This is a genomic window from Arthrobacter sp. B1805 (assembly GCF_002929745.1).
Taxonomy (GTDB): domain Bacteria; phylum Actinomycetota; class Actinomycetes; order Actinomycetales; family Micrococcaceae; genus Arthrobacter_D.
Genome location: NZ_PJIQ01000005.1, coordinates 57,375 through 113,188 on the forward strand (window position 1 = coordinate 57,375; position 55,814 = coordinate 113,188).

The following is a 55,814-nucleotide window of genomic DNA, read 5'->3' on the forward strand; positions in this document are numbered from 1 at the left end:
GGCCTGGAGGAAGGCCGAGGCGATCCGCGGACCGCCTTCGACCAGAAGGTGGCGCACTCCCCTGCCGTAGAGCTCGCCGAGGACCCCCTGCACGTCCCGGGTCGGCAGGTGGAGGAACCCCTCGCCCCTGATCGCGGCGCCCTCGGGCACGGGTGTCCGGCCCATGACGACCCGCAGGCCTGCTCGACCGGCACCCGCGGGGGCATCCCGGTTGATGCCCCGGGCAGTGAGGCGCGGATCGTCGGCGAGGACCGTCCCGGTGCCGACCAGGACGGCGTCGGCCAGGGCCCTGATCCTATGGCCGTCCGCGCGGGCCTCGGCACCGGTGATCCACTGGCTCGAGCCGTCGGCCGCCGCCACGCGCCCATCCAGCGACTGGGCGGACTTCAGGGTGACGAAGGGTCGCTGCGCGATGAGTGCGGCGCTCCAGCGCTCATTGAGCTGATACGACAGGGCTGCCTCGACCCCCCCGACGCACTGGATGCCCGCTTCCCCCAGCCGCCGCGCTCCCCCGGCGGCTGCACCATTGATGTCGGCGGCCGCGTAGACGACCCTCGCCACTCCGGCGTCGATCAGGGCTTCACTGCACGGTCCGGTCCTGCCGGTGTGGTTGCACGGCTCGAGCGTCACCACCATGGTCGCGCCCCGTGGATCGTTGCCACGGGAGCGCGTGTCCGCGAGTGCTGCCGGTTCGGCGTGCATGGTTCCGGCACCACGGTGGTACCCCTCGCCGAGGATGGCACCGTCGGCAGAGAGGACGACGGCGCCGACGAGGGGATTGGCACCCCGCACACCGCGACCGGCGAGATCCAGTGCGCGCAGCATCGCGGTCGCCTCCGCTCCGCTGATGGAGGGCGTCGGCGTACTCATCGGAGGGTCGGATCCGGCAGGAGGGTCTCGATACTGGGCTTGGCGGTGTGCTGGGCGCGGGCCCACACGAAGAACCCGACCAGGGTGAAGGCTCCGTAGAACACGTACATGAAGGCACTGGCGTAGTAGCCGGCACTGAAGAGCAGGGGCACCCCGACGATGTCGACGGCGACCCACACGAGCCAGAACTCGACCCAGCCCTTGGCCATGCCGTAGGTCGCCAGCAGGGATCCCACGAAGGTCCATGCATCGGCCCAGACGGGCTCGTAGGAGCCGAGAATGCGGAAGAGGGGCGTGAGCGCGAAGGTGCCGACGATCATGAAGGCGACCATGCCGAGGCGGGCCTTGCTTCCGGCCCATTGCGGCGTCACCGCCTGCCCGCCGCGGTGCCGGCTGGCCTGCCACTGCCGCCACCCGTAGATCGAGACGGCGATGAACATGACCTGGCGTCCGGCCTGCCCGAGCAGGTTCGCGGCACTCTCCGCGCCGAAGACGGATCCGAGGAAGACCGTCAGGAGCAGGAGGTTGCCTGCGATTCCTACGGGCCAGGCCCAGACCCGTCGACGCATCCCGCCGAGGGCGCTGAGGAGGCCGAAGACATTGCCCACCACTTCGCGGAGCAGGAGGGAGCCACTACCTACGGGAATGCGGGCCTCGAACAGCCACTGCAGAAAATCCATGCCGATCCTTCGCCGATACGACGGCTCCGGGCAATGGCAGCAGGAAGGACGGAGCTGTCACGGGCGTACCGTGACAGGTAACGCGACCCGTCAGGCGGGCAGCGCCTATGTCCTGCTGTTCGTGCTTCTCCCATCCAGACTTTAACTGTCGGTCCCGGAATTCCACCGGCTCAACCGTTCGCGTCCCGCGGTTGCGGGGCGTTGAACGGGTCGCGGACTATCACCGCCGGTTCGGACTTACACCGACCCCGGAGCACGTACTGCCCCGATTATTTCACAGCGAGCCCGTGCACCGGGCCGGACCGTCACAATTCGTCCGACAGCGATCATCCGACGACGACGCCCGGGGCCTGACACGCCGTCGACCGGCGGCGCGTGCAAGAGCGCGTCGGGAACAGACAGGACAGGGCACCCCGCGCGGGGTGCCCTGTGCTGTCTGTTCTTCGCGTCCTTCTGTCCTCGCGGTCGGTGGACGCCGATCGCCCGTCGGCCCGCCTGTCAGGTCCGTCCGGCCGTCAGGCCTCGGTCTTCGGCTTGGCGTCGACGCCGGCTTCCTTGCGCTGCTGTGCGGTGATCGGCGCGGGCGCTGCGGTCAGGGGGTCGTACCCGCCGCCCGACTTGGGGAAGGCGATGACGTCGCGGATCGAGTCGGTGCCGGCGAGGAGGGACACCACGCGGTCCCAACCGAGAGCGATTCCGCCGTGCGGAGGCGCACCGTACTTGAAGCCCTCGAGCAGGAATCCGAACTTCTCCTGCGCCTCCTCGGGTCCGAGGCCCATGACGGCGAACACTCGCTCCTGCACGTCCCGGCGATGGATACGGATCGAACCGCCACCGAGTTCATTGCCGTTGCAGACGATGTCGTAGGCGAAGGCAAGGGCGTTCTCGGGGTCCGTGTCGAACGTGTCGAGGAACTCGGGCTTCGGCGACGTGAAGGCATGGTGGACGGCAGTCCAGGCACCACCGCCGACGGCGACATCGCCCGCTGCTACTGCAGCGGAGGCCGGCTCGAACATGGGCGCGTCCACCACCCACACGAAAGCCCAGTCGCCTTCCTTGATCAGTCCCGTCCGGCGCCCGATCTCGACACGAGCGGCGCCGAGGATGGCCCTCGACGACGCCTTGTCGCCGGCAGCGAAAAAGATGCAGTCGCCGGGGTTGGCGCCGGTGGCAGCTGCGATGCCCTCACGCTCGGCGTCCGTGAGGTTCTTCGCAACGGGTCCGCGGAGGCTGCCGTCGTCGTCGATCAGGACGTACGCGAGGCCCTTGGCGCCGCGCTGCTTGGCCCACTCCTGCCAGGCGTCGAGCTGGCGGCGGGGCTGCGAGGCGCCTCCGGGCATGACGACCGCGCCGACGTACGGCGCCTTGAAGACGCCGAACTCGGTGTCCTTGAAGAACTCGGTCAGCTCGGTCAGCTCGAGGCCGAACCGGAGGTCGGGCTTGTCGGAGCCGTATCTGGCCATCGCATCGGCGTAGGTCATGCGGCGGATGGGCAGTGGGATCTCGACGTCGATGAGCTTCCAGAGTGCGGAGACGAGCTGCTCACCGAGGGCGATGATGTCGTCCTCCTCCACGAAGCTCGCCTCGATGTCCAGCTGGGTGAACTCCGGCTGGCGGTCGGCGCGGAAGTCCTCGTCGCGGTAGCAGCGGGCGAGCTGGTAGTACTTCTCGAACCCGCCGACCTGGAGGAGCTGCTTGAACAGCTGCGGAGACTGCGGCAGGGCGTACCAGGAGCCCGGAGCGAGCCGCGCGGGCACCAGGAAGTCCCGCGCACCCTCGGGTGTGGAGCGGGTCAGCGTGGGAGTCTCGATCTCCACGAAACCGTCCCTGTGCAGCAGCTCGCGCGCCACGCGGCTCGCCTCGGACCGCAGGCGCAGGTTGGCCTGGGGGCCCGGCCGGCGCAGGTCGAGGTAGCGGTGCCGCAGGCGCGCTTCCTCGCCCACCTCGACATGCTCGTCGATCTGGAACGGCAGCGGGTCGGAGGTGTTGAGGATGGTCACGGTATCCGCGATCACCTCGATCGCCCCCGTCGGCAGCGCCGGGTTCTCGTTGCCCTCGGGGCGCTGCTGGACCGACCCGACGATCTGCAGGACGTACTCGTTGCGCAGGCTGGAGAAGACATCCTCCTCGCGCACCACGACCTGGGCGACGCCGGACGCGTCCCTGAGGTCGAGGAACGCCACTCCGCCGTGGTCGCGGCGGCGGGCTACCCACCCCGCCAGGGTGACCGTTTGTCCTACGTGCTCGGGCCGAAGGGAGCCGAGTTCATGCGTGCGGAGCACAGCATTCCTTCCCACAGATGTGTCAGATGAGTCGCAGGCGAGCTGCACCTGCCTAGAGTAACTTCAAGCGCGACCAACATTACCGGTCCGCGTCCTACCGACCGGCCGGACTGGCCGGACGGTAGGACCGAGCGCCGGCTCCCGGCTTTTCACTCACGAGGAGGCACATGCAGCAGCAACCGGGCCTACGCCGCGCGATGGGTGGCTTCGACGCCACGACCGTCGGGGTGGGGGCGATGATTGGGGCCGGAGCCTTCGTGGTCTTCGCGCCGGCAGCTGCCGCTGCCGGGCCGTTGCTGCCGCTGGCCGTCGTGATCGCGGGTTTCGTCGCCTACTGCAACGCCTCGGCGACGGCGTCCCTCGCCGTCCGCTACCCGTCGAGCGGCGGAACCTACCTGTACGGACGCGAGCAGCTGGGTCACTGGACGGGTTTCGTCGCAGGCTGGGGATTCGTCACCGGCAAGCTCGCCTCGTGCGCAGCCATGGCCCTCACGTTCGGGCTCTACGCCGCCCCCGGCGCGGAGAAGCCCGCCGCGGTGGCCGCCGTCGTCGCGCTCACGACGGTCAATCTGCTCGGAGTCACCCGGACCGCCCTCGCCACGCGAGCCATCGTCTCACTCGTCATACCCGTCCTCGCCTTCGTGATCGTCGTCGGCTTCTCCACCCCACCGGCACGGGAGTCCCTCGCGGGCGGGGTGCCAGGACCGGGCGGCGTCCTGCAGGCGTCGGCGCTGCTGTTCTTCGCCTTCGCCGGGTACGCCAGGATCGCCACGATGGGCGAGGAGGTCCGCGAGCCGCTCAGGAACATCCCTGCGGCGATCTTCGGCGCCCTCGGTTTCACGGCGCTGCTGTACCTGCTCCTGGCGCTCTCGCTCCTGCACGCTCTCGGGGTTGAAGCGCTGGCCGATGCGACCGCACCCCTTCGGGACGTCATGGACGCAGCCGTCCCGGGAGAAGGATCGACCGGTCGGGGCGGGGCCGTCGTCACCCTTGCCGCCGCGCTGGCCAGTCTCGGTGCATTGCTCGCGCTCATCGCCGGCGTCGGCCGAACCACCCTCGCGATGGCTCGCGGCCGGGACCTTCCGCACGTGTTCGCAAGGGTATCCGCCCGGTTCGGCGTACCGTGGGCCGCCGATACCGCTGCAGCCGTCGTGGTGATCGTCCTCCTGCTGGCCACCGACGTACTCACCGTCGTCGGGTTCTCCAGCTTCGGAGTGCTGCTGTACTACGCGATCGCGAACGTCTCGGCATTCACGCTCGCTGAGCGGCAGTGGTACTCGCCACGCTGGCTCAACGTGGTCGGCGCGGCCTGCTGCCTGGTCCTCGCCTTCACGCTACCCCCGGTATCGGTGCTGACGATGCTGGCGGTGCTCGCGATGGGCGTCGCCGCGCGGGCCCTCGTCCTGGCCCAGCGACGCAGACGAGCCTGACCCTGCGGCGCGTGTAAGCGGGGGGTGCGTCTGGCCCTTGAGACGGCGGCCGCACCGTCCGACGTCGGAGAGGAGGGCCGCCGTGCCGCGTCAGGACTTCGCGACGACCGGTCGCAGGTCTCCGGCAGGAGGCGCCCAGGACGCGGGGTCCGCCGCGACCTGGTCCCCGGAGCGGATGTCCTTGACCTCGTGCGCGCCCTCCGTCGAGGTGAACCAGACGAACGGTATGCCGCGGCGATCGGCGAACTTGATCTGCTTGCCGAACTTCTCCGCACTCGCGGCGACCTCGGCGGAGATCCCGCGGCTCCGGAGCGCCGATGCGACATCCTGTGCCTGCGACCACGAGTCGTCGTCGGCCAGCGTCACGAGGACAGCGGTGGGCACGGCTCGGGACACCGTCGCGAAGCCCTGGCTGAGGATGCGGGAGACGATACGCGTGACGCCGATGGACAGCCCGACGCCGGGGAACGTTCGGTTGCCCTTCCGCGCCAGGGCGTCGTATCGACCACCCGAGCAGATGGATCCGAGTCCCTCGTGTCCATTGAGGACGGTCTCGTAGACCGTGCCCGTGTAGTAGTCGAGGCCCCGCGCGATGCTGAGGTCGGCCACGACGCGCCCCGGTGCCCGACGCGAGGCCTCCCCGACCACCTGCCGCAGTTCCTCGAGGCCCTCCTCGAGGAGGTCGTCGGTGACCCCGAGGGCCCTGACGCGCTCGACGAACGATGTGTCGGACGTACGGATGCCTGCCAGCTCCAGGGCGAGACGGATCTGATCGTCGTCCGCGCCGACCTCGTCCTGCAGGAGTCCACCGACCTTCTCCGCCCCGATCTTCTCGAGCTTGTCGATGCTCCTCAGTACGGCCGCGGTGTCCGCGAGGCCGATGGCGCGGTAGAACCCCTCCGCGAGCTTGCGGTTGTTGACGCGCAGCGTGAATTCCGGGATCGGGAGGGCTCCGAGGGCCTCGACCACGGCGAGGGCGAGTTCGACGTCGTACCGGAACGGCAGGACGCCGTCGCCCACCACGTCGATGTCCGCCTGGGTGAACTCGCGGGCCCTGCCTTCCTGCGGACGCTCACCCCGCCAGCACTTCTGGATCTGGAACCTCCGGAAAGGGAAAGCCAGATGTCCCGCGTTCTCGACCACGTACCGCGCGAAGGGCACCGTCAGGTCGTAGTGGAGCGCGAGCCCGCTCTCGGACGCGGACGCCTCATCGGCCTGCAGGCGGGAGACGGCGTACACCTCCTTGTCGATCTCGCCCTTGCGCAGGAGATGATCGACCGTCTCGACGGCACGCGTCTCGATGCTCGAGAACCCGTGCAGCTCGAACGTCCGCTGCAGCACCTCCAGGACGTGGAGCTCGATCAGGCGCTCCTCCGGAAGCCATTCGGGAAAGCCGGACAGTGATGCCTTGCGGGCCATGGGTAGGTCTCCTCCTGCGCGGGGGTTGCCGGTCGCGCCACCCCCGGCTCGGGGCAGACGGACCGGTTCTGCGGCCTCAATCCTAGGGGCCGGGGCACGCCCACGGGAAAAGGCCACCACCGGCCACCCCTGGCCGTCGACGCGAACGCGGCCCTGCCTGGCGTGGGGACGATCACGGCCCAATGGGTAAAGTAGCCTCGGGGAAGGTTTCATCGCTCCGGCGCTCGGGTCGGTTGCTGCATCAGTAGCCGCGCGGCTCTGCCGCGGGAGTCCCGTCCTACCGGACCGATAGACTCCTAGACCCTGCATGAAATGGCCCCGGCGTTGCTCACGGCCATACGACGAGCGAAAGACTTCTAGCGGTGACAGACAGTCAGCAATCCGACGAAACGACCATCGGGCATGACGCACGCGATGCTGCGGCAGGCGATGGCACCTCCTCCCCGACCGCGACAGCCGTGACCGATGGTTCCGGTGGTGCCGCAACCGGACCGAACGAGGCTTCCCCGGGCGACTCCGCGGACAAGGCTCCCGCGAGCGACTCCGTGAACGAGAACCCGCCGACCCGCTCCGTGGACGAGGCCCCCGCGAGCGACTCCGTGAAGGAGGTCGTGCAGGGCGCTGCAGAGGAAGCAGACGCAACGGCGGCAGTTGCCGACGGCACTCCGGAAGCGGAAGCAGCGGCTCCTGTCGAGGTGCCCGGCCCGGCCCACGCAGCGCCGGACTCACCCTCTTCCGAGGAACATCCGGCAGAGCCGGCCGAAGCCCTGGCACCGGAAGCCCCCGAGGTGGCCGAGCCTTCCGTGCCGCTGGCGGCCGAGGCTGCTCCGTTGAACGCGCCGTCGCCCCGCACCGCTGCCCCCCGCCCGCCGTTGCCTACAGCCATGGCGCCCCGCTCGCAGAAGAAGGCCTCGCAGCCGGTCGCAGCACCGCCCGCGCACAGTACGTCGCTCGAGGAAGCCGGCAGGTTCGCGCGTGTCGAGGAGGACGGCCACGTCTTTCTGCTCGTCGAGGGCGCCGAGCACCCCGTGGGCCAATACCCCGACGCCACGCGCGAGGAGGCCCTGGCATACTTCGTCCGCAAGTACGACGACATCGTGAGCCAGGTTGCACTGCTCGAACAGCGTGTGCAGGCGAAAGCCCCGTCGTCGGACATGGCCAAGACTGCCAAGCACCTGCGTGCGCAGGTCGGCGAACGCAAGATGGTGGGCGACGTCCTCGCCCTCGAGGCACGGATCGACGCCCTCCTCGAAGCCGTGGGCGGCCTGGAGAAGGCGGAACGTGCGGTTCAGGACGAGCTCAAGGCGAAGGAGCTAGCTGCCCGGGAAGCCATCGTGGCTGAAGCGGAGGAGCTTGCGGGACGGGACCCCTCCACCGTCCAGTGGAAGGCCAGCAGCACGCGCATGAACGAACTGTTCGAGCTGTGGAAGGCTGCCCAGAAGAACGGGCCCAGGCTCGGCCGGGGCACCGAGGATGCGCTTTGGAAGCGTTTCCGCTCGGCCCGCACGGTGTTCGACCGCCACCGCCGCGCCTACTTCTCACAACTGGACAGCGACAACGCCGAGGCCAAGCAGGCCAAGGAAGCGCTCATCCAGCGGGCCGAGCAGCTTGCCGGCTCCACTGATTGGGCCCAGACAGCCGCGGAGTACCGGCAGTTGATGGACGAGTGGAAGGCGTCCAAGCGCGCCAGCCGCAAGGATGACGACGCCCTCTGGGCGCGCTTCCGTGCGGCACAGGATCGCTTCTTCGAGGCTCGCAAGGCAGCGAACGAGGCCGTCGACGAAGAGTACGCGGGGAACCTGGTGGTCAAGGAGGCACTGCTCAAGGAAGCCAAGCAGATCCTGCCCATCAAGGACCTCGCCGCTGCCAAGAAGGCGTTGCAGTCCATTCGTGACCGCTGGGACGAAGCGGGCAAGGTGCCGCGCTCGGAGATGGGGCGTATCGACGCCGGTCTGCGCCAGGTCGAGGACGCGATCAAGGCCGCGGACGATGAACACTGGACGAAGACGAATCCCGAGACGAAGGCGCGCACCAACAGCGCCCTGAGTCAGCTTGAAGCGACGATCGCCCAGCTGAAGGACGACCTCGCCGACGCCGAACGCGCGGGGAACGCGAGCAAGATCGCCTCCGCGAGGGAAGCGCTGGCAGCCCGCCAGCAGTGGCTCGAGATGCTGCAGAAGTCGGCACAGGACTTCTCCTAGCATCAGTCCCTGCCCGAAAGCCCTCCGGCCCCGTTGTCCACAACAGGGCCGGAGGGCTTTCGTGTCGGTTCACGAGGGGTGATGCTGGACCAATGCCTCCCCTGGACAGCGCCCATGCGGCAGCACCCCCCGAACGGGTCCTGGGGCCCGGCGCCCATGCGGCAGCACCCCCCGAACGGGTCCTGGGGCCCGGCGCCCCGCCGGTCACCTCCACCGGAGGGGCGCTGCTCCACGCCGGTGACACCTTCACCTCCGCCGAGCTGCAGTCCATGCGGCTCGACGGACTCGTTCGCCTCGTGATCGGGAACTCCTACCTCCGCAGCGACTTCAGGGAGGACGCCGCAACGAGGTCGCAGGCCGCCGCGCGTAGCGTCCCGCAATCCGTCCGCCCGCGCGTCGCCCTGGGGCGTTCCTGCGCCGCCTGGATCTACGGCTGCGCACCGCCGCCGTCACTCATCAGCCTGGTGACGGATCATCGGCGGCGGACCACCGCCCTCCCGCCGTTCACACCCGCAGTCATGCACCAGGTGGCACTCGGCCCGTTCGACGTCAACCTCGTGGGAGGAGTTTCCGTGACGACTCCGCTCCGAACGGCGCTCGACATAGCCGTGCACGGTGAGGACCGCGACGCAGTATCCATCCTGCAGGCCATCGGTGCGGCACGTGAGCTCGCCTGCCCGCTGCGCCTGGTGGAGGCGGCACTCGTGACCGCTCCACGCGTTCCGGGCAAGACACGCGCACTCACGCGGTTGCGCGCCGCCCGAGGGCTTCCCGGTGGCGCGTGATATTCGGCGCGCTCAGGAGCGGCGCTGCGACCCGGTGGTCCGATACACGTCGAAGACACCGTCAATACGCCGTACCGCGCTCAGGATGTGGTTGAGGTACTTCGGATCACCCATCTCGAACGCGAAGCGCGACATGGCTACCCGATCGGAGGACGTGTTGACGTTCGCAGCGAGGATGTTCACATGGTTCTCGGCGAGCACGCTCGTGACGTCCGAGAGCAGGCTCTTCCGGTCCAGGGCCTCGACCTGGATCTCCACGAGGAAGACGCTCGACTGCGTAGGCGCCCACTCCACGGGCACGATTCGGTCCGGCTGGTCACGCAGTTCCTGCACGTTGCGGCAGTCGTTCCGGTGGACCGACACGCCCGATCCCCGCGTGACGAACCCGATGATCGGGTCGGGTGGGACGGGCGTGCAGCAACGGGCGAGCTTGACCCATACGTCACCGACGCCGCGGACCGTGACGCCGGAGTCGGAGAACTTGGGACGGCGAGGCTGCGTGGCGACCGCCGTCTCCGCGATGTTCTCCTCGGCTCCCTCGTGACCACCCATCAGGGCAACGAGGTGCTCGATGACGTTCTGCGCGGAGGTGTGCCCGTCCCCGACTGCCGCGTACAGGGCGGAGATGTCCTGATGACGGAGTTCCTCGGCCACCGTCATCAGCGCGCTGTGCGTCATCATGCGCTGCAGTGGCAGGTTCTGCTTGCGCATGGCTCGCGTCAGCAGCTCCTTGCCCTTGTCGATCGCCTCTTCGCGACGCTCCTTGGTGAACCACTGCCGGATCTTGTTCCGAGCCCGAGGGCTCTTGACGAAGCCCTGCCAGTCCTGGCTCGGCCCGGCTCCTTCGGCCTTCGAGGTGAAGATCTCCACCCAGTCACCGTGGTTGAGTTCGCTGTTCAGGGGCACGAGCTTTCCGTTGACCCTCGCGCCGATGGTCCTGTGACCGACCTCGGTGTGGACCGCATAGGCGAAATCGACCGGCGTCGATCCGGCCGGCAGCGCCATCACCTCACCCTTGGGCGTGAAGACGAAGACCTCACGCGCATTGATCTCGAACCGCAGGGAATCGAGGAACTCATCCGGATCGGACGTCTCCTGCTGCCAGTCCACGAGGCTGCGCAGCCAGCCCATGTCGCCGTTGTCGGACGCCTCGAGCTGCCGGCCCCCGCTCTTGTACTTCCAGTGGGCGGCAACGCCGTACTCAGCGCGGCGGTGCATGTCGTGCGTCCGGATCTGGATCTCGACGGGCTTGCCGCCGGGGCCGATCACCGTGGTGTGCAGCGACTGGTACATATTGAACTTCGGCATTGCGATGTAGTCCTTGAACCGCCCGGGCAGGGGATTCCATCGCGAATGCAGCGAGCCGAGGGTCGCGTAGCAATCGCGGACGCTGTCGACCAGCACGCGCACGCCCATCAGGTCATGGATGTCGTCGAAGTCCTTACCCCGCACGATCATCTTCTGGTAGATGGAGTAGTAGTGCTTGGGCCTGCCCGTGATCGTCGCCTTGATCTTCACGGCACGCAGGTCTTCCTCGATCTGGTTCCGGACGAGGCTGAGGTGCTTCTCCCGCTCGGGCGTCCTGTCCCCCACCATCCGCACGATCTCCTCGTACACCTTGGGATGCAGTGCGGCGAAGGACAGGTCCTCGAGCTCCCACTTGATGGTGTTCATGCCCAGCCGGTGCGCGAGGGGTGCGAAGATCTCGAGAGTCTCGCGGGCCTTCTTCGCCGACGAGGCGGGCGAGACGAAGCGCCAGGTCCGTGCGTTGTGCAGGCGGTCCGCCAGCTTGATGACCAGCACCCGGATGTCCTTCGCCATCGCCACGACCATCTTGCGGACGGTCTCGGCCTGGGCAGCATCTCCGAAGGAGACCTTGTCGAGCTTCGTGACGCCGTCCACGAGCATCGCGACCTCGGGCCCGAAGTCACGCCGGAGCTCGTCGAGCGTGTAGGACGTGTCCTCCACCGTGTCGTGCAGCAGGGCGGCCGCGAGGGTGGTGCCGGTCATACCCAGCTCCGCGAGGATCGTGGCGACGGCCACGGGGTGCGTGATGTACGGGTCCCCGCTCTTGCGGGTCTGGCCTTCGTGACTCCGTTCCGCCACGAGGTAGGCACGCTGGATGAGGTCGAGGTCTTCCTTCGGGTTGTTCGCCCGAACGGTGCGGAGCAGTGGCTCGAGAACCGGGGAGTAGCCCGAGGAGCCTCGACCGGTCAGCCGGGCGATGCGTGCGCGGGTGCGCCCCCGCCGACCCGGCGCAGCCTGATCGGCGCTCGTGGCGGACGGCGCTGAGCCGGGCGAAGCCGGTTGGACCAGTCCGCGGGCAGGGCCAGGGCGCAGGGAATCGGTGGCAATCGGGCCGGGCACGCCTGGCACCTCGCCCTGTCCGCCTCCGGGCCGTACTGCGGGGTTCACCGCTTCAGCCATTCACAGTCCCTCAATCTCGATCTCGGACCCGAAAGGATTCAAGATGCCACAGGTAACGCGACAACTCCAAGTCTAGCTGGGCTTTTAACTGCTTCAGCCGCAGGATGCCCGGTCCGGGTCCCTGCGGCTGAAGCGTATGCTGCGCGGCGGCGCCGCTCGGTCAGGCGTGTCGTCAGGCAGATGCGGCTTCTAGCGTGCGCCTCTCCCGGACCTTCTTCTCCTGTTTCCGCAGCTCCCGTTCGTTCAGCCGAAGCGCTGCGTAGAGCGGCGCCGCGATGAAGATGGTGCCCAGCGTTCCGAGGATGATGCCGATGAACAGGGCCAACGAGAGGTCCTGCAGCGTGCCGGCTCCCAGCAGGAAAGCGCCGATGAACAGGATGGAGGCAACCGGCAGGATAGCGACGACCGAGGTGTTGATCGACCGGACGAGTGTCTGGTTCACGGCGAGGTTGACCTGCTCGGCGAACGTGCGCTTGGTCGAGATCGCGACGTCGGCGGTGTTCTCCCGGATCTTGTCGAACACCACGACCGTGTCGTACAACGCGTAACTGAGGATCGTCAGGAATCCGATGATCGCCGACGGCGTGACCTCGAAGTCGCTGAGCGAGTACAGGCCCGCGGTGACGACCATGACCACCACGAGCGCGACCATCGCGGCAAGCGCCATCTTCCACGTCCGGAAGTAGATTGCCATCAGGATGGCTGCCAGCAGGACGAAGACGCCGAATCCGATCAGGGCCTGGCGGCTGACGTCCTCGCCCCATGTCGGGCCGACGAAGCTAGAGGTCACCTGGTCCGCCTCCACACCGTAGCCGCTGACGAGGTTGTCACGGACGCTCAGGGTCTGATCGTCGGACAGTCGTTCTGTCTGGATACGCATGGTGTCGGGAGCGATATTCGTGACGCGAGGAACCGCGTCGGACACGACATCGGTCACGGCGGCCTCACCGACGGCGACGTCTGTGTTCTCGGTCGCGGAGACCGTGAACTCGGAGCCTCCCCGGAAGTCGATGCCCAGGTTGAAGCCCCCCTTGACCACCGGGATGATGATCGAGATCAGCACTGCGAGCCCTGCGATGAGGAACCAGAGGTTCCGCTTCGCGACGAAGGGGTAGGAGCGCTTCCCCGAATACAGCTCGTTGCCGAACGTGGCAAAGCTTGTGCGGCTCATTCGTTGTTCTCTTTCTGGGAAGAACCGGTGCGCGCGGCGACGGAGGAGCCGGTTCGCCCGGCGGCGGTCGAACCGGTGCGGGCGGCGACAGCCTCCTGCTGCTCTGCGCGTCGGCGCTCAGCGATGGTCATACGGCGGTCGGCCTCGGCCGCGGCGCCCTTGTTCTTGGTGCGGGTGACGACGATGGGCTCCTCGCCGGGCTCGCGCAGGCGGCCTGCGCCGCGGTACAGCGGGATACCGCCGAGGCGGCTCGGGTCCAGTCCCGACCATGGGTGGCCCTCACCGAAGAACCTGGTCTTCGCCAGCAGCCGGAGGACCGGGTGCGTGAACAGGAAGACGACGACGAGGTCGGCGATGGCCGTCAGGCCGAGCGTGAACGCGAAGCCCCGGACGTTCCCGACGGCGACGAAGTAGAGCACCAGCGCGGCGAGCAGGTTCACGGCCTTCGAAGCGAGGACGGTGCGCTTGGCGCGACGCCAGCCGTGCTCGACAGCTGAGATCAGCCCGCGGCCATCGCGCAGCTCGTCACGGATACGCTCGAAGTAGACGATGAACGAGTCGGCCGTCTGACCGATGGCCACGATGAGGCCGGCGACACCCGCGAGGGAAAGCCGGTAGTTCTCCGTCCAGCCGAGGATGCAGATCGCGAGGTAGGTGAGGATTCCGGCCACCACGAGCGAGGCGATGGTTACCAGACCCAGCAGTCGGTACTGGAACATCGAGTACACCGCTACGAGCACCAGGCCGATGAGCCCGGCGATCAGGCCGAGCCGGAGCTGGTCGGCACCGAGTGTTGCCGAGATCTGCTGCTCGCTCTGGATCTCGAAACTGATCGGCAGGGCTCCGTACTTGAGCTGCTCCGACAGGGCGGCCGCGGATTCCTCCGTGAAATTGCCACTGATCTGCGGGTTGCCGTCCGCGATGACCGCATTGGTGGTGGGGGCGGAGACTATCCGGCCGTCGAGCACGATCGCGAACTGATTGCGTGGATCGCCCTGGCCGATCGCGTAGAGGCGCTCGGTGACCTCGCGGAAGGTCCGGGTGCCCTCGTCGTTGAAGTCGATGTTCACGGCCCAGGTGTTGAGCGCCTGGCCCTGCGCGCTGCGCTGCAGGCCGTAGCTGGCCGTGGAGATGTCGGTGCCGGGAACTTCGACGGGCCCGAGGATGTACTTGCCCTGCGTGTCGGGTTCGCAGGCGACCATCGGCTGGTCGGCGGGAGCCGGCTCCTCCGCTGGTTCCAGGGCAGCGGGATCGAGGCAGTCGAGTGCCTCGAATTCCTTGTAGAGCTCAGGGGTGATCCAGTTGGGGTCACTCGCGTTCTGCGGCTCCGCGGCGGGCTTGGGAAGCTGGTCGTCCGGGGTCGGGGTCTCCGCCGCAGGCGCCTGCCCTGGTCCACCGGCGAGCACCGGGCGGAACTCCATCTGCGCCGACGCCTGGATCAGGTCCCGGGTCTCCGGGTCGGGCGTGCCGGGGAGGGAGACGATGACGTTCTGACCGGACTGCGTGTTGATCTCCGCTTCGGCCACACCGGAGCCGTCGACGCGCTGGCGAATGATCTCCACTGCCTGGTCGAGCTGCTCCGGTGTGATCTCGCTGCCGCCCTGGACCCGAGGTGCCAGGATCATCTGGGTTCCACCCTCGAGGTCGAGGGCCAGGCGGGGGCTCCAACTTGCCGTGCTCCAGTAGGATCCTGCCCCCAGCAGGATCGCGAGCAGTGCTGTCAATGCGCCCAGCCAGACTAGTGTCCGCTTGGCCGCCGTCCCGGGACCGGTACGAGGCATGGTGAGGTTTCCTTATTCAATGGCGCGTCGAGTACGCCGGTTGGTCCTGACAGGCTCCCGCTGAGTACCGGAGCCCGGGGAGTGCTAGTTGTCTGGGTTTGCTCTGGGGTCGCGTGGTCCTCGCGCCTCGCGATTCTCGCCTGCGATCCGCTCACGGTCGAGCCGCTCGAGCGTCTCCTCCGGCGTCTCGACGCTCGACGAACCGCCCGTGGTTCCGGCAGGGGTTCCGGCAGCGGAGGAATCAGCGACCGTACGGTCGGCGTCGAGCGACGAAGCGTCGTCGGGGACGGTGGTGGCCCCGATGGCGTCGTCGTCGACGTGGTCATCGGCAACGGCGGATTCCTGCTGCACCACCTTGGACAGTGCCTGTGTATGCACCGTCGCGTGCGTACCGGGCGAGAGCTCGAGGACGGCCTTGTTGTTCTCCTGATCGATGGAGACGATCGTGCCGAAGAGTCCGAACTGCGTCATGACCTCCGTGCCGGGCTCCATCTGCGTGCGCATCTCCTTCACCTGCTGCTGCGCTTTCCGCTGCCTGCGGAACATGGTGAAGATCAGGAAGGCCAGCGCCAGCGGCAGCAGGAGGGAGAAGATGTCGAATGACTGTCCATCTCCGGAGGCGGTCTGGGCGACTACATGTGCAAGCACTAGAAAAATCCGTTCCTGGGACTGGGTGTGGGCGGCAGGACTGTGCCCCGGCACACATCGTGAGACACCAGTCTAAAGGGGAATCCTGAGCGCTCCTGCGTCAGGAGTCCGGCTGCGCCCAACTGTCAAGGCTTGTTTCCGTTCCCAACAGGTCTTCCGGCGCGACCGAGAACAGGTCCTCCGGCATGGCGGCAGCGACGTTCGGAGGCATTACGAGTCCGAGGTGCTTCCACGCGGCTGCTGTCGCGATCCTGCCGCGCGGCGTGCGTCCGAGCATTCCTTCGCGGACGAGGTAGGGCTCAGCGACCGTCTCGACCGTCTCCGGTTCCTCGCCGACGGCGATCGCGAGCGTCGACAGGCCCACCGGTCCCCCGTTGAACTTGGTGATCAGCGCGGTGAGGACGGAACGGTCCAGACGGTCCAGGCCGCGAGCATCCACCTCGTACATGTCGAGCGCGGCACTCGCCGCTCGCGCGTCGATGAGGTCCATGCCGTGCACCAGGGCCCAGTCCCTGACGCGCCGCAGCAGCCGGTTGGCGATTCGCGGCGTACCTCGTGATCGGCCGGCGATCTCGGCGAAGGCGGCCGAGTTGACCTTCATGTCCATCAGCATCGCGGAACGTCGGAGCACCAGCTCGAGCTCCTCCGTGGAGTAGAACTCGAGGTGGCCCGTGAAGCCGAAGCGGTCCCGGAGCGGCCCCGGCAGGAGCCCCGCGCGGGTCGTCGCGCCGACAAGGGTGAAGGGCGGCAACTCCAGCGGGATCGCCGTGGCGCCGGGACCCTTGCCGACGATGATGTCGACGCGGAAGTCCTCCATCGCCATGTACAGCATCTCCTCCGCGGGCCGTGACATGCGGTGGATCTCGTCGAGGAAGAGCACCTCTCCCTCGGTCAGGGAGGAGAGGATCGCCGCGAGGTCCCCGGCGTGCTGGATCGCAGGGCCCGACGAGATGCGGAGGGGCGCATTCATCTCCGCGGCGATGATCATCGCGAGCGTCGTCTTCCCGAGACCTGGCGGGCCGGACAGGAGGACGTGGTCCGCGCTGCGTCCGCGCAGACGCGAGGCCTCCAGTACCAGCGACAGTTGCCGGCGTACCCGCTTCTGGCCGACGAAGTCGTCGAGGTTCTTGGGCCGCAGGGCCGCCTCGACGGCCCGGTCCTCCGGATCCGCAGCCGCGGCCACGAGCGGTGCGTCTTCGGGGTGCTGGTCGGTCATCGGATCGCCTGCGGGCGGACGGAACTCCGCGCGCCGTCCTGGCCGAGCCGTCGGAGCGTCAGTTTCAGGATCTGTCCGACGTCGCCGGTGGCGGCGACCTCCGGAGCATCAGCCACGGCTGCGTCGATCGCTGCCCCGGCGTCCTTCTCGGACCAGCCGAGGCCCATCATCGCGGTGAGGACCTGGCCCTGCCACGTCTGCTTTTCCGCCCCGGGCTTGGATTCGAGGGGCACCAGCTTCCCTGCCAGCTCGAGCACGATGCGACGGGCACCCTTCGGCCCGATCCCGGGCACCTTGCTGAACGCCTTGTCGTCACCGGACGACGCCGCGATACGGATGGCGTCGGGTGCGTGGACGGCGAGGACGGCGAGGGCCAGGCGTGGCCCGACGCCGCTCACGGCCAGGAGCGTCTCGAACACCTCCCGCTGTTCCGCGTCCTCGAAGCCGAAGAGCGTCATCGAGTCCTCGCGGACGATCATCGCCGTGGCGACCGACGCCTGCTCACCGACCCGCAGGCCCGCGAGGGTCTGCGGTGTCGCCTGCACCTGCATGCCGAAGCCGTTGACGTCGATGACGGCGGAATGCAGGCCCACGTGGGTCACTGTTCCGCGCAGGGAACTGATCATGATGTGCTCCAAGCGCTTGCTGGTCGGGATAGCCGGACTGCTGCCGGCGTCGAACACATGTTCTATTGCCCAACGGTACCGGCGGGAGGTTGTTCGATCGAGCCGCCACACCGGAAGGGGGCTGTCGCGACGAGCGGACGCACCGCGGAACGCGAGCCCCCATTCCGCGCGGCGAGCCGGCGCAGGCGGTGTCGCTGCGAGAAGCAGGCCGGCGCTAGCGCCGTCGTGCGCGAGCTTCGGCTTCCGTCCAGACACGCTGCGCCGACGTGACCGTTCCACCGGATACCGCGGAGGCGGCGGCGCCCTGCAGTCCCACTCCCCTGCGCCAGGCGTGCGTGATGGCCAGCGCCAGCGCATCGGCGGCATCGGCGGGCCTGGGCGCCGTGTCGAGGCGGAGGATCTTCGTCACCATCTTGGTGACCGCGGCCTTGTCCGCTTGGCCGTTGCCCGTCACCGCTGCCTTCACCTCTGTCGGGGTATGCAGTGCCACCGGGATCCCCCGCCGTGCGGCGGAGACGATCACGACCCCGGACGCCTGCGCCGTGCCCATGACGGTGCTGACATTGAGCTGGCTGAACACGCGCTCGACGGCGAGCACCTGCGGTTTGTGCAGGTCCAGCCAGGTGTCGACCGCTTCCGAGATGACCAGGAGCCGCTCGTCGAGGCTCCTGCCGGCCTCTGTCCCGACCACGCCGACCGCGACGAGCGTCGAGCGGCGGTTCGGCTCGATATCGACGACGGCGAGGCCGCAGCGCGTGAGGCCCGGGTCCACGCCCATCACGCGATAGGTCACGGGGTCACTCGGGCCCACCGGGCCGCAGGCGTGTCGAGGGAAGCGATGTCAGTCGTCGTTCTCTAGCTCGGCCAGGATCTCGTCCGAGAGGTTCGCGTTCGAGTAGACGTTCTGCACGTCGTCGAGCTCCTCGAGGGCGTCCACGAGCTTCAGGAACTTGCGCCCGCCGTCGGCGTCGAGGTCCACCTGCAGGGACGGCACGAACTCGACCTCGTCGGTGTCGTACTCGATGCCGCTTTCGTCGAGCGCTTCGACCACTGCGCGCAGGTCCTGGGGCTCGGAGATGATCTCGAAGGTCTCGGCCGACTCCTTCACCTCGTCGGCACCGGCGTCCAGCACGGACATGAGCAGCTCGTCCTCGGTGAGCCCGTTCTTCGGCAGGGTGACGACACCCTTCCGGGCGAACAGGTATGCGACGGAACCGGGGTCGGCGATGGTGCCGCCGTTGCGGCTGATCGCCAGACGCACCTCGGAGGCGGCGCGGTTCTTGTTGTCCGTGAGGCACTCGATCAGGAGGGCCGAGCCCTGCGGCCCTCGCGCCTCGTACATGATCGTCTGGTAGTCCACGGCCTCGCCGAGCAGACCGGCTCCGCGCTTCACCGCGCGGTTGATGTTGTCGATGGGGACGGAGGTCTTCTTCGCCTTCGAGACGGCGAGCTCGAGACCCGGGTTACCGGCGACGTCGGGGCCACCGGCGCGCGCCGCGACCTCGATGTTCTTGATCAGTTTGGCGAAGGACTTGGCCCGCTTCGCATCGATCGCGGCCTTCTTGTGCTTGGTTGTTGCCCACTTAGAGTGCCCCGACATGCCTACGCTTCTCCTCTGATCATCCGAATAAACAGTTCGTGGACCCGCCGCTCACCCGTCACCTCCGGGTGGAAACTCGTGGCCAGCAGGTTCCCTGAACGCACTGCGACAATTCTAGCGACCGGCTCCAAGTCGGTGCCCCCGCCATCCGAAGGCCCGGCCAGCGGCGCTTCCGCGGCGGGCACCTGGGCCAGCACCTCGACGTCCTCCCCGACCTTCTCGACCCAGGGAGCGCGGATGAAGACGGCCCGCACGGGGTCCTCTGCTGCAGCGCTCCCGGTGGTGGCGAGGCCCGCGAAATCGAGGTCCGTCTCGAAGGACTCGCGCTGCCGCCCGAAGGCATTCCGACGCACCACCATGTCGAGGCCGCCGAAGGTCTGCTGCGGATGACCGAGCCGGTCGGTCGACGGATCGGCGATGACGTCGGACAGCATGATCATTCCCGCGCACGAGCCGTAGACGGGCAGGCCGCCCGCGATCAGCTCGCGCAGCGGCTCCACCAGCCCGAACGTCCGCGTGAGTTTGTCGATCGTCGTCGATTCGCCTCCCGGGATTATCAGGCCGTCGATGTCCGCGAGCTCCGCTGCGCGGCGAACAGGCACGGCACGAGCCCCGAGGGACACGATGGTTGCGATGTGCTCTCGCACGTCGCCCTGCACGGCAAGGACACCGACGACGACGTCCCGGGCGGGGTGCACCGTCGCCGGACGGTTTGGGTCGCCGATGGGTGATTCGGCAGCAGGAGAGGCAGCAGAAGGGGCAGGGAGGGCGGCGTCAGTCGAGTCGGCGCGCAGGGGCGGCGGTGCCGAGGACGGGGAGGTCATCCCCCGATTCTAGTGGTTTCGCCCCCGGTGCCCGGCGCCCGACGGCGGGCGTGAGCGGCGCCCCCCGGCCGCGTCCCGGGAAGGACGGTGAGCCTGCGATAATTTGTAGGCATGAATCCCCTACCAGTCCTCGTGGGCAAGGCTGTGCGCGTCGCCTCCCGCCTGCGCGGCGGCGGCTCCGCCTTCCCTGGCCTCGTCGTCGAGCGCCTCGATCCCCGCTTCATGGGCCGCGCCCTCTCCACCGTTCCCCACGGCGTGGTCGTCGTCAGTGGGACCAACGGGAAGACGACCACGACCAAGATGGTGGTGGAACTGCTCGAGGGCCAGGGCCTGACCGTCTTCACGAACCGCACGGGCAGCAATTTCACGCGCGGCGTCGCTGCTGCGCTGCTGGGTGAGGTCGACTGGCGCGGGCGGCTGAAGGCCGACGTCGCCGTCCTCGAACTGGACGAGGCCCACGCCGTGCACTTCGTGAAGCTCGTGCCGCCGCGGTACTCCCTGCTCCTGAACGTGCTGCGCGACCAGCTGGACCGCTTCGGTGAGATCGATGCGACGACGCGCCTGCTGGAGCGCATCGCTTTGGCGACGACCGGCACTGTCGTCCTCAATCGCGAGGACCCACGCGTCGCAGGCCTGGCGTCGTCGATCACGACGGCCGAGGTCGCCTACTTCGGTCTCGACGCCTCTCTCCGCAGCACCTTCCCCAATGACGACGAGCTGCGGGGCGAAGCGGGAACTGCTCCGGCCTCCGCGCTTCCGGCCGACGTCGTGCTCCGGTCCGTTGACGGGAACTCGGCGGAATTCGAGGTGGACGGCACCACGACACGCACCGACCTGCGCCTGCGGGGGGTCTACAACATCTTCAACGCCGCGGCCGCCCTCGCGGCCGCGCGGGCCGTCCTGGGTCGATCGGCTGATACCTCGAGGCTCTTCGCGTCCCTGGCTGCCGTGGAGCCCGCCTTCGGTCGGGGCGAGAGCCTCGTCGTCGACGGCCAGGCCCTCGAACTCGTGCTCGTGAAGAATCCCAGCGGGTTCAGGCTGGGCCTGAAGTCCTTCGACCCCGCCGGATGCGCCACCATGATCGCGATCAATGACAACTATGCCGACGGTCGTGACATGTCCTGGCTCTGGGATGTCGACTTCGACTCGCTGGGCCTCGGCGGCGTCGACGTGGTCAGCGGGGTCCGTGCATACGACATGGCTCTGAGGCTGAAGTACGACGACGTCCGCGTGGGTGCCGTCGAGCCCGACATCGTGGACGCCCTCAAGCAGTTCATCCGAGGCTCGGAAGGACGTCCGAAGCGGATCTTCTGCACCTACACGGCCATGCTTGCGGTTCGCCGCGAGCTCTCGAAGATCACGAAAGTCGAGGTGGTGTCCTGATGAGCGACGCCCCGTCCGCCAGCGCGCTGACCGAAGCCCCCGCTGATCCCGCCAAGGGATCGCTGCGCATCCTGCAGCTGTACCCCCGCGAGATGAACATCTACGGCGATTACGGCAACGTGCTCGTGCTCAAGCAGCGCCTCGCCTGGCGCGGCTACGGTGCGGAGATCCTCGAGCACAATGCCGGCGATCCCTTTCCCGACGACGTCGACCTCGTCATCGGCGGTGGTGGCCAGGACAGCGGACAGATCGTCATCCAGGACGACCTGCAGGCCATCGCTCCCACGCTGCGCAGGCTCGCCGAGGACGGCACGCCGATGCTCCTCATCTGCGGCCTGTACCAGCTCTTCGGCAACGTCTTCCGCACGCATGACGGCACGGAGATCCCCGGCATCGGCGTGCTGGACCTCGAGACGCGAGGCGGTGCAGAGAGGCTGATCGGCAACGTCGTCGCCACCAGCGAGGAGTTCGGCGAGATCCACGGCTACGAGAACCACAGCGGCCAGACCTATCTGGGCGACGGGCTGAAGCCCCTGGCAACCGTGATCAAGGGTGCGGGCAACAACGCCGAGGAGAAGCATGAGGGCGCTCGCTACAAGAACATCGTGGCCAGCTATCTTCACGGGTCCCTGCTCCCGAAGAATCCCGCGATCGCCGATTTCCTGCTACGGACCGCGGCAGAGCGCAAGTTCGGGGAGTTCCAGGACGACGGCGTGGACGACACGCTGGCCGAACTCGCCCGGCAGCACGCCGGGGCGAGGCCACGCTGAACCCGGTACGGTCCGCGAGCGCGCCCTGTAGAACATATCCGTAGAGCCGTTCGCACCGGCTGGGGTGACATGACGGAACCCCGACAGGGAGAACATCCCTTGTCGAGTCCGTGAAAGAGGGGTACACCCTGTAGCGGGCGTACCCCTCTTCCTGTTCCTGCTGAACTATCGGCAGTCGCTCACGACGGAGCGGCTCAGGCGGACTCTTCGCCCTTGTCGTCGACTTCCTCGACCCACGACGGCGGTTCGTCGAGGCCCTGCTCCTCGTCCTTCTCGGCATCCTCCGGCGTCTGCTGCACGATGCCCTGCGCGTGGTGGGTCGGTGCGTAGATCGCGTACAGGCGCAATGGTTCGTCGCCGGTGTTCTCGACGTCGTGCCACGTGCCGGCGGGCACCTGGATGCTCCAGCCATCCTCGACGTCCTGCTCGAACGAGAGATCATCCTTCGAGGGCCCCATCTTCGCGCGGCCCTTCCCTGCATCGACGCGCAGGAACTGGTCGGTGCCGTGGTGCACCTCGAGGCCGATCGCACCACCGGGTTCGATCGACATGAGCGTCACCTGCAGGTGCTTGCCCGTCCAGGCGACGCGGCGGTAGTTGTCGTTCTCGGTCGTCGCGCTCTCGATATCGAACGCGTTGGGGTTGGGTCCGTTGTCAGTGATGTCCATGACCGCATTCTGTCCCATCTCCTCGGGGTGCATCCACTTGCTTCTGCTCACAGGCCTCACCACAAGCCGTATTTCGACGCCGAAGCGACTCGCCATGCAGCCCTGGAACGGGAAGTGCGTGATCTCGTGCAGCCGCACAGCAGAAAGCCCTCGGGCAGCAAAAAAAGGTACCGACACCACGAACAGCACCGCCGCGCAGTGCCCCTTACCCGTGTCCCAGCTCCGTCCCCCTCGAGGAGTACTCGTGAATCAGCACCACGGCGGATGTGCTGGCACGGCGAGCTACGTAGGGTCGATGCATGAAGGCCGCCATCACTCCCCCTGCCCTGCCTGACCTCGTCTCCGGACTCGGAATAGCGCTCTGGTACGCCCTGCCCGACTACACGAGGGACCGAAAAATTCGAGCGGGCGTGAAGGCCGGCATCATCGCCTCCAGCGCCCTGTACGGGATCCACGTCCTGAAGAGCCGGGATGCATCCGGGACCAGCGGCTGCACACCGGTCGAGGAACTGCAGCCGAAGGCGGTCGGGCCGGATGCAGTCGGGGTGGATGCAGCCGGGCAGACCCGCTCACGCACCGGACTCCCACGCCATCCTGTCGTTCTCGCCCTCGCGGCCGTCGCGCTCCTCGGGTCGACCGCCGTCGGGACGATCGGCATGGAGCGGGTCGTTTATCGCTACGGAGAGAAGCTTGCGGGCAGAGGTGTGCGCCTTGCGCACACCCGCATCGGCGTCGTGCTCGCCGTGCTGAGCACCGTGACTACCGTGGCGGGCTACTGGGCTCGCGACCGGAATCGGCAGGGTAGGTCGCCTGCAGGCTCCACCTCCGTGGACTGACGAGCGCGGTCGTATGATCGTGGTGCTGCATGAAGGCATGACAACGTGCAAAAGTTGGTTCCCATGAGCAACCCTTTCCTCGAGCCCAGTGGCCTCGACTATCAACTGCCGCCCTTCGGAGCCATCCGCGACGAGCACTACCTGCCTGCCTTCAATGCCGGATTCGCTGAACACCTCACCGAGATCCACTGCATCACGGATTCCGCCGAGGCGCCCAGCTTCGAGAACACGCTGATCGCGCTCGAGCGGGCCGGGAGAACGCTCGACCGCGTCTCCCGCGTCTTCTTCAGCAATTCGGTCAGCCACGCGACCGAGGCGATCCAGGCGCTCGAACAGCAGATCGCTCCGCGCCTCGCCGAGCACGAGGACAACATCAAGCTCAACCGGGCACTCTTCGAGCGCCTCCGGCAGGTACCGCTCGACGGCCTGGACGACGAGTCCGCCCGCCTCGTCGAGGAGTACATCCGCAGCTTCATCCGTGCCGGGGCGGAGCTGGATGACGCCGCACAGTCCACGCTCCGGGAGCTCAATTCGAAGCTGTCGGCGCTCAGCACGGAGTTCTCGCAGAAACTCCTGAAGGACACCAATGCGTCCGCGCTCCTGGTCGACTCCGCCGAGGAACTGGACGGGCTCTCCGCCGACGCGATCTCCGCGGCTGCCTCGGCAGCCGGCGACGCCGGCCACGAGGGCAGATACCTCCTGACGCTCATCCTCCCGACCGCGCAGCCGGCCCTGGAGCTGCTCACGAACAGGGACGTGCGGCGACGGCTCCACGAGGCGTCGGTCAATCGTGGCGCGCGCGGCAACGACGCCGACACCCTCGCCCTCGCGACCGAGATGGCCACTGTGCGTGCCGACCGAGCAGCGCTCCTCGGTTTCAGTACGCACGCTGCCGCAGCCACCGACAACCAGACGGCGCCGTCGCTTGAGGCGATCCTGGACCGGATGCGGGAGCTCGCCGCCCCGGCGGTGCGCAATGCCCGTGCGGAAGCAGCCGAACTCGAGGCCGAGGCCGGACACCCCATCGAGCCGTGGGACTGGGCCTACTATGCGGCGAAGGTGAGGAAGGCCCGGTTCGACGTCGACCTGGACGCCCTGCGCCCCTACTTCGAGCTCGAGCGGGTTCTGCAGGACGGAGTGTTCTACGCCGCGCACCGTCTCTACGGGTTGACCTTCACCGAACGCCCGGACCTTGTGGGGTACCACCCCGATGTCCGGGTGTGGGAGGTCTTCAACGAGGACGGTTCGGGCCTGGGCCTGTTCCTCGGCGACTACTACACCCGCGACACGAAGAGCGGCGGAGCGTGGATGAACTCGTTCGTGGACCAGTCCCGACTCGAGGGGACGCGCGCCGTGGTCATCAACAACCTGAACATCTCCAGGCCAGGGGCGGGTGAGCCCACGCTGCTCTCGTACGATCAGGTGGTGACCGCCTTCCACGAATTCGGCCACGCGCTCCACGGTCTGTTCTCGGACGTCACCTACCCGCTGTTCGCCGGCACCGCCGTGCCGCGCGACTTCGTCGAGTACCCCTCGCAGGTCAACGAGATGTGGATCCTCTGGCCCGAGATCGTCGCGAACTACGCGCGCCACCACGAGACCGGTGAGCCGCTCCCGCAGGACGTGATCGACCGCATCCATGCTGCCGGTGCCTGGGGAGAGGGATTCGAGACGACGGCCTACCTCGGCGCCGCCCTGCTGGACCTCGCCTGGCACTCCGTCCCCGCCGGCACGGTCATCGAGGATCCGCTCGCATTCGAGGCCTCTGCGCTCGCCGATGCGAGGGTCGACTTCGCGCCGGTGCCGCCGCGGTACCGCACGTCCTACTTCAAGCACATCTTTGCCGGCGGTTATGCGGCGTCGTACTACGCCTACATCTGGAGCGAGATGCTCGACGCCGACACCGTCGAGTGGTTCAAGTCCTCGGGCGGCCTGACGCGCGGCAACGGGGACCACTTCCGGCGGGAACTGCTGTCGCGAGGGAACAGCATCGACCCGCTGGAGGCCTTCCGCCGGTTCCGCGGGCGGGACGCCGACCTGCATCCCCTGCTGGTTCGTCGCGGGCTCGCGTGAGGTCCATGCGGGACGGCACACCACCGTGGTGACGATCGCGCAGTGCCAGCGGCTGGCAACTGCGTGGAGTACGGCGCTGGCGGCCGCTACGGGTGGAAAGACGTTCTCGACGCACGGCACCACCTGGGTATGGCTGCCCGCCAGACGGGAACTGGCAATGATGTTTCCCGAGCAGGTCAGCGCATATGCCGTCCGACCCGCGCTCGCCGAAGGTGTGCGGCTGGGGGCCGCCTCGGTACGGATCTGGCTCAACGGGGCCGTGGACCCGGCGGAGCTCGGTCCCCTCGGGTTCGATCAGAGCTGGCAACCATGGTGGATGGCAGCGCCGGTGTCCGCCGTCGTCGCGTCCGCGGACGACGGCGCCGTCCTCACGACCGACGTGCCCGACTACTCGGGGCCGCTCGAACAGGAACTGCGCGTCGTACGGTCGCAGCCACAGCAGGCATGGCATGCCGTCACGAGGGACGCGACGGGCCACAACGTCTCGGGCGCCGCCTACTCGTTCCACCCGTCCGGCTCGGGCGACCTACACCGGCTCGGCGGCATCCACCACCTCGAAGTCCTGCCCGGGTACCGGAGGCGCGGACTGGCGACGGCGCTGCTGAGCGCGACGGCCCGAGCGGCGGGCGAAGCTGGAGCGGTCGATCTCACGCTCAATGCCACGCCGCAGGGGTACGAGTTCTTCTCCCGGCGGGGCTTCACGCTGCTCGGACGCGGCAGGACCTATGTCCTGACGCTGTAGGGGCTGTGACTCCATGCACCGCACGTTCTCCCGCCAGGAGCCGCATGACCAGGGCGAAAAGGAAGGACCGCAGCCCCACGGCTGCGGTCCTCCCTGTGACGCTGTGCGGACTGTTACCAGCCGCGCTCCGCAAGGCGGTGCGGCTGCGGAATCTCGTCCACGTTGATGCCGACCATCGCTTCGCCGAGGCCGCGCGAGACCTTGGCGATCATGTCGGGGTCGTCGTGGAACGTCGTCGCTTGCACGATGGCGTTTGCCCTTTCGGCGGGGTTGCCGGACTTGAAGATGCCGGAGCCGACGAACACGCCGTCAGCACCGAGCTGCATCATCATCGCGGCATCCGCCGGAGTAGCGATACCGCCGGCAGTGAAGAGGACGACGGGCAGACGACCGGCCGACGCCACCTCCTTCACGAGCTCGTACGGGGCCTGCAGTTCCTTCGCGGCGACATACAGCTCGTCCTCCGCCATCGACGACAGGCGGTTGATCTCGGAGCGGATCTTCCGCATGTGCATCGTCGCGTTGGAGACGTCACCGGTGCCTGCCTCGCCCTTCGAGCGGATCATCGCCGCGCCCTCGTTGATGCGGCGGAGCGCCTCACCGAGGTTGGTGGCGCCACAGACGAAGGGAACGGTGAACTTCCACTTGTCGATGTGGTTGGTGAAGTCGGCCGGGGTGAGGACCTCGGACTCGTCGATGTAGTCGACGCCGAGGGACTGCAGTACCTGCGCCTCGACGAAGTGACCGATGCGGGCCTTGGCCATGACGGGGATGGAGACAGCCTCGATGATGCTGTCGATCATGTCAGGATCGCTCATGCGGGAGACGCCGCCCTGGGCACGGATGTCCGCGGGAACCCGTTCGAGCGCCATGACGGCTACCGCGCCGGCATCCTCGGCGATGCGGGCCTGCTCGGCCGTGACGACATCCATGATGACGCCGCCCTTGAGCATTTCGGCCATCCCGCGCTTGACCCGGTTGCCGCCGGTCCGTGCTGTGGTTGCCGAATTCTCTTCAACGGTGGACACAACTTGCCCCTAAAGGTAGATAAAAGCTGACCCTCCATGATACGACGCCGCGCAGCACGCACCCGGTCGTCTCCGCCGCATCGTCACCGGCCGTAATGCGGCCGTTTGCAAGGCCGGGTCCAAATGATCGGTCCGGCACCGTTCTCCTCGTCGTCGACGTTCTCCTCGGACGGCGACGAGTGACGCGACAGGCGAGGTGAGGAGTTCTCCGAGCTTGGCGACGGTCCCGCGTCCCGAACCTGTACTCGGGGAGGAGGCAGATCCTGTTCCTGGGCCCGGGGCGCAAGCTCCGCTTCTCGACTGGACTTATGGGTGTCGGCGACCTTCGGCGACGGGGTAAGGACAAGGGAGAAGAACGATGGCCGGAATGACGCGCCCGATGCGACGATGCACTGCCGCAGCAGTTGCAGGGCTGGTACTTGTTTCAACAGCAGGCTGCGGGCTTCAGCGGCACCAGCGGCCCTGAAACGACAGCGACATCGAAGGTTGACGGGGAGCGGCTGCAAACAAGCCTCGACGGGCTTGTGCAGGCTGGTTTTCCTGCCGCGCTGGGCACGCTCACGGAGGCTGACGGAGACCGAGTGAGCTTGGCCTCCGGTCTCGGCAACCGTGAAGAACGCCGACCAGCAGCACCCGACGGACAGGTGCGCATCGCCAGCAACACGAAGATGTTCACGGCGACGGTCGTGATGCAACTTGTCGATGAGGGCGACGTCGCCCTCGACGAGCCGATCGAGGCGTACCTACCGGGCCTGGTGGAAGGGGACGGGATCGACGGCAGTAGGATCTCCGTCCGGCAGCTTCTGCAGCACACGAGCGGACTGCCCGAGTACGTCGCTGGTCTGCTCGAGCATGAGGACGGCCTGGAGCAGCGCCGAATTGCGCGTAGCTGTCGAGAACGGGTCCGGTACCACGGCGCCCCTGGCGGTGCCGCCGAGCGGTTACGGCCTGGCGGGCCTTCGCGAGCGACTCACGCTGGTCGGCGGAACGCTTGATGCCGGCCCGACCCGCACGGGATGGCGCACAACTCTGACGCTGCCCACTACCACCGCGGCTTCCTCAGCATCCGCAGACAAGGACGAGCACCCGTGACAACCGTACTCATCGTCGACGACCAGCCCATCGTGCGGGCTGGACTCACTGTGGTCCTCGACGCGGAACCGGATCTGTCCGTCATCGGGCAGGCAACGGACGGACAGGAGGCGGTGCACTTGGCGTCCTCGCTCCGCCCGGACGTCGTGTGCATGGACGTGCGGATGCCCGGCATGGACGGAATCACCGCGACCCGGCAGATCGTCGCCGAGCACGGAAGTGCTGTGCGCGTACTCATCCTCACGACGTTCGACATCGACGAGGACATTTTCGCGGCTCTCGAAGCCGGTGCCGCTGGTTTCATGTTGAAAGGCGCTCAAGAGACAGCCATCGCAGCTGCCATTCATTCGGTCGCTGCCGGCGGCGGAACCTTGGATCAACGGATAACCCAGAAAGTGCTCGCAGAATTCGGCCGCCGTCGCGCCTCCCCAGTACCGACACCAGCTGCCCTCGAGCTGCTCACGCTCCGCGAACTCGACGTGCTCGACCTCATCACCCGCGGGGTTTCCAACGCCGAGATCGCCCGCAGCCTCTTTATCGAAGTGACAACGGTGAAGTACCACGTGCAGAGCATCTTCTCGAAAACGGGTAGTCGGGACCGGCTCCACGCCGCACTGTGGGGATTCCGCCACCACATCGGCAGGGTTCCGGAGTGAGGCAACGAGCCTCCACCATGGCGGCGCGTTGTTACCATTCCTGGACCTCCCTAGGATGGTTGTTGTGGCAGACGTGACGATCCGCAGGACGACGGAGGACGACTGGCGCCACATCCGTGAGCTGCGGCTCGAGATGCTCGAGGACACTCCCCACGCATTCCTGGAGACCCTGGCCACCGCCCTCAAGCACGGCGAGGAGGAGTGGCGCAGGCGGGGGCGCCGGGGACAGTCCGCAACGGGCACCTCCGTTGCCGCCATCGACGGGACGGGACGCTGGGTCGGCACGATGGGTGGGCTGCTGAAGACCGGAACCGACCTCCCCACGTTGTATGGCGTGTACGTGAGCCCATCCCATCGCGGCCGCGAGGCGGGCGTGACCGACGCGCTACTCGACGAGGTCGAGGCGTGGGCGGCGATGCACGCACCGGCCCTGCGCCTGACCGTTCATGAGGACAACCGGCGGGCACAGGAGTACTACTCCCGCCGCGGTTACCGGTTCACCGGACGGACCGAGCCGTACGTGCTCGACCCGGACCAGAGGGAGCTGGAGATGACGCGGATCCTGGCTGCGGGGCCTGGCGACGAGCCGACGACCGGCACCCTCTGAGCCGGATCAATCCCGGCTGCAGCAGGAACAGTCCGTTGCTCCGACGAGGCCGAGCGCCGGAACGCCTTCCGGGCGGGCAGATGCCCCATCCCGGTACGGCGCATCGCCGTCGACGGTCGTTCCGGGGGCTGGAGCACAGCACGCGTTCCCCCTCCACGCGTAGAGGCCCTCCTTGACCGCGACCGCCGCGATGACCAGGGCGGCCACCGGGTCGGCCCAGGACCATCCCAGCGTGCTGTTAAGCACCAGCCCCGCGAGCAGCACGCCCGAGAGGTAGGTGCACAACAACGTCTGCCGTGAATCCGCAACGGCTGAACGTGAACCGAGCTGTCGGCCTGTCCTTCGCTGTGCGGCGGACAGGAGCGGCATGACCGCGAGACTCACGGCCGCGAGGACGATCCCGACCGTCGAGTGCTGGGGTTCGACGGCGCCGCCGAGCGTTCGGACGGCATCGACGGTGACGAAGGCAGCTAGTCCGAAGAACGAGACCGCGATGACCCGGAGCGCAGTCGATTCACGGTCCTCCGGATGCCGCCCGGCGAACTGCCAGGCGACGGCGGTGGCAGAGAGCACTTCCACGATGGAGTCGAGGCCGAACCCGATCAGGGCGCTCGATGACGCGATGGTCCCTGCGCTCAGAGCGACGACGGCCTCGACGACGTTGTAGCCGATGGTGAGGGCGACGAGCAACCGGATCCGTCGGCTGAGGAGCAACCGGCGGCCAGGGTCAGGTGAAGCGGGCAACGTTCCGTCGAGGCTTGCGGGCTGAGTCACCCCTCAATAGTACAGCGTTGCCTGTACCCTCCAGGGTCGAGGGGTATGCGTCGCGGCGTTCGAGCTCGTCCTGCACCAGCTCGAACGCCGGATCCTGCCGGAGGCCCCGCCGCGTCGGGTGGGCGCAGGACGGCGCTGGACCGAACGGGACTCCTGCAGTGCGCTGCAGTCGGAGGAGGTCCAGCTCGGAGACGATATGCAGGTCGGCTGGCGAGAGGCCTGTCGGGTGCGTCATGGCGTGTCCTGTTCGTCGTTTCCCTGTCGTGCTTCCTTCGTTAGACGGAGCGATGCGCCCTGATTCATCGCTCCAGCGGGAGACGGTGCGATCGAGGCGAGACGCTTCGGAGAAGGGGGGCAGGAGCGACGCGGCTAGGACGCCGGGTTGGCCTCGAGTGCCTGCTTACGCACGATGCTCACGCGCTGGTACACCGTGACGAGACTGGCTGCGGCGAGGATCACGAGAACCGCGAACAGGAAAGCCTGGGGTAATCCGAGCCCGGTCAGCCCCGTCACGACCAGCACCGAGACCAGCCGCTCTGCCCGCTCGGCGAGCCCGACGTTCGCCGTGAAGCCCAGCGATTCGGCCTTGGCCCGCGCGTAGGAGACCAGCATTCCGAGCACGAGGCAGGCCAGGGCGGCGACGGCGATGGCCGGACTGCCCCCTCCCGTGAAGAACCACACGGCGACGCCTGCGAAGAGGGCACCATCAGCTATGCGGTCGAGCGTCGAGTCGAGGAAGCTCCCCCAGAGCCCGCCGTCACCCTTGATGCGCGCCATGATCCCGTCGACGACGTCGGAGAACACGAAGAGCGTGATGAAGACTGTCCCCCAGAAGAGCTCGCCCAGCGGATAGAAGACGAGCGCTCCACCGGCGACGCCGACGGTACCTGCGATCGTCACCGCGTCGGGCGTCACACCGCACCGGAGAAGCAGGCGGGCCAGCGGCGTGAAGAGCCTGGTGAAGAAGCCTCGGGCGTACTTGTTCAGCATCAGGGCGCCCTTCCCGCCGGGTCGCCATCTACCGGCCAGGCATCCGCCACCTGCTGGCGGACCTCGCCGAGGGTCTGCGTGATCGCCTTGGTGTGCGCGATGATCGGCAGGAAGTTCCCGTCGCCGCCCCAGCGTGGCACGACGTGCTGGTGGAGGTGCGCTGCGATACCAGCTCCCCCGGTGACGCCCTGGTTCATCCCTAGGTTGAATCCGGAGGGGTTGGAGACCCTGCGGAGCACCCGCATCGCGGTCTGGGTGAGCTGAGCGATCTCCGCTGTCTCCGCGGCGTCGATGTCGGTGTAGTCGGGCACATGGCGGTAGGGGCACACCAGAAGGTGCCCGGCGTTGTAGGGGAAGAGATTGAGCAGGACGAAGGCGTGGGTTCCCCGGTGGACGATCAGCGATTCCTCGTCACTGAGGTGCGGCGCGCGACAGAACGGACACGTCTCCTCCGAGGTGACCTTGTCCTGGCCGCCCTTGATGTAGGCGAGACGGTGCGGAGTCCACAGACGCTGGAAAGCATCCGGCACGCCCGCGAGTTCGAAACCGTCGGTCACCGCGGCGTCACCGGGGTAGGGCCCGGCCGACCGCTCGTCTGCCGGATCCCGCGAACTGTCCGCCTCCCCCATCAGACCGTGGCTTCCCTGCTCCGTACCGCCTCCACGATCCGGCGGACGGCTTCGTCGACGGGCACCTGATTGTCCTGGCTGCCGTCGCGGAACCTGAAGGAGACCGCATTCGCCTCCTGGTCCTCGCCGCCGGCAATCAGGACGAACGGCACCTTCTCCTTGCTCGCCGTCCTGATCTTCTTCGGGAAGCGGTCGGACCCGGCGTCGACCTGGGCGCGGATCCCTTCCGCCTTGAGCTTGTCGACGACGTCGAACAGGTAGTCGTTGAATGCCTCCGCGACGGGGATCGCGAGCACCTGCACGGGTGCCAGCCATGCGGGGAACGCACCGGCGTAGTGCTCGGTGAGGACGCCCATGAACCGTTCGATCGAGCCGAAGAGCGCGCGGTGGATCATGACCGGGCGCTGCCGCGTGCCGTCGGCGGCCTGGTACTCGAGTTCGAACCGGTCCGGCAGGTTGAAATCGAGCTGGATCGTCGACATCTGCCAGGTGCGGCCGATGGCGTCGCGCGCCTGGACGGAGATCTTCGGTCCGTAGAACGCCGCTCCCCCGGGATCCGGTACGAGTTCGAGTCCTGAGGCCTCGGCGACCTCGGCGAGCGTCCGCGTCGCTTCCTCCCAGATCTCGTCCGACCCGACCGACTTCTCCGGGTTGCGCGTCGACAGCTCCAGGTAGAAGTCCTCGAGGCCATAGTCCTTGAGGAGGCCGAGGACGAAGTTCAGCGTCTCCGTGAGCTCGTCCTTCATCTGCTCGCGCGTGCAGTAGATGTGCGCGTCGTCCTGGGTCATGCCGCGCACGCGCGTCAACCCGTGGATCACGCCCGACTTCTCGTACCGGTACACCGAACCGAATTCGAACAGGCGCAGCGGCAGCTCGCGGTAGGAACGCCCGCGCGACCTGAAGATGAGGTTGTGCATGGGGCAGTTCATGGGCTTGAGGTAGTAGTCCTGCCCGGGCTTGCGCACCGTGCCGTCCTCGTTGAGTTCCTCATCCACGTGCATGGCGGGGAACATGCCGTCGCGGTACCAGTCGAGGTGGCCGGACACCTCGTACAGGTGGCCCTTGGTGATGTGCGGCGTGTAGACGAATTCGTAGCCGGCGTCGGTGTGGCGCTGGCGGGAGTAGTCCTCCATGGCCTTGCGGATGATGCCGCCCTTGGGATGGAAGACCGGCAGTCCCGAGCCGAGTTCGTCCGGGAAGGAGAAGAGGTCCAGTTCGGTGCCGAGGCGCCGGTGATCACGCCGCTCAGCTTCCGCGAGGCGCTCCTGGTAGGCCTTCAGGGCGTCCTTCGTCGGCCACGCCGTCCCGTAGATGCGCTGCAGCTGCTTGTTCTTCTCGCTGCCCCGCCAGTAAGCGGCCGCCGAACGCGTCAGGGCGTAGGCGTTGGAGATGAGCTTCGTGTTGGGCAGGTGGGGGCCCCTGCACAGGTCCTTCCACACCACGTCCCCGGACTTCCGGTCCACGTTGTCGTAGATCGTCAGCTCACCGGCGCCGACCTCGACCGATGCTCCGTCCTCATCGGTGGCGCCACCCTTGAGGCCGATCAGCTCGAGCTTGTACGGCTCTTCCTTCATCGCCTCGCGCGCCTCGTCCTCGGAGACGACGCGTCGGACGAAACGCTGGTTGGCGTTCACGATCTTCAGCATCATCTTCTCGAGCTGCTTCAACTCGTCCGGCGTGAAGGGTTCCTCGACGTCGAAGTCGAAGTAGAAGCCGTCGGTGATGTACGGGCCGATGCCCAGCTTGGCGTTCGGGCGCAACTGCTGCACGGCCTGCGCCATGACGTGCGCCGCGGAGTGGCGCAGGACCTCGAGCCCTGCGGGGTCCTCGAGCGTCACTCCCTCGACCGATGCGCCGTCCGGCACCTCCTGGTCGAGGTCCTTGAGCTCGCCGTCCACGCGCATGACGACGACGTCGCGACGATCGCTGAAGAGTTCCGTCCCGGTGGTGCCCGTCGTCGCCTGCTTCTCTCCGCCGTCGACGATGAGGTTCATGGGCTGGGGCGCTGGCACGGGTGGTCTCCTTGGTGCTGGGAAGAATTGTCGCCCGAGGCGGGCGTGGCGGGACCCGGTGAGGGCTGGAACCGCCCTGCTGATCGTATCCGGTGGGCCGAGGGCCGACCAACAAGCTCGCCGGTGGCGACGTCTCCGCACGGCGCTCGCGGCGTGTGAGCGTGTGGGGCGTCACGGAATGAGCCGGCGCGGGCTTGCGTTGAGGAGTGTACGGGCGGAGACGCCGCCCTCCATCGACTGATGCGCGCGTCACCACCCGCGCGTGGATATGAGGAGCACGTGGAGTACACACCAGAAGCCGGATCCATCACCATGTTCTCGACCTCATGGTGCGGGTACTGCCGGCGCCTGAAGTCCCAGCTGGATGCCCAGGGCATCGGCTACAACGAGATCAACATCGAAGAGGTCGAGGGAACCGCAGAGCTCGTCGCCTCCCTCAACGGCGGCAACCAGACGGTGCCCACCGTGATCTTCCCTGACGGAACGTCGGCAACGAACCCGTCCCTGGCCGACGTCAGGACCCGGCTCGCCGTCTAGCCGCACAGCCCTCCGCGCACCAGGGCGGTCCCGCCATATGCTGGAAGCGGTGAACCCGTTGACGGGACACCGCTCCCAGCGGAAGGACAGCAAGAACATGGTGCACAGAGTTCAGGGCGTCGTGGTGCGGGCCAAGGATGCCCCCGCGACGATCGAGACGATCCTGGTCCCCGAACCGGGACCCGGCGAGGCGCTGGTCGACATCCTGACCTGCGGGGTGTGCCACACGGACCTGCACTACAAGCAGGGCGGCATCAACGACGAGTTCCCGTTCCTCCTCGGCCACGAGGCCACCGGCGTCGTCAGCGCCGTGGGGGACGACGTGACGACTGTCGCACCGGGCGACCGCGTGATCCTCAACTGGCGCGCGGTCTGCGGAGAGTGCCGGGCATGCCGACGGGGCGAGCCGCAGTACTGCTTCAACACGCACAACGCCACGCAGAAGATGACGCTCGAGGACGGCACCGTCCTCTCCCCGGCGCTCGGTATCGGCGCCTTCGCCGAGAAGACCCTCGTGGCCGCGGGTCAGTGCACGAAGGTCGATCCCGCAGCGGATGCGGCCGCAGTCGGCCTGCTGGGCTGCGGTGTCATGGCGGGCATCGGTGCGGCGATCAATACCGGCAACGTCTCGCGCGGTGACTCCGTCGCGGTCATCGGCTGCGGCGGCGTCGGAATCGCCGCTATCGCCGGCTCGAAGCTCGCCGGGTCCACGACGATCATTGCCGTCGACATCGACGACCGGAAGCTCGAGCTCGCCCGCGGACTCGGTGCGACGCACGTCCTCAACTCCAAGGAAGAGGACCCCGTGGAGGCGATTCGGGCACTCACCGGAGGTAACGGCGCAGACATCGTGATCGACGCCGTCGGGCGCCCCGAGACCTACAGGCAGGCGTTCTACGCTCGCGACCTCGCCGGCACCGTGGTGCTGGTCGGCGTCCCCACTCCCGACATGACGATAGAACTCCCGCTGCTCGACGTCTTCGGTCGCGGTGGCTCCCTGAAGTCCTCCTGGTACGGCGACTGCCTGCCGAGCCGCGACTTCCCGATGCTCGTGAGCCACTACCTCCAGGGCAACCTCGACCTCGACGCCTTCGTGACCGAACGCATCCGCCTCGACCAGGTGGAGGAAGCCTTCGAGAAGATGCACGGCGGCGCGGTCCTGCGATCGGTGGTGGAGCTCTGATGGCGGCGCGCATCGAGCACCTCGTCACGTCCGGGACGTTCTCGCTCGACGGCGGCACCTGGGACGTGGACAACAACGTGTGGATCGTGGGGGACGACGAAGAATGCGTCATCATCGATGCCCCGCACGACGCCGCGGCGATCGTCGACCAGGTCAACGGGCGGCTCGTACGGGCGATCCTGCTGACCCACGCGCACGACGACCACATCCGCGCCGTCGGCGACCTCTTCGACGCCGTCCGCGCACCGATCTACCTGCACGAGGGCGACCGGGAATTGTGGGACATGGTGTTCCCCGAGCTGAGCCCCGACCAGTCCATCGGCGACGGCGACACCATCGAGGTTGCCGGCGTGTCCCTGACGGCGCTGCACACGCCGGGCCACTCTCCCGGCTCCGTCAGCTATCTGCTCGAGGAGGCGGGCACCGTCTTCACGGGCGACACCCTCTTCCAGGGCGGACCCGGGGCGACGGGTCGCTCCTACAGCGACTTCCCCACGATCATCGAGTCCATCCGCACCCGACTGCTCACCCTGCCACCGGACACGATCGTCCGGACCGGGCATGGCGACAGTACGACGATCGGTGACGAGGCTCCGAACCTCAAGGCCTGGATCGCCCGCGGACACTGACCGACCGGGGCCGGACACCGGCCTTCCCGTCAGGGGAGGCCGGTGGGCCTTGCTTCACTTAATCCGACGACGGCACCGTACGCCTTCAGCAGCGCGGCCTCCACGACGGCGACGGTCACTCCCGGCGCAAGGTCCTCGGCCGCGCCCGCCGTCGGGGGCTGCCACTCGAGTCCCAGGGCGGAGTAGACATCGGTCAGGACTGCGCGGAGCGGCGCGGAATCCTCGACGACGATCACGGACGAGAACAACCACGCTCCTGCGACGACGCGCTGCGCCGTCCCCACGAGCTTGACGGCCGGCGTGCCGCCGGAGCGTCCGTGGACGCTGTACTCGCCCGGGCAGTACTCCCCCGGCACCTCGCCCACGCGCGCGTCCAGCCCGACGTCGCCCAGCACGCCGGCGAAGAAGTCACCGAACGCAGCGAAGCGCGCCCTCGTCCCGAGGACGGCGTCGGGCGCGGGCTCGATGTGGTCGACCACGAGGCACCCCCGGTGGTAGGCGGCAGCACGGCCCCCTGCCCGCCTCACGAGTGGCACGAAGCCGTGGCGGGTGGAAGCCGCGGCGGCCTCCGCGAAGCCCGGCAGCCGTGCATCCCGCTGGCCGAAGGCGAGAGTGGGACTCGGACGGTAGAGGCGCAGCGTCGGGGGCCTCGCGCCGACGGCGACCTCGCGCAGCAAGGCTATTCCGCGGGCCAGCTCGGCAGCGGCGTCATGTGAGGGTGGGTCGAGGGCGAGTGCCAGTTCGGCAGCGCCCTGCCACGTATTGCTCATCGTTCCATCGTAGGCAGTCAGGGCGCGCCCCGAGTCAGGGTATCGGCATGGGAGTCCAGTCGAGCCAGAGGCCGGCCTCGACAGCGATGGCCGGGGGCACGGTGTGCGGCCCCTCGAACTCGCGGTAGACGACGTCGTAGCCGCGGCGTTTCAGTGCTGGGACGACCTTCCTGCTCGTGGCGTCGATCGGCAGGACAGAGTCCTCGGTGCCGTGCGAGATGAAGAGGGTGGGCTGACCGTGATCCGGGCCCGGGGGCACGAATCCGGGTGAGAACGCGACGACCTTGCGGAAGAGATTCCCGTTCGCGAGTCCCAGCCCCAGCGCATAGGACGCACCATCGGAGAAACCGGCAATGCCGATCCGCTTGGGGTCCACCGCGACGAAGGAGAAGACCTCGTGAAGCGCCCTGTCGATGACCTCGGTGTCCGGGCCATAACCCCCGCGGATGGCATCCCAGGTACCGCCTCGCGACGCGGGGGCGAGAATGACGATCCCGAGTTGCTCTGCCGCCGCGCGGAGATAGGACAACCCACCCTGCGCGTCCCCTCCAGCTCCGTGCAGTGCGACCAGGAGCGGAACCTGCTCGTCCGTGGCCAGCGATTCGGGAACGAACACGATCGGATCGCGCTCCGCCGTCACCCTTAGTGCACGGACTCCGGTCATGCTGCCCGGGCCGGCAGCCGTGGCACCGGGACGAGCTGACAGGATTGCTGGATTCTCCGCCGCCGGTGCAGTCCTTCTGCTGTCCATGGGTCCTCCCTCACACGCCGTTCCCGCCACGAGGAGCGGCACGACCATCGCGCCGGCAAGCACAGTCCTCCTCGTTGCCACACACCGGATTCTAGGCTCGCCAACCACCAGTTCTCCCGGTTGCCGTCGGGCCCGTCGTCGGCTAGCGACGGGGAGAACACCCTCAGGAGTTCCGGGCCCCGAGCAACTCCTGCGCGGCACTCCGCGGGTCGGCTGACGCACAGATTGCCGACACCACGGCGACTCCTGCCGCCCCTGCCCGGCGCAGCGGCCCCACGTCGGCGCGGCTGATGCCGCCGATCGCCACGCAGGGCAGCCTCACGTCCCGTACGAGCGCGGCGAATCCGTCCACTCCGAGCGGCGCCGGATGATCCGGCTTCGTCGCCGTCGCGTGCACCGCCCCGACTCCCAGGTAGTCCACCGTGCCGGGTGGCAGGGCGTGCGCGCGGGCGAACTCCTCCGCTGTCGCTGCGCTCAGTCCGACGACGGCATCGGGCCCGATGATCCGGCGGGCCACGTCTGCGGGTAGGTCGGACTGCCCGACGTGCACCCCGTCGACCCTTACTCCCTGCTCGCGAGCCGCGAGGTAGACGTCGACCCTGTCGTCGATCAGCACGGGAACTCGGCCGCCGACGGCGGCAGCCACTGCCGCGAGGAGATCGAGGAGGGCGCTCCCGCCGGCGTGTTTGTCGCGCACCTGGACACAGGTGACGCCACCCGCGACCGCTGCGGCCACGACGTCCGGCACCGTCCGCGGAGCGCACAACGCGGTGTCGGTCACGAGGTAGAGCGGCAGATAGGAGAGCGGGTCCGGCCGCGGCATCAGTCACCGCCCGGGAGGTTGAGGCCCTGCACGACGTCGGCCGGCGTGATCGCGGCGAGCGCGTCGAGGAAGTGTGGGGCGAAGGTCCCCGGTCCTGCCGCCGTGCTGGCGGCACGCTCTGCCGCGAGGGTGTAGGCGGCGGTTGCGGCCGTCGCGGCGAGGAGCGCATCCGGAGTGAGGGAGGCGAAGGCCGCCATCACGGCACCGAGGGCGCAGCCGCCACCGGTGACGCGCGTCAGCATCGCGCTGCCGTTGGCCACCCGGACAACAGCACCTTCGGGGGCGACGACGGCATCGACGGCGCCGGAGACCGCGACGACCGAGCCATGCCTCGAGCCGAGCAGGCGGGCGGCGTCGAGGGCGGCGGCCGGTTCATCGAGGGAGTCGACGCCACGTCCGCCCGCTCCAGAACCGGCTAGGGCGATGATCTCCGAAGCGTTCCCGCGGATGATGGTGGGACGAAACGTGACGAGGCGCTGCGCAGTCGCTGTCCGGACACTCAGGAAGCCGACAGCAACCGGGTCGAGGACCCAGGGCGTTCCTGCGATCAGGGAGGCCTCGGCCGCCTCGAGCATGGCGGCGCGCTGCGACTCCGTGGGCGTGCCGAGATTGACGAGCACACCCGACGCGACGGGTGCGAACTGGGCGGCCTCTCCGGGGATGTCCACCATGGCAGGGGCCGCCCCGAGGGCGAGCAGGACGTTCGCCGTGAAGTTGGTGACGACCGCGTTGGTGACGCACTGGACCAGCGGCGCCGCTCGGCGCAGGTCGCCGAGCAACTCCGCGCACCCTTCAGCGGTGACCGTCCGGGCGGCGCTCACGGACCCAGGGTGCTCGGACGCAGCCGTGGGAGCATCGACGGGCTGCTCCGTCGGTGTCTCCCCGACTGACCGCGTGGACGACTGGGTGGATGAGTGGGTGGATGAGTGGGATGATGATTGCGCCATGGCTGCCTCTCGCAGGATGGAGCGAAAGGACAGGCGGAACCAGGGGCACGCCGGGACATCCCTTCGCCAGTATGAGCTGGATCAGGTTCGACGGGTCTTATCTCAGCCCCTTCCCTGAAGGGACACCCCGTGTCGCTGCTCGAACGATAACCCGATACGGGGCCGCTTCCAAGTCGGTTAGCGGCCGCCGTCGATGCGGCGGCTACGCTGCTCGATTCCGGGCAGTCCGTACGGGTAGTCGCCGAAGGTCGGAGCGCTCACGTCGTCGAGTTGCCGCAGCTCGCCGGCTGTGAGGACGACGTCGGAGGATGCCAGGTTGTCCGTCAGCTGTTCCTGCGTGCGCGCCCCGAGGATCACGGACGTGACGCCTGGCTGGGCCGCTACCCAGGCAAGCGCGATGTGCGAGGCGTTGACGTCCCGCTCGGCCGCGATTGCGCTCACGGTGTCGATGATCCGCCACGTCCTGTCCTGCGCGTTGCGCTTCTCCCAGGCCTCCATGCCGCGCTGGGGGTTCTCACCGAGCCGCGTGGCGCCGGTCGGCTCGGTGTCGCGGGAATACTTGCCCGTCAACCAGCCGCCGCCCAGGGGGGACCAGGGAAGCATGCCCATTCCGGCATCCAGGACGGCCGGAACGATCTCCGCTTCGATCTCGCGCACCAGCAACGAGTACTGGGGCTGGAGCGTCACCGGCAGGGAGTAGCCGCGCTGGCGAGCGATCATGACGGCCTTGGTGAGTTGCCAGCCGGTGTAGTTGGAGAAGCCGTAGTAACCGATGCGGCCCTGGACGACCGCTTCGTCGAGGAACCCGAGGGTCTCCTCGAGTGGAGTCAGCGGGTCCCAGGAGTGCACCTGGTACAGATCGATGTGGTCCACGCCGAGTCTCCTCAGCGACGCGTCGAGCGCTCGGCGGAGGTGGCGCCGCGACAGGCCGAGATCGTTGACGTCGTCTCCCATGGGGAACCGGCCCTTGGACGCGAGCACCATGCGGTCCCGTTCGGACGGGTTCTTGGCCAGCCATCGCCCGATGATCTCCTCCGAGGCGCCTGCCGTGTACACGTCGGCGGTGTCGATGAGGTTTCCGCCGGCCGCCGCATACTCGGACAGGATGGCGTGGGACGTCGCCTCGTCCGACTCCGCTCCGAACGTCATGGTGCCAAGGGCCAGCTGGGACACCGAGGTGCCGCTGTTGCCGAGTTTCCGGTACTCCATGGAGGACTCCTTCTTCGATGCGCCTGCTGGAACGGCTGGTGTGGATCGGGGGGGGGGTCATTCGGTCACTGTCACGCCTTTCCAGAAAGCGTAGTGACCGCGGATGTTCTCCGCCGCTTCTTTCGGCTCCGCGTAGCTCCACGCCGCGTCCTTGTTCTGCTCTCCGTCCACGGTGAGGGTGAAATAGCTCGCCATGCCTTTCCAGTGGCAGACCGTGGTGGTCTCCGTGGGAGCGAAGAACTCCGGGGAGATGGAGTTCGGCGGGAAATAGTGGTTGCCCTCGACCATCACGGTGTCCGTGGACTCCGCGATGACCCTGTTGTTCCAGATCGCTTTGGGCATGGTTCCTCTTCCTCGAGACTCCCCATCGAGCGTGGGGACGACGGTGGCGCGCATCCGGAGCGGATGCGTCCCGTTCCGGGTGCAACCCCGGAACCGTGGCATGCATTCCGGCGGCACAGGCCGGATCAGAGCTTGCGCACCGTGAGGATCTGCTCCGAGCGTCCGAACGGACCGTCGAGGTCGTGCAGGACACTCGAGGTCAGGCCCACTCCCCCCGACCCGAACGTGACGCGTGTGTCCAGGCCGAGCCATTCGCCCGTCGGCATCCTGTACAGGTGGATCTGCAGGTCGACGTTCGGGTACATCCAACTGGTGCCGCCTGGCGCGACACGCGGCGCTATCCCGTTCGCGGCGTCCACCATGCCCACGAGTCGCACGACGTCGGCGGTGGTCCGGCCCTCGACCATGGAGTAGGGGTTCCGCATCCAGACCTGCCCCCGCCCCGGGCGGTGCCCCGGGACGACGCGGACTTCGAGCGACCTGATGAAGCCACCCGGCCAGGCCGTCATGGCCTCGTGCGGCCCTGCGTCCTCCGGGCCCGGAATGCGCTGGTCCTCGACCGCGGCGACGGCTGCCGTGTCCTGCGTCCCGAGTCGCCATGCCTTCGCCACGATCGCCGTCCGCCCGCCCGCCTCCATCCGTGCTTCCACGAGCTCGATAGTCCGGCCGGGACGGACGACGGCGGTGGAGATCTCGAACTCGCCGCGGGGGATCATCCCGAGGATGTCGAAGCTCAGGCGGCTGAGGTGCAGCCCGTCCCGTGGCTCGCACTCCAGCAGGCACTGCGTGATGAGCCCGGAAATGGGAGCCATGTGTTGCTCCTCCGGGTTCCACGCTCCCTGGGCGTTGATCGTCGACTCGAACCGGCCGCCACCGAGGTCGCGGTAGAAGGACTCAGGCACGGAGGGTCTCCTTCGTCGGGGAAGCGAGGCAGAATCATGCGCTGCAGGTGGAGGAGTGGTGCCGATACCATTCTTCCGGCGCGGCACCCGCCCTATGCTAGTGGAGCGGCCACCTTCGCAGCGCCGCGGTATGCCGGTCCGGCGCACGACGGGTCGGACTTCTGGAATAGAGTCCGGGCGCGCGGAGTTCAGATGATTGACCTGGTCAACCTTCCCGACCGGTCCGGCGCAGTACCTTGACCCCGGCGCCGGCGGACGGATCCCGCCGGCGCTGAACAGCAGATCGAACCGAGCGGATCACCATGACCCAGAGCCCCCTCTCCCCCGTCTCCGACGCGACCCCTAGCCGGGAGGCCGTCGCGCCGTCCGGATCCGGTCCGTCACCACAGATTCCGCAAGCCTCCGCGCAGGGCGTCTCCGGCGCGCTCCCCGCCCGGGACAAGCTGGTCATCACCCTCTTGCTCATCTCGGCTTTCGTCGTGATCCTCAACGAGACGATCATGGGAGTGGCGATTCCCCGTCTGGTCGAGGACCTCGGCATCACGGTGGGCGCAGGACAGTGGCTGAGCACCGCCTTCATGCTGACGATGGCCGTCGTCATCCCGGTGACCGGCTTCCTGCTGCAGCGGTACAACACGCGTCCCGTGTTCATGGCCGCGATGGGACTCTTCAGCCTCGGCACGCTCATCGCCGCGCTGGCACCGGGATTCGGTGTCCTGCTGGTCGGCCGGGTCGTGCAGGCCAGCGGCACCGCGATCATGATGCCGCTGCTGATGACGACCGTCATGACGCTCGTTCCACCCGCGTCACGCGGCAAGATCATGGGAAACATCTCGATCGTCATCTCCGTGGCTCCGGCGCTCGGCCCGACCATCTCAGGGGCCATCCTCAGCGTGCTCGACTGGCGCTGGATGTTCTGGCTGGTCCTGCCCATCTCGCTCGCCGCACTGGCTGTCGGTTCGGCGAAGATGAAGAACGTGACCACGCCCCGGCGGTCGGCCATCGACGTGCCGTCGGTCATCCTGTCCGCCGTCGCCTTCGGCGGAATCATCTACGGCCTGAGCCAGCTCGGCGAGGCGTCGGCCGGAAGCGCCGTCCCCGCGTGGATTCCACTCGTCGCGGGTCTCGCCGGCCTCGCCCTGTTCATCACCCGCCAGGTGGTACTCCAGCGGCGTGACGCAGCGCTGCTCGACCTCCGGGTGTTCAAGTCGACGAACTTCACCATCTCGATCGTCGCCATCGCGGTGAGCATGATGGCCCTTTTCGGCACGATCATCCTGATCCCGATCTACGTTCAGACCGTCCTCGGAATGGATCCCCTGGTCTCCGGGTTGCTGCTCCTGCCGGGCGGCCTCGCAATGGGCCTGCTGGGACCCGTCGTCGGACGCGTGTACGACCGCCGCGGCCCACGCATCCTCCTGGTGCCCGGAGCCTTCCTGGTCAGCGCCGTGTTCTGGTCGCTGACGCAACTCACCGAGACGACGCCCACCGGGATGGTCCTGGTGGCGCACGTCGCCTTGAGCGTAGGCCTGGCCCTGATGTTCACTCCCCTGCTGACGTCTGCTCTGGGGTCCGTCAAACCGGCTCTGTACTCGCACGGCAGCGCGGTGTTCGGCACCGCCCAGCAGCTGGCGGGAGCCGCCGGTACTGCGCTCTTCATCTCCGTCATGACCATCCGGAGCACCTCCCTGACCGACGCGGGCGTCGGTGCCGAAGCGGCCCTGGCCGGCGGCATCCGGGCAGCCTTCATGTACGGCGCGATCATCTTCCTGCTCGCCATCGTCGCCTCGTTCTTCGTGCGTGCGCCGAAGGAGACCGAGGACTCGCCCGCCCCGGTGCACTAGGAACAGGTACACGCGCTGGTCGGAAGCGCTCGTCACGACGAAGCCCCGCCGGGTCCGTTCCGGCGGGGCTTCATCGTTCGGCTGTCTCGTTCGGCTGGATCGTTCGGCTCGTCGGCGTCAGGACTCGGGCTGCCGCAGTTCGATGAAGCCATCGCTCGTGACCCGTGTCTCGTAGACGGGCTGGGGCACGCTGGCCGGTCCTCGATAGTTCTTGCCGTCGTCGAGCCTGAACATGCTCTGGTGCCACGGGCACGTGATGCAGCCGTTCTCGATGACGCCCTCTTCGAGGGGACCGCCCAAGTGGTTGCACACGCTGTCCATCGCGGTCAGCTTCCCCTCGTGGCGCAGCAGCAGGATCGGCACGCCGTTTGCTTCGACGGTATGACGCCCGCCCTCGACGACGTCGGCATCGCTGGCCACGCGGGTCCAGTCCTTCGGGGCCTCGTGCCATGCCGTCCGGTTGACGTTGACGCCGCTGGCGTAACTCAGGTGCCCCCCGAGGTAGGCGCTGAAGAGCATCGATCCGAGCCCGCCGAGGCCGAGCAGGACCCCGAGTGCCCGATGGTCCTTGGCGCGCGCGACCGCGGAGGCGGTGTAGAGCGTGACCGCGAGGGAGTTGCCGGCCGCGTGGACGATCCCGACCCGGCGCTCCTTCTCCTGGGTGTCGGACCAGTCGTGCAGGCCCGTGATCGCCGTCGGTACCGCGGAGAGAATCCCGACGGTGACGAGGAGGTCGGCGGCCTTGCGGGAACCCTTGCCGCCGGCGATGTCCAGGAAGGACGCCATGCTCCAGGCACCGGACGGCACGACGATCAGCATCGGATGCACCGAGTGGCCGATCGCCGCTCCGCTGAGCAGGTTCCGGATCTTGCGGGGGCGTACGGCCTTGCTGACCGCTGCTGCGAGAGGGTCGGCGATCTTGTCCAGCGACTTCGCGTGCTCGAGTCCGTCCAGCATCGTGTGCAGGATGTTCATCCTCTGCTCCTTCTGATCCGGGCCGGCGGTCGGCACGTTCGACGTAAGGTGGGCGATGACGCCCGGTCCTACCGTCGCAGTCGTCGCTACACCTGACAACAGGACGGAAGGCCGTGAGGTTTTCCTTGGCCATGCGGAGCGATCGGTGCGAGAATCCGGGCGGGCCGGAGGAGAATGGTTCCTCACGACCGTCGGGAACGCTGCCCAGTCGATGCTGGGCGAGGCGTGCCCCTCCCCGAGGAGGAATCTCTTGCCTGCTGTGCCGCTGCACCTCACCGGCCATCCCGGCGTTCCCCTCACAGCTGACTGCTCGAAGTGCTTCGCCCTGTGCTGCTCCGCCCTGGGATTCGAGAGGTCGAGCGATTTCGCGCACGACAAGCCCATCGGACAGGCATGCCGCAATCTCGCCGCCGACTTCTCCTGCTCCATCCACGCGAAGCTCCGCGGCGAGGGATACAAGGGGTGCACGGTGTTCGACTGTTTCGGCGCCGGCCAGCAGGTGGCGCAGCGCGGCTTCGGTGGGCGGAGCTGGACGGAACACCCGGAACTGAAGCCGGCGATGTTCGCGGCGTTCCCGGTCGTTCGGCAACTGCACGAGGTGCTCTGGTACCTCGATGAGGCCCAGCGCCTCGCTGCATCGTCCCGATCCGTTCCGGCTGCGGCCAGGAGCGCCGTGCTCGCGCTGACGACCGAGACCGTGGGTCTGGCCCGACTCGAGCCGGAGGGCCTCGCCGGCGCGGACCTGGAGGGGCTCCGCGCGAGGGTCGGAGCAGTGCTCGCGGACGTGAGCGCCGCGGTGAGGAAGGCGGCCGGTGGGCCCCGTCATCCACGCCGTCTCGCGCCCGGGGCCGACCTGCTCGGCGCTGATCTCGCACACCGGTCCCTCCAGGGCGCCAACCTGCGCGGCGCCTACCTCATCGCCGCCGACCTGACGGGTTCGGACCTCCAGCAGGTGGATCTGCTCGGTGCCGATCTCAGGGACGCGAGGCTGCAGGGCGCAGATCTGTCGCACGCCCTGTTCCTCACGCCGATGCAGGTCGCTGCTGCGACCGGCGACAGCCACACACGGTTGCCGAACCGACTCGAGCTCCCGGGGCATTGGCAGGACTGACCCGCGCATCCGTGTGGAGCCCGCGCGGGATCGACAGCACCCGCCTGCCTGACCGCCGGCGACGGTAAGTAGGCTTATTGTTGAACCATGAGCTTCAATGACAACGCGCAACTCGACCCTTCACGCGTCAGTGATCGGCGTGGACGCGGTCGCGGTGCGGCCGTGGGAGGGGGCCTCGGTGGTGGCCTCCTCCTGATCCTCTCGCTGATCTTCGGTCCGGGTGTCGTCGACCAGTTGGGAATCGACGACGGCACAGCGTCGCAGCAGCAGGACTCCGGCGCAGAGGACGCAATCAACGAGTGCCTGACCGGCGCAGAAGCCAATGAACGGCTCGACTGTCGCATCCTCGGCACCGCGGAGAGCCTCGACAGCTTCTGGCTGCCCTACCTCGACCAGTTCGGTGTGGCGTACACGCAGCCTGGCGTCGTGATCTTCAGCGACAGCACCGACACCGGCTGCGGGACTGCGACGAGCGCCGTGGGCCCGTTCTACTGCCCCGTGGACGAGCAGACCTACTACGACACCGCGTTCTTCGACGACCTCGTGACCAGGTTCGGGTCCTCCGGCGGCCCCCTCGCGCAGGAGTACGTCGTCGCCCACGAGTTCGGGCACCACATCCAGAACCTCATCGGCACGCTCGGCGCCGCCCAGCAGGATCCGCAGGGCGCGGAGTCCGGCGGTGTCCGCGTCGAACTGCAGGCGGACTGCTTTGCCGGGATGTGGGCCGCGCATGCCACAACGGTGCCCGATCCGGAGTCCGGCGAGCCGTTCCTCCGCCCCTTCTCAACCACCGACCTGCAGGACGCCCTCTCCGCGGCCGCATCGGTGGGCGACGATCGCATCCAGGAGTCGGCGACGGGCCAGGTCAATCCGGAAGGCTGGACCCACGGGTCCAGCGCCCAGCGGCAGGCGTGGTTCGCCCAGGGCTTCGATACAGGCGATCTGCGATCCTGCGACACGTTCGCGGCGGCCGACCTGGACAATCCGTGACCCGTTCCGGTCATCCTGCCCGGACCCCCGAGGAGGTACCCGTGACCGGACGGCTCGCCGTCGTCGTGCCCGTCTTCAACGAGCCGGGCGTCGTCCGCACTCTCGAAGCGCTCCGCGTACAGCGCGACCGCGGCGACCTCCACGTCTACGTGGTGGACAACGCTTCCACCGATGACACGGCACAGCGGATCCAGGACTACGCGGCGGCCCATCCCGAGGTGACACTCACGGTCGTGACCGAGCCCCAGAAGGGAACCGGGGCCGCGAGTGACACCGGCTTCCGGAGGGCGATCGACGACGGCTTCGAGCTGGTCGCGCGCACCGACGGGGACAGCGAACCCGCGGAGGACTGGGTGCGCCGGATCCGCATACTCTTCGCGCTGCACCCCCGGGTGCAGCTTCTCGGGGGAACCAGTACCGCGCTTCGGGACGGCCACTACCGGCGGGGCGATGACCTGCTGATGCCCGGCGCACTCTGGCTCCTGCGGATCATGATCGCGCTCAAACATCTCGACGTCGCATACCTGCGGTTCGTTGCGGGTCACAACATGGCGGTGCGGGCGTCCGCCTACGTGGCGTCGGGCGGGATCGAGCGGACATCGATCGACACGCGCGACGAGGACATCGAGTTCTCCGCCCGCGTGTGCCACCGGCTGGGCTGGGCCGCCGTGCGGATCGACCCCACGCTCAAGGTGGCGACGTCGATGCGCCGGGTGCGCCGCTACGGCCTCGGCATGATGGGCATCCATCACCTCGTGCCGGCCCTCCGCGGCAAGATCATCCGCACCATCGACATCCGCTAGCCTCTGCCTCAGCTCCGAGTCCTGCCCGCCGGATACCGTCAGCCCGCGCCGCTCCCCCGCACCAACGCAATGGCGTCCTCCACCGTGGGGAAGCGGCCCTGCCGCGCGCTCGAGACCAGGCGGACGGTCCGCCGGAAGGCGGCGTCGTCGCCCTCGCCCGCCCGGAAAGCAGGCAGGTGCACAAGCACGGCCGCGCGGCGGAGCAGGGCTTCCTCCGCAGCGGCCCAGCGGTCGACGACGGTGCGTGCACGCGCGGCATCCGGGTCCTTAAGCCTCAGGAGCAGTGTTCCGACGACGTCGATCGCGAGGGGATCCACGAGATCCGGAACCTGGGCCGATCGGAGGAAGCCCTCGATCCGCGTGAGGTCGGAGTGGCGCAACAGCGGCACGAACGACTGCAGCAGCACGACTGCCGCCAACCGGCGTTCGAACACCGGCCGGGCCCAGAGCTCGGCGGCGAGCGCTGTGACGTCGTCGTGCCCGAGGCCTGGATACCGGCGTTCGGCGTTGCGGACGGCGCCGCGGACGGCGCCCACGGACGCGCCGTAGTACTCGAGCCCCGCCCCGTACCGCCGTTGGTGGTCCTCCGCGCGTTCCCACGAGCTCTCGTACTGCAGGGACTCGTCGATGAACTCGGCGGGGTCACTCACCGGGGCGCTGCTCATGGATTCGTCGGTTCGTCGGTTGGTCAGTAGAGGAAGATGTCGATCCAGGCCCGGTTGTGGGCGTGGAGGAGGACGAGGAACAGGACGAAGTCGAACAGGAGGTGGACGCAGATGATGTAGGAGAGGGAGCGGGTGCGCGTGAAGATGAACGCCTGCAGGAGCGCGAACGGGAAGATGAACAGCGGTGCCCAGGCGTGGAAGCCCAACTCCCAGAGGAACGAGGTGAACAGCACGGCCTGAAGGACATTGGCCTGGGCCATGGGAAGGTGCCTGCGCAGGAGTGCGAACACGGTGCAGATGAAGAAGAGCTCGTCCCAGATGCCCAGGCCGTTGGTGCCGACGAACAGTCGCGCGATCTCGTCCGGCGCAGATGCCGCGGGCCAGTTCGTGTAGACGCCGGTCCCCAGCATGTACACCGGAAGGAGGGCGTAGCCGATGACGACGACGGCGGGCAGGTACCACTTCTCCGCGCGGGTCCACTTCTGGCCCGTACGGACGGGGAAGGTGATGGCGTGGTCGCGATAGGCGAACCGGGAGACCGTGTAGGGGACCCCGACGGCGAGGATCATCGCCGCGCCCATGATCGCCATGTGTTCCACGCTGATGTCCGTCGTGATCGGCACGAGGCTCATCACGGCGAGGCTGAACGCGATGAGCAGGAGGTCCCGGAAGAGTGCCCTGTTGACGGCAGCTGCCGCCACCAGCGCGACGGCCAGCAGTGGGTAGCCGATCAAGGGCTGGTGGAGCACGAACAGGGTGAACCCCGCGAGCGACACCAGGGCGGCGGGGACGAGTTCCCGGGATGGTGTGTTCCACGTGCCCTCCTTCCAAGCTCGTGGGCCCGGGCGTGCCGCCGACAGCCCGGGCACCGCCGGTTGCGCTTGCTGTTCCACGCGATCATGCTCCTTCATCGATGCGCGCTCCCCTGCTCCGCGCCGGCCCTGCCCTGATACAGGGACGCCTACCCATTCTTTCGCCTGCCGTGGGGCGCGGTCCACTCGAGTCCGCCCGAGCCGGCCCGGCACCGGCGATGCAAGACTTTGGTCATGCGTGAGCTCGTCATCCTCGGCACGGCGTCACAAGTGCCCACCCGGACCCGCAACCACAACGGCTACTTCCTGCGGTGGGAGCGCGAGGGCATCCTGTTCGATCCCGGCGAGGGTACCCAGCGCCAGATGATCCACGCCGGGGTGTCGGGTACGAAGATCACGCGGATCTGCCTGACACATGTCCACGGCGACCACTGCTACGGGCTGCCCGGCGTGCTCTCGCGGATGGTGCTCGACGGCGTCGCGCACCCCGTGCATCTGCACTATCCCGCGTCGGGTGAGGACGTGGTGCGGGCGCTCGTGTCGCTCGCGACCCCCGGGCTGGACCTGCACCTGCACCCTCACGGCACCGCCGGTCCGATCGCACCCGGGATGGAAGTCCTTCCGCTGCGCCACCGCATCGAGGCGTATGGGTACCGGGTGAAGGAGCCGGACGGGCGGACGTTCCTTCCCGGCCGGCTTGCCGCTTCCGGCATCTCCGGGCCCGACGTCGGGCGCCTGCAGCGCGATGGACGGCTGGGTTCCGTCGGCCTCGACGAGGTGAGCGTCCCCCGACCGGGGCGGAGCTTCGCCTTCGTCATGGACACCGCGGTGTGCGACGGAGCCTTCGCCCTGGCCGAGGGCTGCGATTTGCTGGTGGCCGAGAGTACTTTCAGCAACGACCATGCAGCGCTCGCCGACCAGTACCTGCACCTGACGGCCGGAGAGGCGGGAGCACTTGCGGGCAGCGGCGGGGCGGGCACACTCGTGCTGACCCACTTCTCGTCGCGGTACGACGACGTCGGGATACTTGCGCAGCAGGCGCGAGCAAGCGCAGGATCGACGACGGTGGTCGCGGCATCGGACCTGGACCGGATCCCTTTCCCGGCTCGTCCCGCGCCTGTGTAGGGGATGCCGGACACTGCGGGGCACTGAGGAGCACTGACGCTGTTCACGCCGACGGTGGGAGGGGCGCAGTGAGCGGGTCCGGCGCCCTGCGTCCACGGCCGTCGTCGCTCACGGTCGCGAAGCCTTCGCGCGCCCAGTACTCGAAGCCACCGATGAGTTCGCGGACGTTCGTGTAGCCCATCGACGCAAGAATCAGGGCACCACGAGTGCTGCCGTTGCAGCCGGGTCCCCAGCAGTAGACGACGATCGCAGCATCCATCGTGGACGCGAAGCCCCCGATACGCGCTTCGAGCTCTGAGTTCGGAATGTGGACGGCGCCGGGGATGCGGCCCTGACTCCATGACGCAGCGGAACGGGTGTCGATCACGAGGGGTGCAGACCCGGAAGCCCGGTCAGCAGCCAGGTCCGTCGGGTCGGTTTCGTACGCGAGCTTGGCAGCGAAGTAGTCAGCGGCAGAGAGGAAAGGAGTCATGGTTCCATCGAAGCGCTTCTGTCGCTCGGCGGGAACGCCCTACCGACGGAGTAGCGCGGCGCCGGCGCCGTTTTCGACGGTAGATTCTGCCGTATGCCCTCGAACCCACGGATCGATCTCGATTCCACCGATCACGCGATCATCGGCCATCTGCAGCAGGACGGACGGGCGAGCGTCGCGGAGCTGGCCCGCTCCATCAACCTGTCGCCGAGCGCGACGGGCGATCGGGTGAGGCGTCTGACCGATGCCGGCGTGATCACGGGCTACTCTGTCACCGTGGATCCCGAAGCCCTCGGGTACAGCGTGACCGCGTTCGTGCGATTGGCCTACCCCACCGGCAACTACAAGCCCTTCCACGACCTGGTCGCCTCGCTGCCCGAGATCATCGAGGCCCATCACGTCACCGGCGCCGACTGTTTCATCATCAAGGTACTCGCCCGCTCGATGCGCGATCTCGAGCGCATCACGGGCCGGCTCGCGACCCTCGGCGGTATCACGACCAGCGTGGTCTACTCGAGCCCCATACCCTCCCGACACATCACCCCGGCCTGACCGGGGTCAGGAATGTCCGGAACAGGAGTCCCGGCCGGACGTGTCGAGCGCGTGCGGACGGCGATCCCCGCACAGACCACGACGGCGGCTCCACCGAGGACTGTATGCCACGACAGTTCCTCGCGTAGCAGGAGTGCGGCCCACAGGATACTCAGCACGGGTTGGATCAGTTGCACCTGGCTGACCCGCGCTATCGGTCCGATGGCGAGGCCGCGGTACCAGGCGAAGAAGCCGAGGAACATGCTGACGACGGCGAGGTAGGCGAAGGACGCCCATTCGATCGGGGTGCCGACCTGCGGTTGCTGCAGCACGGCCGTGACCGTCAGCACGACCATGATCGGTGAGGCGACCACCAGGGCCCACGACACGGTCTGCCACGCGCCGAGTTCCCGGGCGAGCAGGCCGCCCTCGGCATAGCCGGTCGCGGCAGCGATCACGGCACCGAACAGCAGCAGATCGGACAGGGCGGGTTGGGCGAGTCCTCCTTCGTGCAGTGTCGCGAAGACAACCGCCACGACGGCGCCCAGGAGCGCCACCAGCCAGAACGAGGCGGGTGGCCGTTCCCTCCCCCTGACGACGGCCATGGCAGCAGTAACCGCCGGCAGGAGGGCGATGACGACGGCCCCGTGGCTCGCGGGTGCGGTCGTCAGGGCGAAGGAGGTCAGCAGGGGGAACCCGATCACGATTCCGCAGGCGACGACGCCGAGCCGCAGCCACTGCGTTCCGGACGGGAGACGTTGCCGAGTGAGGGAGAGAGCGGCGACTGCGAGAGCGGCAGCCACGACCGCCCGACCCGAACCGATGAAGAGGGGTGACAGACCTCCGACGGCGACGCGGGTGAAAGGAACCGTGAACGAGAAGGCAGTTACACCGAGGAGGCCCCAGGCGAGACCCGATCGTGTGGACGATAGCAGGGTGGCCGGAAGCAGGGTAGCGCTATTATGCGGCTTCATGACCAACGATAGCAGTTCGAGGATCGTCACGGCTCTGCGCGAGTGGATTGCAGCAGCTCCCGCGGGCGCAAGGCTGCCTTCGACGCGCTCGCTGGTGGCACGGTACGAAGCCAGTCCGGTCACGGTGCAGAAAGCGCTGCGTGTCCTCTCCGCCTCCGGCCTGATCGAGAGCAGGCCTGGCGTCGGCACCTTCGTCCGGGCCATCCGCACGGCACGTCCGCTCGACTTCGGCTGGCAGACGGCGGCGTTGGGGTCACCACCCAACCGCTTGCAGTCGTCGCCGGCGACCATGCGGGCTGCGACAGCTGATGCGATAGCACTGCACGAGGGGTACCCGGAGCGCGACCTTCTTCCGGGGCGACTGGTCAGGGCGGCACTCGCCAGGGCGGGCCGTAGCGAAGCGGCCCTGTCGCGCTCCCCCGCGTCGGGCCTCCCGGCTCTGCAATCGTGGTTCGCGTCGGAGCTGGCAGAGCTCACGCCGGTGGGCGTGACCCCGCCGACGTCGAGCAATGTGATCGTCCTTCCGGGCAGTCAGAGCGGACTCAGTTCCGTCTTCCGCGCTCTGGTCACGGCCGGTCAGCCGTTGCTGATCGAATCGCCCAGCTATTGGGGCGCCATCCTCGCCGCTGCACAGGCGGGCGTGCGCGTTGTCCCGATCCCTTCCGGGCCCACCGGCCCGGACCCGGACGCTCTCGCCCGCGCCTTCGAGGAGACCGGCGCGCGAGCTTTCTACACCCAACCGAATTACGCCAACCCGACCGGCGCGCAATGGCCCGCTGACGCAGCGCTGCAGATACTCGACGTCGCCAGAACCTACGGTGCCTTCCTCATCGAGGACGACTGGGCGCACGATTTCGGGATCTCGACCAGCTCCACGCCTCTGGCTGCGCACGATGATGACGGGCATGTCGTGTACATACGCTCGCTCACGAAGAGCGTCTCGCCCGCGCTGCGGATCGCCGCAATAGTCGCTCGCGGGCCGGCCCGCGAGCGCATCATCGCCGACCGCGCCGCAGCGTCCATGTACGTCAGCGGAATACTCCAGGCTGCGGCCCTGGACATCGTCACGCAGCCCGGCTGGCAGACCCACCTTCGCGGCCTGCGCGAGAGCTTACGGTCACGCCGGGACTTCCTCGTCGACAGTCTCGCCACCTATGCGCCGCTCGCCCAGCTCACAGCCCTCCCACCGGGAGGTCTGCATCTATGGCTGCGGCTTCCGGACGGAACAGACCTCGCACGCCTGGTGCGGGACTGCGAAGCACAGGGCGTGTTCATCGCGCCCGGCGACGACTGGTTCCCGGCCGAGCCCACAGGACCATTTATCCGCCTCACCTACTCCGGACCCAACCCGGGCGCCTACCCGGAAGCAGCACGCGTCATCGGCCGCGGTCTCGAGCAGGGCAGGCAGCAGCGAGGGACCGATTCATAGCACTGCGTGCCGTGCGTCTGCAGGAACAGTTCCGCGCGCTGTGCGCAACAGGGAGTCAGATGACTCCGAGTGCGAGCATGGCGTCCGCTACCTTGACGAAGCCGCTGATGTTCGCCCCCGCGACATAGTCACCGGGCACCCCGTATTCGTCGGCGGTCGTCGCGCACCGGTCATGGATACCCACCATGATCTCCGTCAGTCGCTGTTCGGTGTGCTCGAAGGACCAGGAATCACGGCTGGCGTTCTGTTGCATCTCCAGGGCCGAGGTCGCGACGCCGCCGGCGTTCGCGGCCTTGCCCGGCCCGAACAGGACGCCGGCCTGCTGGAACCCCTGCACGGCCTCGGGCGTGCAGGGCATGTTCGCCCCCTCCGCCACCGCGACCACTCCTGCCTTGACGAGCGACGCCGCAGCATCCTCGTCGAGTTCGTTCTGCGTGGCGCAGGGCAGGGCCACCGCTGCACCTACGTCCCAGATCGAACCTCGTTCCACGAACTCGGCACCGGGTCCCCGCCGCCGCGCGTACTCGGAGATGCGCGCTCGCTCGTTCTCCTTGACCTCGCGAAGGAGCGCGACGTCGATACCGGCCTCGTCGATGACATATCCGGAGGAATCGGAACAGGCGACGACCGTCGCACCGAAGTGCTGCGCCTTGGCGATGGCATGGACGGCGACATTGCCCGAGCCGGAGACGATGACGCGTTGTCCCTCGAGGTCGAGTCCCCTGGTCTTGAGCATCTCCCGGGCGAACAGGACTGCGCCGTAGCCGGTCGCTTCCGGGCGAACCAGGGAGCCACCCCAACTGATTCCCTTACCCGTGAGCACTCCGGACTCATACCGATTGGTGACCCTCTTGTACTGCCCGAAGAGATAGCCGATCTCGCGGCCCCCCACACCGATGTCGCCCGCGGGAACGTCCGTGTACTCACCGATATGCCGATACAACTCGGTCATGAATGACTGGCAGAACCGCATCACCTCACCGTCGGACCTGCCCTTGGGATCGAAGTCGGAGCCGCCCTTGCCTCCGCCGATCGGCATGCCGGTGAGCGCGTTCTTGAAAACCTGCTCGAACCCGAGGAATTTCACGATCCCGAGGTACACGGACGGGTGGAAGCGCAGGCCCCCCTTGAAGGGGCCGAGAGCGGAATTGAACTCGACCCGGAACCCCCTGTTGATCTGCACGACTCCCGCATCGTCCACCCAGGGAACCCGGAAGATGATCTGCCGTTCCGGTTCACACAGCCGCTCCAGCACCGCAGCGTCCACGAACTCGGGGTGTTTCTTCAACACCGGACCCAGCGAATCGAACACCTCGACGACGGCCTGATGGAACTCCGTCTCACCCGGATTGCGCCGGAACACCTGATCACGCACGGAGGACAATGCCGAATCCATGGAACTCCCCGATCTCGAGTGCGGAACTTTCTGCAGGAGTGAGGCACGCAGCCACGCCCGCTCCACGAGGGGCCGCAGACCGGCACAGGACGCGTGGTAATCCTCAGTGCACTGTATATCCGTCGGTGTTGCTTCCACGGGTTCAGTTCCGTTGCAACGCGCCGACCCAACTTCCATGCCGGCGGGTTATAAGTCCGCGGAACGCTGGAGGACAGCCATCGACTTCGAAGCCGAGCAGGGGTGCGAGGGAACCGGGACGGCATGCCGTCCGGGCTCGCTGCGTCGCTGGGCGGAAAGAGGGCCGATCATTCTGCTCCGCGCACGGTGACGCGGTGCGGCGTGAACTAAGCTGCCAGCGCCTTCACCGTGGGGCT

54 protein-coding genes and 2 riboswitches (1 of these 56 only partly in view) are annotated in these 55,814 nt (G+C 67.9%); of the genes, 21 read left to right on the forward strand and 33 right to left on the reverse strand.

Annotation, left to right across the window (positions count from 1 at the left end; genetic code table 11):
* The 3 genes from ribD to aspS form a co-directional block, all read right to left on the reverse strand.
* On the reverse strand, positions 1–870 hold the 5' portion of the coding sequence (gene ribD / locus CXQ96_RS07140; RefSeq protein ID WP_104117357.1) for a bifunctional diaminohydroxyphosphoribosylaminopyrimidine deaminase/5-amino-6-(5-phosphoribosylamino)uracil reductase RibD. The gene continues 195 nt to the left of window position 1, outside the view; only the first 870 of its 1,065 coding nucleotides appear in the window; the start codon lies at positions 868–870; its stop codon lies off the left edge, out of view.
* A complete protein-coding gene (gene pnuC, locus CXQ96_RS07145; protein ID WP_104117358.1) occupies positions 867–1,550 on the reverse strand; it encodes a nicotinamide riboside transporter PnuC in 684 nt (227 codons plus the stop codon). The genes ribD and pnuC overlap by 4 nt, the downstream gene beginning before the upstream one ends.
* A 118-nt stretch (positions 1,551–1,668) precedes the next feature.
* Positions 1,669–1,810: riboswitch (FMN riboswitch) on the reverse strand.
* A 255-nt stretch (positions 1,811–2,065) separates the two neighbouring features.
* On the reverse strand, positions 2,066–3,832 hold the full coding sequence (gene aspS / locus CXQ96_RS07150; RefSeq protein ID WP_104117359.1) for an aspartate--tRNA ligase: 1,767 nt from the start codon (positions 3,830–3,832) through the stop codon (positions 2,066–2,068).
* A gap of 167 nt (positions 3,833–3,999) precedes the next feature.
* On the opposite strand from aspS, the gene CXQ96_RS07155 reads away from it, so the two are divergent.
* Positions 4,000–5,262 carry an APC family permease gene (locus CXQ96_RS07155; protein ID WP_104117360.1) on the forward strand — a complete coding sequence of 421 codons (1,263 nt, stop codon included), beginning with the start codon at positions 4,000–4,002 and terminating at the stop codon, positions 5,260–5,262.
* Positions 5,263–5,352: 90 nt separating this feature from the next.
* Here the strand turns inward: CXQ96_RS07155 and hisS are convergent, their stop codons facing one another.
* Positions 5,353–6,681, reverse strand: coding sequence for a histidine--tRNA ligase (gene hisS, locus CXQ96_RS07160; RefSeq protein ID WP_104117361.1), 1,329 nt, complete (start codon positions 6,679–6,681; stop codon positions 5,353–5,355).
* Between the two features lie 362 nt (positions 6,682–7,043).
* Between hisS and CXQ96_RS07165 the strand changes: the two genes are divergently transcribed.
* Together CXQ96_RS07165 and CXQ96_RS07170 are read left to right on the forward strand one after the other, a co-directional pair.
* Positions 7,044–8,882, forward strand: a complete 1,839-nt coding sequence (locus CXQ96_RS07165) for a DUF349 domain-containing protein (RefSeq protein ID WP_258058928.1) — start codon at positions 7,044–7,046, stop codon at positions 8,880–8,882.
* A gap of 92 nt (positions 8,883–8,974) precedes the next feature.
* Positions 8,975–9,667, forward strand: coding sequence for a hypothetical protein (locus tag CXQ96_RS07170; RefSeq protein WP_104117362.1), 693 nt, complete (start codon positions 8,975–8,977; stop codon positions 9,665–9,667).
* Positions 9,668–9,679: 12 nt separating this feature from the next.
* Here CXQ96_RS07170 and CXQ96_RS07175 read toward each other — a convergent pair whose 3' ends face one another.
* From CXQ96_RS07175 to pdxT, 9 genes are all read right to left on the reverse strand, one after another.
* A complete protein-coding gene (locus CXQ96_RS07175) occupies positions 9,680–12,094 on the reverse strand; it encodes a bifunctional (p)ppGpp synthetase/guanosine-3',5'-bis(diphosphate) 3'-pyrophosphohydrolase (protein WP_104117363.1) in 2,415 nt (804 codons plus the stop codon).
* A gap of 172 nt (positions 12,095–12,266) precedes the next feature.
* Positions 12,267–13,265 (reverse strand): protein translocase subunit SecF, encoded by a 999-nt coding sequence (gene secF, locus CXQ96_RS07180; RefSeq protein WP_104117364.1) that lies wholly within the window; start codon positions 13,263–13,265, stop codon positions 12,267–12,269.
* Entirely contained in the window at positions 13,262–15,046 is a 1,785-nt protein-coding gene (secD, locus tag CXQ96_RS07185) for a protein translocase subunit SecD (protein ID WP_104117365.1), read from the reverse strand. The genes secF and secD overlap by 4 nt, the downstream gene beginning before the upstream one ends.
* Positions 15,047–15,130: 84 nt before the next feature.
* Positions 15,131–15,694, reverse strand: a complete 564-nt coding sequence (yajC, locus tag CXQ96_RS07190) for a preprotein translocase subunit YajC (protein WP_181036392.1) — start codon at positions 15,692–15,694, stop codon at positions 15,131–15,133.
* A gap of 100 nt (positions 15,695–15,794) precedes the next feature.
* Positions 15,795–16,910, reverse strand: coding sequence for a Holliday junction branch migration DNA helicase RuvB (gene ruvB / locus CXQ96_RS07195; RefSeq protein ID WP_104117366.1), 1,116 nt, complete (start codon positions 16,908–16,910; stop codon positions 15,795–15,797).
* Complete coding sequence (gene ruvA, locus CXQ96_RS07200) at positions 16,907–17,536, reverse strand: Holliday junction branch migration protein RuvA (RefSeq protein ID WP_104117528.1); 630 nt, start codon at positions 17,534–17,536, stop codon at positions 16,907–16,909. Before ruvA ends, ruvB begins: the two co-directional genes overlap by 4 nt.
* Before the next feature lie 214 nt (positions 17,537–17,750).
* Entirely contained in the window at positions 17,751–18,329 is a 579-nt protein-coding gene (gene ruvC / locus CXQ96_RS07205) for a crossover junction endodeoxyribonuclease RuvC (protein ID WP_104117367.1), read from the reverse strand.
* Positions 18,330–18,377: 48 nt separating this feature from the next.
* A complete protein-coding gene (locus tag CXQ96_RS07210; protein ID WP_104117368.1) occupies positions 18,378–19,136 on the reverse strand; it encodes a YebC/PmpR family DNA-binding transcriptional regulator in 759 nt (252 codons plus the stop codon).
* Positions 19,137–19,138: 2 nt separating this feature from the next.
* Positions 19,139–19,960, reverse strand: a complete 822-nt coding sequence (pdxT, locus tag CXQ96_RS07215) for a pyridoxal 5'-phosphate synthase glutaminase subunit PdxT (protein ID WP_104117369.1) — start codon at positions 19,958–19,960, stop codon at positions 19,139–19,141.
* A 111-nt stretch (positions 19,961–20,071) separates the two neighbouring features.
* Between pdxT and CXQ96_RS07220 the strand changes: the two genes are divergently transcribed.
* Both CXQ96_RS07220 and CXQ96_RS07225 read left to right on the forward strand, forming a co-directional pair.
* Complete coding sequence (locus tag CXQ96_RS07220; RefSeq protein WP_104117370.1) at positions 20,072–21,343, forward strand: Mur ligase family protein; 1,272 nt, start codon at positions 20,072–20,074, stop codon at positions 21,341–21,343.
* Positions 21,343–22,113 carry a type 1 glutamine amidotransferase gene (locus tag CXQ96_RS07225; protein ID WP_104117371.1) on the forward strand — a complete coding sequence of 257 codons (771 nt, stop codon included), beginning with the start codon at positions 21,343–21,345 and terminating at the stop codon, positions 22,111–22,113. Before CXQ96_RS07220 ends, CXQ96_RS07225 begins: the two co-directional genes overlap by 1 nt.
* 194 nt (positions 22,114–22,307) lie before the next feature.
* Here the strand turns inward: CXQ96_RS07225 and CXQ96_RS07230 are convergent, their stop codons facing one another.
* Complete coding sequence (locus CXQ96_RS07230; RefSeq protein WP_104117529.1) at positions 22,308–22,781, reverse strand: cupin domain-containing protein; 474 nt, start codon at positions 22,779–22,781, stop codon at positions 22,308–22,310.
* 299 nt (positions 22,782–23,080) lie between these two features.
* Here CXQ96_RS07230 and CXQ96_RS07235 point away from each other — a divergent pair, with 299 nt between their 5' ends.
* From CXQ96_RS07235 to CXQ96_RS07245, 3 genes are all read left to right on the forward strand, one after another.
* The gene (locus CXQ96_RS07235) at positions 23,081–23,617 is read left to right on the forward strand and encodes a hypothetical protein (protein ID WP_104117372.1); all 537 of its coding nucleotides are present in this window, start codon (positions 23,081–23,083) and stop codon (positions 23,615–23,617) included.
* Between the two features lie 63 nt (positions 23,618–23,680).
* Positions 23,681–25,690: a M3 family metallopeptidase gene (locus CXQ96_RS07240; protein WP_104117373.1), complete on the forward strand. Its 2,010-nt coding sequence runs from the start codon at positions 23,681–23,683 to the stop codon at positions 25,688–25,690.
* 28 nt (positions 25,691–25,718) lie between these two features.
* Positions 25,719–26,432, forward strand: a complete 714-nt coding sequence (locus CXQ96_RS07245) for a GNAT family N-acetyltransferase (RefSeq protein ID WP_146070838.1) — start codon at positions 25,719–25,721, stop codon at positions 26,430–26,432.
* Between the two features lie 113 nt (positions 26,433–26,545).
* Here CXQ96_RS07245 and pdxS read toward each other — a convergent pair whose 3' ends face one another.
* The gene (gene pdxS, locus CXQ96_RS07250) at positions 26,546–27,460 is read right to left on the reverse strand and encodes a pyridoxal 5'-phosphate synthase lyase subunit PdxS (RefSeq protein ID WP_104117375.1); all 915 of its coding nucleotides are present in this window, start codon (positions 27,458–27,460) and stop codon (positions 26,546–26,548) included.
* Between the two features lie 581 nt (positions 27,461–28,041).
* Between pdxS and CXQ96_RS07255 the strand changes: the two genes are divergently transcribed.
* The 3 genes from CXQ96_RS07255 to CXQ96_RS07265 all read left to right on the forward strand — a co-directional run bounded on the left by CXQ96_RS07255 (position 28,042) and on the right by CXQ96_RS07265 (position 29,815).
* Complete coding sequence (locus tag CXQ96_RS07255) at positions 28,042–28,455, forward strand: serine hydrolase (protein WP_219816106.1); 414 nt, start codon at positions 28,042–28,044, stop codon at positions 28,453–28,455.
* Positions 28,456–28,548: 93 nt separating this feature from the next.
* Positions 28,549–29,208 (forward strand): response regulator transcription factor, encoded by a 660-nt coding sequence (locus CXQ96_RS07260; RefSeq protein WP_104117377.1) that lies wholly within the window; start codon positions 28,549–28,551, stop codon positions 29,206–29,208.
* Between the two features lie 55 nt (positions 29,209–29,263).
* Entirely contained in the window at positions 29,264–29,815 is a 552-nt protein-coding gene (locus CXQ96_RS07265) for an N-acetyltransferase (RefSeq protein ID WP_104117378.1), read from the forward strand.
* 6 nt (positions 29,816–29,821) lie between these two features.
* Here the strand turns inward: CXQ96_RS07265 and CXQ96_RS07270 are convergent, their stop codons facing one another.
* The 5 genes from CXQ96_RS07270 to thrS all read right to left on the reverse strand — a co-directional run bounded on the left by CXQ96_RS07270 (position 29,822) and on the right by thrS (position 34,220).
* Positions 29,822–30,589 carry a cation transporter gene (locus CXQ96_RS07270; protein ID WP_258058929.1) on the reverse strand — a complete coding sequence of 256 codons (768 nt, stop codon included), beginning with the start codon at positions 30,587–30,589 and terminating at the stop codon, positions 29,822–29,824.
* Positions 30,543–30,824 (reverse strand): hypothetical protein, encoded by a 282-nt coding sequence (locus CXQ96_RS07275; protein ID WP_104117380.1) that lies wholly within the window; start codon positions 30,822–30,824, stop codon positions 30,543–30,545. The genes CXQ96_RS07270 and CXQ96_RS07275 overlap by 47 nt, the downstream gene beginning before the upstream one ends.
* Positions 30,825–30,958: 134 nt before the next feature.
* A complete protein-coding gene (gene pgsA, locus CXQ96_RS07280; RefSeq protein WP_104117381.1) occupies positions 30,959–31,579 on the reverse strand; it encodes a phosphatidylinositol phosphate synthase in 621 nt (206 codons plus the stop codon).
* A complete protein-coding gene (locus CXQ96_RS07285; RefSeq protein WP_104117382.1) occupies positions 31,579–32,208 on the reverse strand; it encodes an HIT domain-containing protein in 630 nt (209 codons plus the stop codon). The genes pgsA and CXQ96_RS07285 overlap by 1 nt, the downstream gene beginning before the upstream one ends.
* On the reverse strand, positions 32,208–34,220 hold the full coding sequence (thrS, locus tag CXQ96_RS07290; protein ID WP_104117383.1) for a threonine--tRNA ligase: 2,013 nt from the start codon (positions 34,218–34,220) through the stop codon (positions 32,208–32,210). The genes CXQ96_RS07285 and thrS overlap by 1 nt, the downstream gene beginning before the upstream one ends.
* Positions 34,221–34,499: 279 nt before the next feature.
* Here thrS and CXQ96_RS07295 point away from each other — a divergent pair, with 279 nt between their 5' ends.
* The 3 genes from CXQ96_RS07295 (at position 34,500) to CXQ96_RS07305 (ending at position 36,569) form a co-directional block, all read left to right on the forward strand.
* Complete coding sequence (locus CXQ96_RS07295) at positions 34,500–34,757, forward strand: mycoredoxin (RefSeq protein WP_104117384.1); 258 nt, start codon at positions 34,500–34,502, stop codon at positions 34,755–34,757.
* A gap of 97 nt (positions 34,758–34,854) precedes the next feature.
* Positions 34,855–35,940: an S-(hydroxymethyl)mycothiol dehydrogenase gene (locus CXQ96_RS07300; protein WP_104117530.1), complete on the forward strand. Its 1,086-nt coding sequence runs from the start codon at positions 34,855–34,857 to the stop codon at positions 35,938–35,940.
* Positions 35,940–36,569 carry an MBL fold metallo-hydrolase gene (locus tag CXQ96_RS07305; protein ID WP_104117385.1) on the forward strand — a complete coding sequence of 210 codons (630 nt, stop codon included), beginning with the start codon at positions 35,940–35,942 and terminating at the stop codon, positions 36,567–36,569. Before CXQ96_RS07300 ends, CXQ96_RS07305 begins: the two co-directional genes overlap by 1 nt.
* Positions 36,570–36,598: 29 nt before the next feature.
* Here the strand turns inward: CXQ96_RS07305 and CXQ96_RS07310 are convergent, their stop codons facing one another.
* From CXQ96_RS07310 to CXQ96_RS07340, 7 genes are all read right to left on the reverse strand, one after another.
* Positions 36,599–37,339: a lipoate--protein ligase family protein gene (locus CXQ96_RS07310; protein ID WP_258058930.1), complete on the reverse strand. Its 741-nt coding sequence runs from the start codon at positions 37,337–37,339 to the stop codon at positions 36,599–36,601.
* Between the two features lie 34 nt (positions 37,340–37,373).
* Positions 37,374–38,171 carry an alpha/beta hydrolase gene (locus CXQ96_RS07315; RefSeq protein ID WP_219816107.1) on the reverse strand — a complete coding sequence of 266 codons (798 nt, stop codon included), beginning with the start codon at positions 38,169–38,171 and terminating at the stop codon, positions 37,374–37,376.
* Positions 38,172–38,253: 82 nt separating this feature from the next.
* The gene (thiE, locus tag CXQ96_RS07320) at positions 38,254–38,913 is read right to left on the reverse strand and encodes a thiamine phosphate synthase (RefSeq protein WP_104117386.1); all 660 of its coding nucleotides are present in this window, start codon (positions 38,911–38,913) and stop codon (positions 38,254–38,256) included.
* Positions 38,913–39,734, reverse strand: coding sequence for a hydroxyethylthiazole kinase (gene thiM, locus CXQ96_RS07325; protein WP_258058931.1), 822 nt, complete (start codon positions 39,732–39,734; stop codon positions 38,913–38,915). Before thiM ends, thiE begins: the two co-directional genes overlap by 1 nt.
* Positions 39,735–39,901: 167 nt before the next feature.
* Positions 39,902–40,000, reverse strand: a riboswitch (TPP riboswitch).
* 37 nt (positions 40,001–40,037) lie between these two features.
* Entirely contained in the window at positions 40,038–41,069 is a 1,032-nt protein-coding gene (locus CXQ96_RS07330) for an aldo/keto reductase (RefSeq protein WP_104117387.1), read from the reverse strand.
* Positions 41,070–41,126: 57 nt separating this feature from the next.
* Entirely contained in the window at positions 41,127–41,411 is a 285-nt protein-coding gene (locus CXQ96_RS07335) for a DUF427 domain-containing protein (protein ID WP_104117388.1), read from the reverse strand.
* A 125-nt stretch (positions 41,412–41,536) separates the two neighbouring features.
* Positions 41,537–42,313 (reverse strand): thioesterase family protein, encoded by a 777-nt coding sequence (locus CXQ96_RS07340; RefSeq protein ID WP_104117389.1) that lies wholly within the window; start codon positions 42,311–42,313, stop codon positions 41,537–41,539.
* A 302-nt stretch (positions 42,314–42,615) separates the two neighbouring features.
* On the opposite strand from CXQ96_RS07340, the gene CXQ96_RS07345 reads away from it, so the two are divergent.
* Positions 42,616–44,157, forward strand: coding sequence for an MDR family MFS transporter (locus CXQ96_RS07345; RefSeq protein WP_104117390.1), 1,542 nt, complete (start codon positions 42,616–42,618; stop codon positions 44,155–44,157).
* Between the two features lie 117 nt (positions 44,158–44,274).
* Here the strand turns inward: CXQ96_RS07345 and CXQ96_RS07350 are convergent, their stop codons facing one another.
* Positions 44,275–45,132 carry a Rieske (2Fe-2S) protein gene (locus CXQ96_RS07350; protein WP_104117391.1) on the reverse strand — a complete coding sequence of 286 codons (858 nt, stop codon included), beginning with the start codon at positions 45,130–45,132 and terminating at the stop codon, positions 44,275–44,277.
* A 259-nt stretch (positions 45,133–45,391) separates the two neighbouring features.
* Between CXQ96_RS07350 and CXQ96_RS07355 the strand changes: the two genes are divergently transcribed.
* From CXQ96_RS07355 to CXQ96_RS07365, 3 genes are all read left to right on the forward strand, one after another.
* Positions 45,392–46,243, forward strand: coding sequence for a pentapeptide repeat-containing protein (locus CXQ96_RS07355; RefSeq protein WP_308662664.1), 852 nt, complete (start codon positions 45,392–45,394; stop codon positions 46,241–46,243).
* An 87-nt stretch (positions 46,244–46,330) separates the two neighbouring features.
* Entirely contained in the window at positions 46,331–47,233 is a 903-nt protein-coding gene (locus CXQ96_RS07360) for a neutral zinc metallopeptidase (protein ID WP_104117392.1), read from the forward strand.
* 41 nt (positions 47,234–47,274) lie between these two features.
* Positions 47,275–48,036 (forward strand): glycosyltransferase family 2 protein, encoded by a 762-nt coding sequence (locus tag CXQ96_RS07365; RefSeq protein WP_181036394.1) that lies wholly within the window; start codon positions 47,275–47,277, stop codon positions 48,034–48,036.
* Between the two features lie 38 nt (positions 48,037–48,074).
* Here CXQ96_RS07365 and CXQ96_RS07370 read toward each other — a convergent pair whose 3' ends face one another.
* Together CXQ96_RS07370 and CXQ96_RS07375 are read right to left on the reverse strand one after the other, a co-directional pair.
* Complete coding sequence (locus tag CXQ96_RS07370) at positions 48,075–48,701, reverse strand: DNA alkylation repair protein (protein ID WP_258058933.1); 627 nt, start codon at positions 48,699–48,701, stop codon at positions 48,075–48,077.
* Positions 48,702–48,724: 23 nt separating this feature from the next.
* Positions 48,725–49,480, reverse strand: a complete 756-nt coding sequence (locus CXQ96_RS07375) for a CPBP family intramembrane glutamic endopeptidase (RefSeq protein WP_181036400.1) — start codon at positions 49,478–49,480, stop codon at positions 48,725–48,727.
* A 267-nt stretch (positions 49,481–49,747) separates the two neighbouring features.
* Between CXQ96_RS07375 and CXQ96_RS07380 the strand changes: the two genes are divergently transcribed.
* Positions 49,748–50,638, forward strand: a complete 891-nt coding sequence (locus tag CXQ96_RS07380; RefSeq protein ID WP_104117394.1) for a ribonuclease Z — start codon at positions 49,748–49,750, stop codon at positions 50,636–50,638.
* Positions 50,639–50,681: 43 nt separating this feature from the next.
* On the opposite strand, the gene CXQ96_RS07385 is transcribed toward CXQ96_RS07380, so the two are convergent.
* Positions 50,682–51,110 carry a rhodanese-like domain-containing protein gene (locus CXQ96_RS07385; protein WP_104117395.1) on the reverse strand — a complete coding sequence of 143 codons (429 nt, stop codon included), beginning with the start codon at positions 51,108–51,110 and terminating at the stop codon, positions 50,682–50,684.
* A 93-nt stretch (positions 51,111–51,203) separates the two neighbouring features.
* Here CXQ96_RS07385 and CXQ96_RS07390 point away from each other — a divergent pair, with 93 nt between their 5' ends.
* Positions 51,204–51,662 (forward strand): Lrp/AsnC family transcriptional regulator, encoded by a 459-nt coding sequence (locus CXQ96_RS07390; RefSeq protein ID WP_104117396.1) that lies wholly within the window; start codon positions 51,204–51,206, stop codon positions 51,660–51,662.
* Here CXQ96_RS07390 and CXQ96_RS07395 read toward each other — a convergent pair.
* Positions 51,620–52,615 (reverse strand): DMT family transporter, encoded by a 996-nt coding sequence (locus tag CXQ96_RS07395; RefSeq protein ID WP_104117397.1) that lies wholly within the window; start codon positions 52,613–52,615, stop codon positions 51,620–51,622. The genes CXQ96_RS07390 and CXQ96_RS07395 overlap by 43 nt on opposite strands.
* Between CXQ96_RS07395 and CXQ96_RS07400 the strand changes: the two genes are divergently transcribed.
* Positions 52,614–54,044 (forward strand): PLP-dependent aminotransferase family protein, encoded by a 1,431-nt coding sequence (locus tag CXQ96_RS07400; RefSeq protein ID WP_104117398.1) that lies wholly within the window; start codon positions 52,614–52,616, stop codon positions 54,042–54,044. The genes CXQ96_RS07395 and CXQ96_RS07400 overlap by 2 nt on opposite strands.
* Positions 54,045–54,099: 55 nt before the next feature.
* Here CXQ96_RS07400 and gdhA read toward each other — a convergent pair whose 3' ends face one another.
* Entirely contained in the window at positions 54,100–55,440 is a 1,341-nt protein-coding gene (gene gdhA / locus CXQ96_RS07405) for an NADP-specific glutamate dehydrogenase (RefSeq protein WP_104117399.1), read from the reverse strand.
* Positions 55,441–55,814 lie beyond the last annotated feature (374 nt).

Excerpts from the sequence above, each read along its gene's own strand:
- pnuC (WP_104117358.1), bottom strand. The coding sequence starts at position 1,550 with ATGGATTTTCTGCAGTGGCTGTTCGAGGCCCGCATTCCCGTAGGTAGT.
- CXQ96_RS07395 (WP_104117397.1), bottom strand. The coding sequence starts at position 52,615 with ATGAAGCCGCATAATAGCGCTACCCTGCTTCCGGCCACCCTGCTATCG.
- CXQ96_RS07275 (WP_104117380.1), bottom strand. The coding sequence starts at position 30,824 with ATGACGCACCCGACAGGCCTCTCGCCAGCCGACCTGCATATCGTCTCC.
- CXQ96_RS07380 (WP_104117394.1), top strand. The coding sequence starts at position 49,748 with ATGCGTGAGCTCGTCATCCTCGGCACGGCGTCACAAGTGCCCACCCGG.
- ruvA (WP_104117528.1), bottom strand. The coding sequence starts at position 17,536 with ATGATCAGTTCCCTGCGCGGAACAGTGACCCACGTGGGCCTGCATTCC.
- CXQ96_RS07360 (WP_104117392.1), top strand. The coding sequence starts at position 46,331 with ATGAGCTTCAATGACAACGCGCAACTCGACCCTTCACGCGTCAGTGAT.
- CXQ96_RS07285 (WP_104117382.1), bottom strand. The coding sequence starts at position 32,208 with ATGGGGGAGGCGGACAGTTCGCGGGATCCGGCAGACGAGCGGTCGGCC.
- CXQ96_RS07370 (WP_258058933.1), bottom strand. The coding sequence starts at position 48,701 with ATGAGCAGCGCCCCGGTGAGTGACCCCGCCGAGTTCATCGACGAGTCC.
- CXQ96_RS07305 (WP_104117385.1), top strand. The coding sequence starts at position 35,940 with ATGGCGGCGCGCATCGAGCACCTCGTCACGTCCGGGACGTTCTCGCTC.
- CXQ96_RS07345 (WP_104117390.1), top strand. The coding sequence starts at position 42,616 with ATGACCCAGAGCCCCCTCTCCCCCGTCTCCGACGCGACCCCTAGCCGG.
- secD (WP_104117365.1), bottom strand. The coding sequence starts at position 15,046 with ATGCCTCGTACCGGTCCCGGGACGGCGGCCAAGCGGACACTAGTCTGG.
- CXQ96_RS07265 (WP_104117378.1), top strand. The coding sequence starts at position 29,264 with ATGGTTGTTGTGGCAGACGTGACGATCCGCAGGACGACGGAGGACGAC.
- thiE (WP_104117386.1), bottom strand. The coding sequence starts at position 38,913 with ATGCCGCGGCCGGACCCGCTCTCCTATCTGCCGCTCTACCTCGTGACC.
- pgsA (WP_104117381.1), bottom strand. The coding sequence starts at position 31,579 with ATGCTGAACAAGTACGCCCGAGGCTTCTTCACCAGGCTCTTCACGCCG.
- CXQ96_RS07240 (WP_104117373.1), top strand. The coding sequence starts at position 23,681 with ATGAGCAACCCTTTCCTCGAGCCCAGTGGCCTCGACTATCAACTGCCG.
- ruvB (WP_104117366.1), bottom strand. The coding sequence starts at position 16,910 with ATGACCGACCAGCACCCCGAAGACGCACCGCTCGTGGCCGCGGCTGCG.
- pdxT (WP_104117369.1), bottom strand. The coding sequence starts at position 19,960 with ATGACCTCCCCGTCCTCGGCACCGCCGCCCCTGCGCGCCGACTCGACT.
- CXQ96_RS07155 (WP_104117360.1), top strand. The coding sequence starts at position 4,000 with ATGCAGCAGCAACCGGGCCTACGCCGCGCGATGGGTGGCTTCGACGCC.
- CXQ96_RS07335 (WP_104117388.1), bottom strand. The coding sequence starts at position 41,411 with ATGCCCAAAGCGATCTGGAACAACAGGGTCATCGCGGAGTCCACGGAC.
- CXQ96_RS07170 (WP_104117362.1), top strand. The coding sequence starts at position 8,975 with ATGCCTCCCCTGGACAGCGCCCATGCGGCAGCACCCCCCGAACGGGTC.
- CXQ96_RS07390 (WP_104117396.1), top strand. The coding sequence starts at position 51,204 with ATGCCCTCGAACCCACGGATCGATCTCGATTCCACCGATCACGCGATC.
- CXQ96_RS07220 (WP_104117370.1), top strand. The coding sequence starts at position 20,072 with ATGAATCCCCTACCAGTCCTCGTGGGCAAGGCTGTGCGCGTCGCCTCC.
- CXQ96_RS07230 (WP_104117529.1), bottom strand. The coding sequence starts at position 22,781 with ATGGACATCACTGACAACGGACCCAACCCCAACGCGTTCGATATCGAG.
- CXQ96_RS07210 (WP_104117368.1), bottom strand. The coding sequence starts at position 19,136 with ATGTCGGGGCACTCTAAGTGGGCAACAACCAAGCACAAGAAGGCCGCG.
- CXQ96_RS07225 (WP_104117371.1), top strand. The coding sequence starts at position 21,343 with ATGAGCGACGCCCCGTCCGCCAGCGCGCTGACCGAAGCCCCCGCTGAT.
- CXQ96_RS07400 (WP_104117398.1), top strand. The coding sequence starts at position 52,614 with ATGACCAACGATAGCAGTTCGAGGATCGTCACGGCTCTGCGCGAGTGG.
- CXQ96_RS07330 (WP_104117387.1), bottom strand. The coding sequence starts at position 41,069 with ATGGAGTACCGGAAACTCGGCAACAGCGGCACCTCGGTGTCCCAGCTG.
- CXQ96_RS07385 (WP_104117395.1), bottom strand. The coding sequence starts at position 51,110 with ATGACTCCTTTCCTCTCTGCCGCTGACTACTTCGCTGCCAAGCTCGCG.
- CXQ96_RS07350 (WP_104117391.1), bottom strand. The coding sequence starts at position 45,132 with ATGAACATCCTGCACACGATGCTGGACGGACTCGAGCACGCGAAGTCG.
- CXQ96_RS07310 (WP_258058930.1), bottom strand. The coding sequence starts at position 37,339 with ATGAGCAATACGTGGCAGGGCGCTGCCGAACTGGCACTCGCCCTCGAC.
- CXQ96_RS07300 (WP_104117530.1), top strand. The coding sequence starts at position 34,855 with ATGGTGCACAGAGTTCAGGGCGTCGTGGTGCGGGCCAAGGATGCCCCC.
- CXQ96_RS07235 (WP_104117372.1), top strand. The coding sequence starts at position 23,081 with ATGAAGGCCGCCATCACTCCCCCTGCCCTGCCTGACCTCGTCTCCGGA.
- secF (WP_104117364.1), bottom strand. The coding sequence starts at position 13,265 with ATGAGCCGCACAAGCTTTGCCACGTTCGGCAACGAGCTGTATTCGGGG.
- CXQ96_RS07175 (WP_104117363.1), bottom strand. The coding sequence starts at position 12,094 with ATGGCTGAAGCGGTGAACCCCGCAGTACGGCCCGGAGGCGGACAGGGC.
- hisS (WP_104117361.1), bottom strand. The coding sequence starts at position 6,681 with ATGGCCCGCAAGGCATCACTGTCCGGCTTTCCCGAATGGCTTCCGGAG.
- gdhA (WP_104117399.1), bottom strand. The coding sequence starts at position 55,440 with ATGGATTCGGCATTGTCCTCCGTGCGTGATCAGGTGTTCCGGCGCAAT.